Annotated in this window: 50 protein-coding genes, 1 pseudogene and 1 riboswitch (1 of these 52 cut by a window edge); of the genes and pseudogenes, 36 read left to right on the forward strand and 15 right to left on the reverse strand. The window is 38.4% G+C overall.

Going from position 1 to position 57,671, the window contains the following annotated elements; all coding sequences use genetic code 11:
• The first annotated feature begins 3 nt into the window (after positions 1-3).
• Positions 4-1,809, forward strand: coding sequence for an oligoendopeptidase F (gene pepF / locus HMPREF9707_RS07270; protein ID WP_006702053.1), 1,806 nt, complete (start codon positions 4-6; stop codon positions 1,807-1,809).
• A gap of 59 nt (positions 1,810-1,868) precedes the next feature.
• Here pepF and trmB read toward each other — a convergent pair whose 3' ends face one another.
• From trmB to HMPREF9707_RS07285, 3 genes are read right to left on the reverse strand one after another with little or no spacing between them, the layout of a single operon-like run.
• Complete coding sequence (trmB, locus tag HMPREF9707_RS07275; RefSeq protein WP_006702054.1) at positions 1,869-2,519, reverse strand: tRNA (guanosine(46)-N7)-methyltransferase TrmB; 651 nt, start codon at positions 2,517-2,519, stop codon at positions 1,869-1,871.
• The gene (locus HMPREF9707_RS07280) at positions 2,503-3,309 is read right to left on the reverse strand and encodes a phosphotransferase family protein (protein ID WP_006702055.1); all 807 of its coding nucleotides are present in this window, start codon (positions 3,307-3,309) and stop codon (positions 2,503-2,505) included. Before HMPREF9707_RS07280 ends, trmB begins: the two co-directional genes overlap by 17 nt.
• A 40-nt stretch (positions 3,310-3,349) precedes the next feature.
• Positions 3,350-3,682, reverse strand: coding sequence for a hypothetical protein (locus HMPREF9707_RS07285; RefSeq protein ID WP_006702056.1), 333 nt, complete (start codon positions 3,680-3,682; stop codon positions 3,350-3,352).
• Between the two features lie 140 nt (positions 3,683-3,822).
• Here HMPREF9707_RS07285 and pepA point away from each other — a divergent pair, with 140 nt between their 5' ends.
• The 13 genes from pepA (at position 3,823) to thrS (ending at position 17,906) form a co-directional block, all read left to right on the forward strand.
• The gene (gene pepA / locus HMPREF9707_RS07290) at positions 3,823-4,899 is read left to right on the forward strand and encodes a glutamyl aminopeptidase (protein WP_006702057.1); all 1,077 of its coding nucleotides are present in this window, start codon (positions 3,823-3,825) and stop codon (positions 4,897-4,899) included.
• 11 nt (positions 4,900-4,910) lie between these two features.
• Entirely contained in the window at positions 4,911-5,537 is a 627-nt protein-coding gene (gene ytpR, locus HMPREF9707_RS07295; RefSeq protein ID WP_006702058.1) for a YtpR family tRNA-binding protein, read from the forward strand.
• A 16-nt stretch (positions 5,538-5,553) separates the two neighbouring features.
• Complete coding sequence (locus HMPREF9707_RS07300) at positions 5,554-6,192, forward strand: hypothetical protein (RefSeq protein ID WP_006702059.1); 639 nt, start codon at positions 5,554-5,556, stop codon at positions 6,190-6,192.
• Between the two features lie 4 nt (positions 6,193-6,196).
• Positions 6,197-7,534, forward strand: a complete 1,338-nt coding sequence (gene murC, locus HMPREF9707_RS07305) for a UDP-N-acetylmuramate--L-alanine ligase (RefSeq protein ID WP_006702060.1) — start codon at positions 6,197-6,199, stop codon at positions 7,532-7,534.
• Between the two features lie 65 nt (positions 7,535-7,599).
• The gene (polA, locus tag HMPREF9707_RS07310; protein ID WP_006702061.1) at positions 7,600-10,263 is read left to right on the forward strand and encodes a DNA polymerase I; all 2,664 of its coding nucleotides are present in this window, start codon (positions 7,600-7,602) and stop codon (positions 10,261-10,263) included.
• Positions 10,264-10,284: 21 nt separating this feature from the next.
• The gene (mutM, locus tag HMPREF9707_RS07315; protein ID WP_006702062.1) at positions 10,285-11,127 is read left to right on the forward strand and encodes a DNA-formamidopyrimidine glycosylase; all 843 of its coding nucleotides are present in this window, start codon (positions 10,285-10,287) and stop codon (positions 11,125-11,127) included.
• A gap of 1 nt (position 11,128) precedes the next feature.
• Entirely contained in the window at positions 11,129-11,734 is a 606-nt protein-coding gene (gene coaE / locus HMPREF9707_RS07320) for a dephospho-CoA kinase (RefSeq protein ID WP_006702063.1), read from the forward strand.
• A 38-nt stretch (positions 11,735-11,772) separates the two neighbouring features.
• Positions 11,773-12,267 carry a transcriptional regulator NrdR gene (gene nrdR / locus HMPREF9707_RS07325; RefSeq protein ID WP_006702064.1) on the forward strand — a complete coding sequence of 165 codons (495 nt, stop codon included), beginning with the start codon at positions 11,773-11,775 and terminating at the stop codon, positions 12,265-12,267.
• On the forward strand, positions 12,264-13,718 hold the full coding sequence (locus tag HMPREF9707_RS07330; protein WP_006702065.1) for a replication initiation and membrane attachment family protein: 1,455 nt from the start codon (positions 12,264-12,266) through the stop codon (positions 13,716-13,718). The genes nrdR and HMPREF9707_RS07330 overlap by 4 nt, the downstream gene beginning before the upstream one ends.
• The gene (gene dnaI / locus HMPREF9707_RS07335; protein ID WP_006702066.1) at positions 13,711-14,646 is read left to right on the forward strand and encodes a primosomal protein DnaI; all 936 of its coding nucleotides are present in this window, start codon (positions 13,711-13,713) and stop codon (positions 14,644-14,646) included. The genes HMPREF9707_RS07330 and dnaI overlap by 8 nt, the downstream gene beginning before the upstream one ends.
• Before the next feature lie 3 nt (positions 14,647-14,649).
• Positions 14,650-14,847, forward strand: a complete 198-nt coding sequence (locus HMPREF9707_RS07340) for a hypothetical protein (protein WP_006702067.1) — start codon at positions 14,650-14,652, stop codon at positions 14,845-14,847.
• A 68-nt stretch (positions 14,848-14,915) separates the two neighbouring features.
• Positions 14,916-15,004: riboswitch (TPP riboswitch) on the forward strand.
• A 27-nt stretch (positions 15,005-15,031) separates the two neighbouring features.
• Entirely contained in the window at positions 15,032-15,610 is a 579-nt protein-coding gene (gene thiT / locus HMPREF9707_RS07345; protein ID WP_006702068.1) for an energy-coupled thiamine transporter ThiT, read from the forward strand.
• Positions 15,611-15,959: 349 nt separating this feature from the next.
• Positions 15,960-17,906: a threonine--tRNA ligase gene (gene thrS / locus HMPREF9707_RS07350; protein ID WP_006702069.1), complete on the forward strand. Its 1,947-nt coding sequence runs from the start codon at positions 15,960-15,962 to the stop codon at positions 17,904-17,906.
• Positions 17,907-17,980: 74 nt separating this feature from the next.
• Here thrS and grdB read toward each other — a convergent pair whose 3' ends face one another.
• From grdB to HMPREF9707_RS07370, 3 genes are read right to left on the reverse strand one after another with little or no spacing between them, the layout of a single operon-like run.
• Complete coding sequence (gene grdB / locus HMPREF9707_RS07360; protein ID WP_083857196.1) at positions 17,981-19,273, reverse strand: glycine reductase complex selenoprotein B; 1,293 nt, start codon at positions 19,271-19,273, stop codon at positions 17,981-17,983.
• A 29-nt stretch (positions 19,274-19,302) separates the two neighbouring features.
• Positions 19,303-20,589 carry a glycine/sarcosine/betaine reductase component B subunit gene (locus HMPREF9707_RS07365; protein WP_006702072.1) on the reverse strand — a complete coding sequence of 429 codons (1,287 nt, stop codon included), beginning with the start codon at positions 20,587-20,589 and terminating at the stop codon, positions 19,303-19,305.
• Between the two features lie 45 nt (positions 20,590-20,634).
• Entirely contained in the window at positions 20,635-21,027 is a 393-nt protein-coding gene (locus HMPREF9707_RS07370) for a GrdX family protein (RefSeq protein ID WP_006702073.1), read from the reverse strand.
• Positions 21,028-21,501: 474 nt separating this feature from the next.
• Here HMPREF9707_RS07370 and selD point away from each other — a divergent pair.
• From selD to HMPREF9707_RS07410, 7 genes and pseudogenes are all read left to right on the forward strand, one after another.
• A pseudogene (gene selD / locus HMPREF9707_RS07375) lies at positions 21,502-22,494 on the forward strand (selenide, water dikinase SelD); the annotation flags it as partial.
• Positions 22,495-22,562: 68 nt separating this feature from the next.
• A complete protein-coding gene (locus tag HMPREF9707_RS07380) occupies positions 22,563-22,847 on the forward strand; it encodes a DUF3343 domain-containing protein (protein WP_006702075.1) in 285 nt (94 codons plus the stop codon).
• Positions 22,848-22,864: 17 nt separating this feature from the next.
• Positions 22,865-24,739: a selenocysteine-specific translation elongation factor gene (selB, locus tag HMPREF9707_RS07385; RefSeq protein ID WP_006702076.1), complete on the forward strand. Its 1,875-nt coding sequence runs from the start codon at positions 22,865-22,867 to the stop codon at positions 24,737-24,739.
• Between the two features lie 13 nt (positions 24,740-24,752).
• Entirely contained in the window at positions 24,753-26,138 is a 1,386-nt protein-coding gene (gene selA, locus HMPREF9707_RS07390; protein ID WP_006702077.1) for an L-seryl-tRNA(Sec) selenium transferase, read from the forward strand.
• A gap of 160 nt (positions 26,139-26,298) precedes the next feature.
• Positions 26,299-26,754, forward strand: a complete 456-nt coding sequence (gene grdA, locus HMPREF9707_RS07400) for a glycine/sarcosine/betaine reductase complex selenoprotein A (RefSeq protein WP_083857198.1) — start codon at positions 26,299-26,301, stop codon at positions 26,752-26,754.
• 152 nt (positions 26,755-26,906) lie between these two features.
• The gene (locus HMPREF9707_RS07405; protein ID WP_006700979.1) at positions 26,907-27,449 is read left to right on the forward strand and encodes a helix-turn-helix domain-containing protein; all 543 of its coding nucleotides are present in this window, start codon (positions 26,907-26,909) and stop codon (positions 27,447-27,449) included.
• Complete coding sequence (locus HMPREF9707_RS07410; RefSeq protein ID WP_232217660.1) at positions 27,401-28,309, forward strand: IS3 family transposase; 909 nt, start codon at positions 27,401-27,403, stop codon at positions 28,307-28,309. Before HMPREF9707_RS07405 ends, HMPREF9707_RS07410 begins: the two co-directional genes overlap by 49 nt.
• Positions 28,310-28,369: 60 nt before the next feature.
• Here the strand turns inward: HMPREF9707_RS07410 and HMPREF9707_RS07415 are convergent, their stop codons facing one another.
• The gene (locus HMPREF9707_RS07415) at positions 28,370-29,104 is read right to left on the reverse strand and encodes an amino acid ABC transporter ATP-binding protein (RefSeq protein ID WP_006702080.1); all 735 of its coding nucleotides are present in this window, start codon (positions 29,102-29,104) and stop codon (positions 28,370-28,372) included.
• Entirely contained in the window at positions 29,082-30,656 is a 1,575-nt protein-coding gene (locus HMPREF9707_RS07420; RefSeq protein ID WP_006702081.1) for an ABC transporter substrate-binding protein/permease, read from the reverse strand. The genes HMPREF9707_RS07415 and HMPREF9707_RS07420 overlap by 23 nt, the downstream gene beginning before the upstream one ends.
• Before the next feature lie 416 nt (positions 30,657-31,072).
• Here HMPREF9707_RS07420 and grdC point away from each other — a divergent pair, with 416 nt between their 5' ends.
• From grdC to HMPREF9707_RS07475, 11 genes are all read left to right on the forward strand, one after another.
• Positions 31,073-32,620: a glycine/sarcosine/betaine reductase complex component C subunit beta gene (grdC, locus tag HMPREF9707_RS07425; protein WP_006702082.1), complete on the forward strand. Its 1,548-nt coding sequence runs from the start codon at positions 31,073-31,075 to the stop codon at positions 32,618-32,620.
• A 22-nt stretch (positions 32,621-32,642) separates the two neighbouring features.
• Positions 32,643-33,797: a glycine/sarcosine/betaine reductase complex component C subunit alpha gene (gene grdD, locus HMPREF9707_RS07430; RefSeq protein ID WP_006702083.1), complete on the forward strand. Its 1,155-nt coding sequence runs from the start codon at positions 32,643-32,645 to the stop codon at positions 33,795-33,797.
• A gap of 70 nt (positions 33,798-33,867) precedes the next feature.
• Complete coding sequence (locus tag HMPREF9707_RS07435; RefSeq protein WP_006702084.1) at positions 33,868-35,013, forward strand: aminotransferase class V-fold PLP-dependent enzyme; 1,146 nt, start codon at positions 33,868-33,870, stop codon at positions 35,011-35,013.
• Positions 35,014-35,071: 58 nt separating this feature from the next.
• Positions 35,072-36,112, forward strand: coding sequence for an ABC transporter substrate-binding protein (locus HMPREF9707_RS07440; protein WP_006702085.1), 1,041 nt, complete (start codon positions 35,072-35,074; stop codon positions 36,110-36,112).
• 172 nt (positions 36,113-36,284) lie between these two features.
• A complete protein-coding gene (locus tag HMPREF9707_RS07445; protein ID WP_006702086.1) occupies positions 36,285-37,907 on the forward strand; it encodes an ABC transporter permease in 1,623 nt (540 codons plus the stop codon).
• A complete protein-coding gene (locus HMPREF9707_RS07450) occupies positions 37,908-38,843 on the forward strand; it encodes an ABC transporter ATP-binding protein (RefSeq protein ID WP_006702087.1) in 936 nt (311 codons plus the stop codon).
• Between the two features lie 9 nt (positions 38,844-38,852).
• Complete coding sequence (locus HMPREF9707_RS07455) at positions 38,853-40,073, forward strand: glycosyltransferase family 4 protein (protein WP_006702088.1); 1,221 nt, start codon at positions 38,853-38,855, stop codon at positions 40,071-40,073.
• 26 nt (positions 40,074-40,099) lie between these two features.
• Positions 40,100-42,031, forward strand: a complete 1,932-nt coding sequence (locus HMPREF9707_RS07460; RefSeq protein ID WP_006702089.1) for a fructose-bisphosphatase class III — start codon at positions 40,100-40,102, stop codon at positions 42,029-42,031.
• Positions 42,032-42,196: 165 nt separating this feature from the next.
• The gene (gene ppdK / locus HMPREF9707_RS07465) at positions 42,197-44,818 is read left to right on the forward strand and encodes a pyruvate, phosphate dikinase (RefSeq protein WP_006702090.1); all 2,622 of its coding nucleotides are present in this window, start codon (positions 42,197-42,199) and stop codon (positions 44,816-44,818) included.
• Positions 44,819-44,868: 50 nt separating this feature from the next.
• Positions 44,869-45,483, forward strand: a complete 615-nt coding sequence (locus HMPREF9707_RS07470; RefSeq protein ID WP_006702091.1) for a helix-turn-helix transcriptional regulator — start codon at positions 44,869-44,871, stop codon at positions 45,481-45,483.
• Positions 45,484-45,486: 3 nt separating this feature from the next.
• Positions 45,487-46,296, forward strand: a complete 810-nt coding sequence (locus HMPREF9707_RS07475; RefSeq protein ID WP_006702092.1) for a pyruvate, water dikinase regulatory protein — start codon at positions 45,487-45,489, stop codon at positions 46,294-46,296.
• A 66-nt stretch (positions 46,297-46,362) separates the two neighbouring features.
• Here HMPREF9707_RS07475 and HMPREF9707_RS07480 read toward each other — a convergent pair whose 3' ends face one another.
• From HMPREF9707_RS07480 to HMPREF9707_RS07490, 3 genes are all read right to left on the reverse strand, one after another.
• Positions 46,363-47,181 carry an endonuclease/exonuclease/phosphatase family protein gene (locus HMPREF9707_RS07480; protein WP_006702093.1) on the reverse strand — a complete coding sequence of 273 codons (819 nt, stop codon included), beginning with the start codon at positions 47,179-47,181 and terminating at the stop codon, positions 46,363-46,365.
• A gap of 52 nt (positions 47,182-47,233) precedes the next feature.
• Positions 47,234-48,937: a PTS transporter subunit IIBC gene (locus tag HMPREF9707_RS07485; RefSeq protein ID WP_006702094.1), complete on the reverse strand. Its 1,704-nt coding sequence runs from the start codon at positions 48,935-48,937 to the stop codon at positions 47,234-47,236.
• 158 nt (positions 48,938-49,095) lie between these two features.
• Complete coding sequence (locus tag HMPREF9707_RS07490) at positions 49,096-50,100, reverse strand: LacI family DNA-binding transcriptional regulator (protein ID WP_006702095.1); 1,005 nt, start codon at positions 50,098-50,100, stop codon at positions 49,096-49,098.
• Positions 50,101-50,214: 114 nt separating this feature from the next.
• On the opposite strand from HMPREF9707_RS07490, the gene malQ reads away from it, so the two are divergent.
• Together malQ and HMPREF9707_RS07500 are read left to right on the forward strand one after the other, a co-directional pair.
• Complete coding sequence (malQ, locus tag HMPREF9707_RS07495; protein ID WP_006702096.1) at positions 50,215-51,726, forward strand: 4-alpha-glucanotransferase; 1,512 nt, start codon at positions 50,215-50,217, stop codon at positions 51,724-51,726.
• 19 nt (positions 51,727-51,745) lie between these two features.
• Positions 51,746-54,013: a glycogen/starch/alpha-glucan phosphorylase gene (locus HMPREF9707_RS07500; RefSeq protein ID WP_006702097.1), complete on the forward strand. Its 2,268-nt coding sequence runs from the start codon at positions 51,746-51,748 to the stop codon at positions 54,011-54,013.
• Between the two features lie 129 nt (positions 54,014-54,142).
• Here HMPREF9707_RS07500 and HMPREF9707_RS07505 read toward each other — a convergent pair whose 3' ends face one another.
• From HMPREF9707_RS07505 to yedE, 3 genes are read right to left on the reverse strand one after another with little or no spacing between them, the layout of a single operon-like run.
• Positions 54,143-54,676, reverse strand: coding sequence for a TDE2712 family protein (locus HMPREF9707_RS07505; protein ID WP_006702098.1), 534 nt, complete (start codon positions 54,674-54,676; stop codon positions 54,143-54,145).
• A gap of 23 nt (positions 54,677-54,699) precedes the next feature.
• Entirely contained in the window at positions 54,700-54,918 is a 219-nt protein-coding gene (locus HMPREF9707_RS07510; protein ID WP_006702099.1) for a DUF3343 domain-containing protein, read from the reverse strand.
• Between the two features lie 15 nt (positions 54,919-54,933).
• Positions 54,934-56,043 (reverse strand): YedE family putative selenium transporter, encoded by a 1,110-nt coding sequence (gene yedE, locus HMPREF9707_RS07515; RefSeq protein ID WP_006702100.1) that lies wholly within the window; start codon positions 56,041-56,043, stop codon positions 54,934-54,936.
• A 156-nt stretch (positions 56,044-56,199) separates the two neighbouring features.
• Between yedE and HMPREF9707_RS07520 the strand changes: the two genes are divergently transcribed.
• Both HMPREF9707_RS07520 and HMPREF9707_RS07525 read left to right on the forward strand, forming a co-directional pair.
• Positions 56,200-56,712 carry a hypothetical protein gene (locus tag HMPREF9707_RS07520; protein WP_006702101.1) on the forward strand — a complete coding sequence of 171 codons (513 nt, stop codon included), beginning with the start codon at positions 56,200-56,202 and terminating at the stop codon, positions 56,710-56,712.
• A gap of 363 nt (positions 56,713-57,075) precedes the next feature.
• On the forward strand, positions 57,076-57,420 hold the full coding sequence (locus HMPREF9707_RS07525) for a DsrE family protein (RefSeq protein WP_006702102.1): 345 nt from the start codon (positions 57,076-57,078) through the stop codon (positions 57,418-57,420).
• Between the two features lie 57 nt (positions 57,421-57,477).
• Here HMPREF9707_RS07525 and HMPREF9707_RS09300 read toward each other — a convergent pair whose 3' ends face one another.
• A protein-coding gene (locus HMPREF9707_RS09300) for a methylcobamide--CoM methyltransferase (RefSeq protein ID WP_269943863.1) crosses the window boundary here: on the reverse strand, positions 57,478-57,671 show its final stretch. Its footprint extends 1,000 nt past the window's final position; 194 of the gene's 1,194 nt are visible here — the last part of the coding sequence; its start codon lies beyond the right edge, outside the window; the stop codon is at positions 57,478-57,480.

Genomic DNA, 57,671 nt, shown 5'->3' on the forward strand with positions numbered 1-57,671 from the left:
ACTGTGAGTGAATCACAATTGAAAACACGTGAACAAAATGATCCGCGTTACCAATGGGATTTAACCCCAATGTTTAAGACGGATGAAGCCTTTGAGGAAAGTTATCAAGCTGCATTAAACGGCTTGGAAAAAGCTAAGGACTATGAAGGAAAGTTAGGGTCTTCAGCTGAAACGTTAGCAGAAGCTATCGATCTGCGTTTAGATCTCGGTCGTCAAGTGAGCAATTTAGGTGTTTATGCCCATTTGAAGTATGACCAAGATTCAACCAATAGTACTTATCAGCAGATGGATGCGAAGACTTCACAACTCTACTCAAAATATGCTCAAGCTTTTGCTTATTTTGATCCGGAATTAATGAGTATTGAAGCGAACCAACTCGAAGCGATGATTGATGAAAATTCTCGCTTACAAGCATTGCGCCAATACATCGATAATTTAACACGTTTCCGTGAGCATGTTTTACCACCAGAGCAAGAATTACTCCTAGCAAATGCGAGTGAGATCTTCAATAGTGCGTCCAAAACATTTGGCTTACTGAACAACTCTGACTTTGAATTTCCAACGATTAAAGATAGCGAAGGAAATGATATTAAATTAACCCATGCAACCTATGGGAAGTTACTTGAAAGTACTGACCGTGAAGTGCGTAAAAATACTTTTGAACAATTTTATTCTGTCTTTGTCCAATATGCGAATACTTTAGCTCATGTCCTTGGAACCGAAATCAAGACACATAACTTTGATGCGAAAATCCGCGGATTTTCATCGGCTCGAAGTGCTGCCTTATTCAATAACCACATTCCTGAAGCGGTTTATGATACTTTATTAGAAACTGTTGGTGAACGATTAAATTTATTACATCGATACGTGGAGCTGCGTAAACAGCTATTAGGCATTGAAGATCTTGAGATGTATGATATGTATACACCATTACTTGGCGAGCCAGCGATTGAATTCACTTATGAAGAAGCCAAAGAGATTACCTTAAAAGCATTGTCTCCGATGGGTGAGGACTATTTATCAATTATTCAAGAAGCCTTTGATAATTCATGGATTGATGTCTATGAGAATAAAGGAAAGCGCAGTGGGGCGTATTCATCAGGTTCTTACGACAGCTACCCATATATTTTATTAAACTGGCAAGATGGCTTGAACTCGCTCTATACGTTAGTGCATGAGTTAGGTCACTCAGTTCATAGTTACTATACCCGTAAAAATCAACCGCTTGAATATGGAGGTTACCCAATCTTCCTAGCGGAGATTGCTTCGACGATGAATGAGAATTTATTAACACAATACTTGCTTGATACGTACGATGATGTGGAAATTAAAAAATACATTATTAACCACTTCCTCGATGGTGTTAAAGGTACTATGTATCGCCAAACGCAATTTGCGGAGTTTGAACATTTTATTCACGAGCAAGATGCAGCGGGACAACCATTAACGAGTGAATTTATGCAAGAGCATTACCAACGTATTAATGAGAAATATTATGGTCCTGCTGTAAATTCAAATTCTGAAATTCGTTATGAATGGACACGGATTCCTCATTTCTACTACAACTATTATGTCTTCCAATACTCAACAGGTTTTGCGGCTGCAACTTACTTTGCGAAGAAAGTTCTTGAAGGTGATCAAGAGACACTTGAGAAGTACTTAAACTTCTTAAAATCAGGACGTAGCCACTATGCGATCGATACGATGAAGATGGCTGGTTTAGATATGACTCAAAAAGAGTATATCGATGAAGCTCTCGATGTCTTCGAGCAACGCTTAGGTGAACTTGAAGCTTTATTAGAAAAGTAATATATATCATTAAGAAACTCCGCTGCTCTCGGGCAACGGAGTTTTTTGATTAAATTAACTTAATGCGTATCGATCGGATAGTAAGCTTCCAATCGATAAATTGGATGACCTTTTTGGGAGAATTTTTCTTCATATTCAGTTATCACATTATTCGATAAACCATCTTCGTGTAAATCGAGCCAAACTTGTTTTAAAATCCAGCCGCACTGCGACAAATTTGCCAGTGAGTACTCGAATAATCCTCGGTTATCTGTTTTAAAGTGGATTTCGCCTTCAGGTTTTAAAACTTCACGGTATTGTTCTAAGAAGTTTTTAGAAGTTAGTCGGCGTTTCTCATGGCGTTTCTTCGGCCAAGGATCCGAAAAGTTCAAGTATACAAGATCTACTTCACCGGGTGCAAAGTACTGATTTAAGTGGCCACCATTTCCGTGAATAATTTGTAAGTTAGGCAGTTGTGCTTCAATTTGTTTGTCTAATATCATAACGGTGACACTGGTTTGAATTTCAAGCGCGATGTAATTAATCTCAGGGTTTTGTTTAGCTAAGTTGATAATAAATTGCCCCTTACCTGATCCAACTTCAATATGTAGGGGTTGTTGTTTTTCGAAACGCTCCTGCCAATGGCCTCGATGTGTCTCGGGGGCGGGCGATACGTACTGTGGATAGTCGTTGATACGGTCTTGTGCCCATGGTTTATGGCGCAGTCTCATCATAGTACCTCTTTCTAAGTTGTTGGTAGATTGGTTTTAATTGCATAATCGTTTGGTTTGCTTCATACAATCGACCTTCTTTATAAAACTGTTTGATTAATCGTAAACAGTTAATTACAGAATACCACTCAATTCTTTCCATATAGTTCGAATCTATTTTTACACCATAGTTTGCCAGCCACTGATCCCACTGTGAAGGAGGAAAATATTGGAGTAAGAACTGAGTAAGATCACTGACTGGATCTGCAATTTTTACTTCTTCCCAGTCCACAATATATAGCTTTCCATCGGTCTGCTCAATAAAATTATGGTGATTTAAATCTCCATGGCAAACAGAAAGGGGCACATCCATTAGCGATGAGTTAATATGATTCTGTAAGTCATGGATAATTGAATTAAAGTATTGGTGAGTTTGAAGCGAAGGGGGGAGATTTGTTTGGTATGCTTCAATAAAATCTTGCGGGGCGTAGATACGTCCTCCTACTCGCTTGAGCATAATCAGTAGATGCTCTGAGTGGTGAATATGATAAATCAAATCAACGATTCGTTGTTGATACATGTCCTCACGATTGAGAATTCTTCCATCGCTCCACTCCTGTGCTGTGAGTAAATCACCTGAGTACGTCCGTTCGGTCCATTTTAATTTAGGAACGAGGCCTGCCGCTGCAAGCGTCGCCACAAAAGGTGAGGTATTTCGTTTAAAAAATAATTTTTCGTCGTAGCGAACACCCATATATGCATCACCCGACTGACCGGGAATCGGATGGAGTTCCCATTCTTCTTGATTCATAAACGATTCTCACCTCTTTCTTGAACGATTTTGGATTCAATTAATTGGATAATTGCATGGGTGAATAATCAATCACATCTCCAGTGATTGCATCACTCGCAAACTGATAATAAACAAGTTGGTCATCTTTTGCAACAGTAACCCCACCGATATATACCATTGGGGCATTATCGAATAAATCATACTCGATTGTATCGTAATCAATCCAGGCTCCTTTAACTACACCTAAAGATCCAAAGTATTCTTTTGTTTGTTGTAAAACATGTGATGGATTTTGAGGACGGTTGCGTTGAACTAGCCATGCAATCCCAGCGCCCATGGCGGTTCCTGCGATAAAAGCGCCAGCAATTGTTAATTCTTTTTGATATCTCATAAGACACACTCCCTTAAGTTATAATTACTATTTTAACACGATAAAAGGCAAAGACCAAATATGTGTAAAGATTGAATTTAAGGTGTATTTGTGACACAATTATAATGATAGAATGCAATAAGAAAACGGAGGACGATAAGATGTCAGACAAATTATTTCAACGCATTAAAGAGCTTACGGAATTACAAGGAATCTCAGGATATGAGCGTAATGTACGTCAATATTTAGTAGAGCATATGACACCTTTGGTCGATGAGATTGAAGTGTCTGATCTAGGTAATGTTTACGGTATCATTAGATCAAAACAACAAAATGCGCCGAAAGTTATGATTGCAGCCCATATGGATGAAGTAGGCTTTATGGTAACAGAAATCCATAATAATGGAACCATGTCCGTAACGCCAATTGGGGGTTGGAACGTCTATGCCGTCTCAGCGCAACGTTACACCTTGCAAACTGCTAAAGGTGACTATCCTATAGTATCGAGTGCAGTCGCACCGCATTTATTGCGTGGCGGTGGGCAAGCAGCCAGTCTGAAGCCAGAAGATATTCGTTTTGATGCAGGCTTTGACTCTAAAGAAGAAGCGGAAAGTTACGGTGTTCGTCCAGGTAATGCAATTGTTCCTGAAGTGGAAACAATCTATGCAGCTAATGGGAAGAATTTAATCGGAAAATCTTGGGATAACCGCTATGGTTGTGTGGCAATTTTAGATTTATTAGAATACGTACAAGGAAAAGAATTAGATTGCGACTTAATTATTGGCGCGAACGTGCAAGAAGAAGTTGGGTTACGCGGCGTTCGTGGAGCGGTAACACGTTACCAACCGGACGTCTTTATTGCGGTAGATTGCTCACCAGCAGGTGATTCAGAAAGCTCTACCGGAGTTCAAGGGCGTCTTGGGGAAGGATTTTTATTACGAATGCAAGACCCAGGCATGTTGACCCATCGTGGTTTAATTGATTATTTCGTTGAAACAGCTGAACGCCATGAGATTGATTATCAATATTTCTTCTCAAAAGGCGGTACGGATGCAGGAGCTGCTCATACGATGAATGAAGGTATTATTAGTGGTGTAATTGGCGTTCCGGCACGTTATATTCACGGTCATCAATCAATTTATCGACTGTCAGATTACAAAGCAGCGATTGCTATGCTGCAACAAGTTGTCACGGAATTTAATGTAGAAACATTAAAAACAATCCGTGAAAATAATTAGGAGGGAAGCCTATGTGGTTAGCATTTTATAATCCAACAGCAACAGGAGATGTCCTGTTATTAACGCGAGATAGCAACTCAACAAGTGCAAAATCATTCGAACGAAAAGGTGATGTCGCGGTAGTTCGTCCGGCACACCAAGAGGAAATTGTCAGTGTCAATATATTCAACGCTTCTCAATACTTAGACTTAAGCGAAACGGGTCAAGTTTTGTTGTCTAATGAACAACTCAAAACAATCAATGAGTTGATCTCAAAAACCGATTATGAGGCAGAAGTGAAGGTTGATGCGACACCGAAATTTGTAGTGGGGTACGTTGAATCTTGCGATCCAGTCGAAGATAGTGATCATCTTTCGCTTACGCAGACGAATGTAGGTGATACAACCTTACAAATTGTATGTGGAGCGAAAAATATTCGCCAGGGACTGCATGTATTAGTAGCACGTCCAGGCGCAGTAATGCCAAGTGGTTTAATTATTTGGCCAAGTGAACTGCGTGGTGTTCCAAGCTATGGCATGGTCTGTTCAACTCGTGAGTTGCAACTCGAAGGAGTAGGCAATACTGAAGGAATATGGGAATTGCCAGATCATTTTGAACCAGGGACACCATTAGATGAAGTAATCGCACAATTGAATTAAGGAAAGAGTGGAGAGAATGTCTCAAGGACATGAGCAAAATAAAGAATTGAATCGAAAGTTTGATGCTCAGTCAGCTCGACGTCAAAGAGAACAAGATTTAGAGATGCCACCGATATTAAAAGATACCAATATACGTAAGACAACTCAGTCCTTTAGTTCATCATCCCAATTGCATCCCAAGTCATCATGGAAACAGCCTGCGTCGATGTCGACTGACTTAGCGAACCATTATGAAGTTCCATTTGAACGCCAACAGACTCGTTCACAAGTGTCGCATAAAGAGTGGCGGACTACAGATGATTCATTACTTCAACGTCAGTCCGTCCTGTCGGATACAGCGACACCGAAGACCGACTACCAACCTTCGTATCTAGCGACGAGGCCAGCAAAAAATAACCTAGGTGATTCAAACGAAAAACTTGATTCAGAGAGTATAAACAAGTATTATATAAAATCGGAACGTTCATCTTACTCTCCACCTCAACTTCCGCATGGAGAGCAAAATTTAGAGTCCTCAAACGACACGATGAACACACATCGAAAGTCATCAGCAAGCTCTAAGGATTCAATTGATCCATCGGCTATTCCTGAATTAGTTCAGCGATTGTCGAAATCATATGAAGACTTTCTATTGTTCGATCTTCAGGAGGAATAATTTTATGCACTTAGACAAAACTAAAACGTATCACTTTATTGGAATTAAAGGCTCAGGTATGAGTGCGCTAGCGCTGATATTACATGGAGAAGGCTATAAAGTCCAAGGTAGTGACGTTGGTAAGTATTTCTTCACACAACAAGAACTTGAAAATCATGAAATTCCAATTTTTACTTTTGATGCTGATAATATTCAATCAGATTACGTGGTAATTGGTGGTAATGCCTTTGGTGAGGATCATCCAGAGATTCAACAAGCACAAGCTTTAGATTGTGAGTTTTACCGGTATCATGATTTTCTAGGAAAAATGATTGAAGGGTACATTAGTATTGGGATTACAGGATCACACGGCAAGACTTCTACGACAGGTCTTTTAGCACATGTCTTGAGTCACTTAGCCCCAACCAGTTATTTGATTGGGGATGGTACAGGGTCAGGAGATGAGGAAGCTACTTACTTTGTATTAGAGGCCTGTGAATATCGTCGTCATTTTCTAGCGTATTCACCGGATTACGCCATTATAACAAATGTAGATTTTGACCATCCAGACTATTTCCGTTCGATTGATGATGTGTTTGATGCGATGACTACATTTGCCAATCAAGCTAAAAAGGCCATTATAGCGTGTGGTGAAGACCCATTATTACGACAAATTGAAGCATCAGTCCCAATCCATTACTATGGATTAACTGAGGAGTGCGATATTCAAGCGACACAAATTGAGCGAACCGTTGAAGGCTCAAATTTTGATGTAATTTATTATGGTCAGAATATGGGACATTTCTCAATTCCAGTTTATGGAGAACATAATATTTTGAATGCCTTGGCGGTGATCGGAGTATTGTTGGAGGAAGGGTTCGATTCAGTACAAATACAGAAATATTTAGCGAATTTCCCAGGCGTAAAACGTCGTTTTTCAAGTCGACAAGTTAATCAATTAACAATTATTGATGATTATGCGCACCATCCTTCAGAAATTGAAGCGACGATTGATGCAGCCAAACAACGCTATCCAGATCGAGAGATTGTAGCGATTTTCCAACCGCATACGTTCAGTCGGACGACAGCGCTCTTAAGTGAATTTGCTGAAGCATTAAAACAATCGGATGTCATCTATCTAGTTGATATCTTTACCTCGGCAAGAGAACAGTCAGGTCGGGTAAGGATTGAAGACTTAGCCAGTTTGATTGGTGATGAAGTCGAATTGATTTCGCAAGACCATCTTTCACCATTAATGGATTATGAAGACGCCGTTATATTATTTATGGGTGCGGGTGATATTGATGAATTATCTAAGCACTTCGAACAGTCTTACGCACAATTAAGACCAAACTTACTTTAAGATGCCAACCAATGAAAAATGCTTTTCATTGGTTTTTTGTTTATAATAAAGATGGAGGGGATAAGATGACAACTCGAAAAATAGTATTAATTGATGGAAGCAGCCTAGCTTATCGTGCGTTTTATTCGATTTTAGATTTAGAACGCTTTAAAAATCAAGCAGGATTGCATACCAACGCTTTGTATAGCTTCTATCGTATGTTAGATAATCTTATCAAACAATTTGATCCGACACATATTATGGTTGCATTTGACCAAGCGGGACCAACGTTTCGGACCGAGATGTATCAAGAATATAAAGGGGGGCGCCAAAGTACGCCGTCTGAATTAAAGGAACAAATGCCATATTTACGAGTCTTACTCGATGCTTTTGGCATTCAATATTATGATATGGCTGAATTTGAAGCGGATGATATTATTGGAACGTTGGCGTATCAAGCAGATTCGAATGACCAAGTCCATGTAATTTCTGGGGACCGAGATTTGATTCAATTGGCAAGCCCACAAACGACTGTCCATATTACGCGTCGTGGTGTCAGTGATTTAGTCGAATACACGCCAGAAACGATTGAAGAAGAATACGGGATTACACCTCGACAAATTATTGATTTGAAAGGTTTGGTTGGGGATAGCTCCGATAATTATCCTGGTGTAACGCGTATTGGTGAAAAGACTGGACTTAAATTGCTCTATGAATACCATTCGATTCCAGAGCTTTATGAACGAATTGATGAATTAAAACCATCAAAAATGAAAGAGAACCTGATTAACGAACGAGATATTGCCTTTATGTGTCGTGATTTAGCGGAGATTAAGCGCGATATTGATTTAAAATTTAAATTGGATGACTTTGCTTATCACGGGAGAGATATTGAAGCCTTAATCGAATTTAACCGTTCGATGAATTTTAATTCTTTTTTAAGTGATTTAATGCAGGATAATCCGGTAGATTTTTCTAATCAAGCTAACGAAGTTCCCGATGCACCTGACTATGAAATCAACTATTTAAAACAAATCGAATCGACCCATTTACCGGATGCAGCGACAATATACTTTGAAACATTAAGAAGTAATTATCATGAAGAACCGATTCAAGCGGTTGCATGGTATGATATTTCAACTCAAAACGCTTTTGTCACGGAAGCGAATATTGCTTTTGATAGCGAAGAGTTTAGAGCGTGGTTAGAAGATCCGATGATACCAAAGACTATGTTTGACTCTAAGCGGACGCAAGTTCTAGCTCACCGAAATGGTGTGGAATTAAAAGGTATTGACTTCGATTGTTTAATCGCGGCTTATTTAGTGATGAATGATCACCTTAAGGAAATTCCTGATATTTTACGGGAGTTTAATATCCCATTAGCGGTAGCTTATGATGAGGCTGTTTATGGCAAAGGTAAAAAGATTGCTTGGCCGTCAGAAGAAGTTTGGCAACCACACTTAGCAAGTAAAGTGGTCGCCTTATCCCAATTGGTAGAACCCTTAAAAGAACGTTTAAATACACTCGATATGATGGAATTATATACGGATATCGATATGCCGGTAGCCCGTATATTATCCGAAATGGAAATAACGGGAATTAAAGTTGATCCGGAGATACTCCAAGCTAAAAGTGAGGAAATCGAAGCTCGCCTGTTAGAGATTGAAAAGGATGTATTTCAGCTGGCGGGAGAATCCTTTAATTTGAATTCACCCAAGCAGTTAGGTGAAATTTTATTTGAAAAGTTAAACCTGCCAGTAATTAAGAAGACGAAGACCGGGTATAGTACGTCAGCGGATGTGCTAGAAAAGCTACAACATCAACACCCGATTATTGAATTAATTCTAGATTATCGTCAACTTAATAAGTTGCAAGGGACTTATTTAATTGGATTACAAGATTATATTCAAGCAGATGGGAAAATTCATACCCATTTTGTTCAAACACTGACCCAAACGGGGCGGTTATCTAGTACCGATCCGAATTTACAAAATATTCCAATTCGAATTGAGGAAGGACGTAAAATCCGTCAAGCCTTTGTACCAAGTGAGCCGGGCTGGCAATTATTTAGTGCAGACTACTCACAAATAGAATTGCGTGTCCTCGCTCATATCAGTGGGGATAAAGCCATGCAACAAGCCTTTATTGATGGAGAAGATATTCATTCGGCGACAGCTCGAGCGATATTTCATTTAGATGACGATCAAAAAGTTACCCCGAACGATCGACGTCAAGCTAAGGCGGTTAACTTTGGGATTGTCTATGGTATTAGTGATTATGGGTTGTCACAAAACTTGAATATTTCAAGAGCTGAAGCTAAACGCTTCATCGATCGCTATTTAGAGACCTATAGTGGAATTCATCAATTTATGGAAAAGATTGTCGAGCAAGCGAAGAAGGATGGGTATGTTAGTACGCTATTCCATCGTCGACGTTACTTGCCAGATATTCACTCAAGCAACTTTAATGTTCGTTCTTTTGCTGAGCGGACGGCTTTAAATTCACCGATTCAAGGTACAGCTGCAGATATTATTAAAATTGCGATGATTCGATTAGCAGAAAAACTAGAGGCAATGAATTTATCTTCTCGAATCCTTCTGCAAGTGCATGACGAATTGATCCTTGAAGGACCGAGTGAAGAGATGGAAATCTTAAGTGAGATTGTTCCAGCGATGATGGAACAAGCAGTTGAATTATCGATTCCGTTAATTGTCGATTATAATCAAGGCAATAATTGGTACGAGTTATAAGCATAAGAAAGTAGGGAAGCTATGCCTGAATTACCCGAGGTCGAAGTGAATCGCAGAGGACTGGAACGGTTAGTTCAAGACAAAGTCATCAAAAATGTTCAAGTATTTTGGCCAAAAATTGTTGCGGATATGGATGTAACAGCGTGGCAAGAACGGTTAATCGACCAACAAATTCTCTCTGTGAGTCGACGCGGAAAGTTTTTAATTTTTAATTTAACGGATGGGTATCTTATCTCCCACTTACGTATGGAAGGGAAATACTTCTTTTATTTACCCGAAGAGGTGCCGCTCGATAGAGATAAACACAGCCATATTATTTTTACGTTCGAGGATAACAGTCAACTTCATTATCATGATGTCCGTAAGTTTGGTCGGATGAATTGGGTTGAAGCTGGGGTGTTGGATTCATTCTTTGATGCGAGACAACTCGGACCTGAGCCGACAGAACGTGAGTTTGATCTAGAGGTTTTTACTCAACAATTGCACGAATGTCGTCAAATGATTAAACCTGCCCTTTTATCGCAGCGCTATGTAGCGGGTTTAGGTAATATTTATGTAGATGAAGCATTATATTTAGCACAAATTCATCCGATGACTCGAGCTAATACCCTGACAGAGTCCGAAATTTGTCGACTTCATTATCAAATTATCAATGTCCTACAGCGGGCTGTTGATGCAGGTGGGTCCACTATCCGAACTTATCGCAATATTATCGATGAAGCAGGCAGCTATCAAGATCAATTAATTGTGTATGGAAAACAAGGTGAGCTCTGTCCACGATGCCAGACCCCGATTGAAAAGATGAAAGTAGCTCAACGCGGGACGCACTGGTGCCCGACATGTCAAATATTAAAGGAGAGATAAAATGTATGTTGTGGCGATTACAGGCGGGATTGCGACAGGAAAATCAACTGTAACTCGTTTTATCTTGGAGCTAGGGTATCCGGTGATTGATTTAGACTATGTAGCTCGTCAAGTTGTTGAAGTAGGTCAACCTTGTTGGCAAGCAATTGTAGATCGGTTCGGAACAGACATTCTCCAACAAGATCAGACTTTGAATCGAAAAAAAATGGGTGAAATCGTCTTTAACGATTCGGACGCGTTGGAACAGTTAAATCAAATTATGCATCCAGCAATATATCAAGCGACTCTACAGCAACTTGCATATTACCGAGAGGAAGCGGAACCGCTTTGTTTTATCGATATTCCCTTGCTGTTTGAAACCGAAGAAAATTACCCTTATGATGAATCTTGGCTAATCTATGTGCCGGAAAATATACAATTAGAGCGCTTAATGGCACGTGATCATTTATCAAAAGAAGAAGCATTACAACGAATGAAACAACAACAATCGATAGAATGGAAAAAGACCGTTGCAGACCGGATTATTTATAATGATGGATCCTTTTCCCAAACCTATCAGCAAGTAAGAAATGAACTTGAAAGAATAGGTAAACTTATTACATTGTGATAAACTATATTTATTATTGATTAGAAGGAGGCGTCAATATGCGTTGCCCAAAGTGTCATCATACATCATCTAAAGTGATTGATTCTAGACCGAGTGAAGAGACCGATACGATTCGCCGTCGAAGAGAATGTCTAAGTTGTGGCTATCGTTTTAATACGTATGAGCGTATTGAAAAGCTTCCTTTACTCGTTATTAAGCGGGATAATGTTCGTGAAGAATTTAATCGCGATAAACTCTTGCGAGGTATTATTCGATCGGCTGAGAAGCGGCCGATTCAATTAGAAGCGATGAATAAATTAGTTGATTCTATTGAAGAGAAAATCCGTGAATCTGGTAAGCAAGAAATACCGAGCGAAGTGATTGGCGAAATGGTGATGGAGCGCCTTTTTGAATTGGACGAAGTCGCTTATATCCGTTTTGCGAGTGTCTATCGTGAATTTCAATCGCGTGAGATGTTTATGAAAGAATTAGAAACAATGGTCGATAAATATCGAGCCGAGACCGATTCGAATTCGAAAGGGGATCTTTCATGAAAATAAATGATTCGGCTTGGCGGATGCATTCTACTCAACCATTACAAGTGCAATCACTTTCGCAAATCAATCGACAAGAAATTCATCATCTTATTTCACTGTACCAGCCGCTAGTTGGGCCGTTGGGAGTTGCATTGTATTTAACACTCGAATCATTAGCTGATTCTCCACAAGAATCTCTACAACATCAAGATATTTTCAAAGTAATGAATATGGGAGCGGCAGATTTTCATTGGGCGCGTCAAAGACTTGAGGCGGTAGGATTGTTAAAGACATTCTTATATTCATCAAGTGATCAGCCAAGTAAGTATCAACTCGCTGTCTATCAAGTATTAAAGCCTAAAACTTTTGCAGCATTTAGTCAATCAAGCCAACTTAAAACCGCACTCCTACATTATATGGGGCCTGGGTACTTTGAACAGTTGATACAAGAAAATGAAGCCCCGTCAGTGGATTTGCAACAGTTTGAAGAAGTTACGCAACCATTCAAAGCGATTTATAGTGGGATTGCGGCAAATGTTAATGCGTCTGATCAAAATAGCGATAGTTCGATCGAAAATTTTAAAAGAACACCGGTCTCTCAAACAGTACATAAGGTAATTAACGCTTTGATTAAGCGTGGTGTCAATCATCAATTATTCACAGTTCGGTTTATGGACGAACTAAACGCTTTACAGACCTTATATCAATTCGATGAACAGACGTTATATCAGTTATTGAATCAAGTCATTCAATCTCAATCAGATTCGATTGATTATCAGCAATTGCATGCGGAAGCAAAAACCATCCGGACGAAGAAAGACACCCTTCATGAATCTGCTCAATCAAAGGAAATTGAAACGAAGATTGATAAGGGCGCGACAATGAAAGAGACATCTTTTCCAATTGAATATACGATGACGTCCTTAAGGGAACGTCAAACGCAATTAATGGAAGCCTATCCAGATTTGCGAGAACAAGATATCCAATTGATTTTGACCACCGAACAATTACCTCATGCAGTATTTTTGGAGCGAATTAAGCAAGGTAAAGGTGGTTTTGCTACGAATTACGAGCAGAAGAATTTAATTGAATTGACTAAGGTGGTTTCTTTGAACCCAGCGGTGATCAATTTCTTGATTTATTATATTTTAATTATTTTGAATAAATCAACACTGTATCAAGGGGATCTCGAACGTTATGCCAACGAATGGCAGCAAAATCATTTAGAACATGTTGTTGATGTGATGCACTATCTTCGTAAACAAGAAGTGATTCGAAAAAAACAAGTCAATCCGAAACGAAAATCAACGACTTATTCAAATTATAACGAGCCGATTCCTGAGTGGATGCAAATGGATAATGAAAGTAAAAGTGAAACAGCGGGTAGTGATTCAGTTGATCAAAAATTTGAGCAAACATTGAAAGCACGTCTTGAAAAATTAAAACGACAGGAGGATGAGCATGCATAGTCTATCGGATTATTTGAAAGTGGAACGGAACCCACAGCAAGAAGCAAAATTCAAGCAACGGATGCAAAAAATTTATCAAGATGAAGACATTAAAGCATTTCTTTCAAAACACCAATCAGAGATAACGGAAGACATGATTCAAAAGTCACTATCAAAATTAGATGAATTTCTGAAAGAAAAAGAATTGCATCAAGCAGGCTTACCTGGCGCTAATCCAGGATTTATTCCAAAATTATTCTTAAATGAAGGCTACATTGATGTGAATTACGAACCGAGTGCGGCTTATCTACATGCGCAAAAAGCGGCACGTCAACAACATAATCTTAAAAATTTAATGGTGCCTCAAGCTGCTCGTCACGCCCGTCTATCTGATATTTATCACCATACGGCAGTGCGGCAACAAGTTTTATCTGAATTGGTGCATTTTTTAGAACAAGTTCAGTCGCAAGGCATTCAAGATATTCGCGGTTTTTATTTAACAGGTACTTTTGGTGTCGGGAAAACTTATATGTTGTCCGCATTAGCCAATGAAATGATGGCAATGGATTATCAGGTTTTTATCGTTCATTTTCCAACATTTGTGAATGATTTAAAAGGGTCGTTTGCAGATAATACGATGACCCAACAAATTGATCAACTTAAGCAAGTGGATGTACTTATTATCGATGATATTGGTGCGCAGTTTAATTCTGCTTGGTCACGTGATGATATTTTAATGCCGATTTTAGAGTATCGGATGCGCGAAGGAAAACCTACTTGCTTTACTTCAAACTTTACAATGAAAGAGTTGGAGGAGCATCTAGCACATTCAAAAGACGGTCATGAACCGGTTAAAGCTCGTCGCATTTTAGAACGAATCAATTATTTAGCAAAAGAAATGATTCTAAGTGGTGAGAATTTAAGGGCAAAAGAAAGAGAAAGAGGTTAAAAAATGAATCCAAATAATTCAAACGAATATGAAAAACGACGTCGGTTACTAATGGTTTACTTGGTGATTTCATTAATTGTACAAATTATTATTTTAGGGTGCTATTATTTCCTAGAAAAGCAAGTTCTATTAACATTTCCGATGTTGCTAGGAATCTTTATTACAATTGCGACTTTCCCAGTTATAAAAAGTTTAAAATAATTGGATTGTAAATTTAATTTTACTTTATTAGCTGTTTTTGTTATAATCATTACTATAATATAGATATCAGCATAAACAAGGGGTGCCATATTGGCTGAGATTATACCCTTTATTGGATCAAGGTAATACTTGCGTCAAGATGTTTAACTCCTTTTTTGTGTTGGCCAAGAAAAGGAGTTTTTTTATGTCAAAAATTAAGACACAAACGTTGATTGAGATTACTATCTGTGCGGCTTTAGCACTACTTATTGATTTGTTGATTCCTTCGCCATCATGGAGTTTTAAGGTATCTGTTAAAATGATTCCGATTATTATTCTTGCCTTACGTCGTGGTACATTAGCAGGATGCTTGGGTGGATTTTTATGGGGATTACTCCAATACATTACAGGTAATGCGTATGTATTAACAATAGTACAATTTGTGATTGAATATTTTGTCGCTTTTTCAGTCATTGGTTTCGCTGGTTTCTTTGCACCTTATATGCAAAGAATATTACAAGAAGAGCCAACAAATCGTATGAAACAATGGGTGACAGCTTCCATGGCGACAATTGTAGGATCATTAGCTCGCTATATCGTCCACTTTATTGCGGGGGTATGGTTCTGGGGATCTTATGCGCCTGAAGGACAAAGTCCATTTGTATACTCATTCCTAGTCAATGGAGGAGCGTTTCTATCTGAAACACTATGCTGTATTATTGTATTAATTTTCTTAACACGTTCATTCCAACCTCTCTTACGCGTAAAAACATCAGGTTATTAATTGATTTTTATAACGCTTTTGCAAACTCTTGCATCTTTAATCGTTTAATGGTATAAATAAGGTATTATAAGTTATCTAATAATGAAGACAGCGTTACTTATTTGAGTTGTTTATAGAGAGAGATGGGTTGGTGTAACATCTTCGCTCACTAAGTAAAGACCCCTTCATTAGAATCTTGATGAACCACTATGCGAATTGCATAGAAGAGTAGTTAAGATCGTGATCACGCGTTAAGTGACTGAGGATAATCGTCAGATTATTAAAGTTTGGGTGGAACCACGTTATTAACGTCCCATTGATTGTTATGGCAATCAATGGGATTTTTTATTTTTAAAAAGGAGGAATTATGATGTCTCAAATAACACTAACATTTCCGGATGGAAATCAACGCACTTACGAACAAGGAATTACGGTAGAAGATGTGGCAGGATCGATTGCTAAATCGCTTCAAAAAGCGACGTTAGCAGCGAAGTTAGATGACGAATGGGTAGATTACCGTGAGCCGATCTTACGTGATGGTACGATTCGTTTGATTACTGAGAAAGATCCTGAAGCTTTGGAGTTACTTCGTCACTCCGGAGCGCATTTGCTAGCGCAAGCTTTGACTCGCTTGTATCCAGGAATTCATTTTGGAGTAGGACCATTTATTGATTCTGGATTTTACTACGATACCGATAGCCCGACGACGATTACTGAAGAAGATTTACCGCGAATCGAAGCTGAGATGAAAAAAATTGTTAAAGAAAATTATCAGATTGAAGGTCGTGAAGTATCGCGTGAAGAAGCGCTAGAAATTTTTGCTGAGGATCCATATAAGCAAGAGTTAGTTCGTGATTTACCTGAGGACGAAGTCATTACTGTTTACCAACAAGGAGAGTTCATTGACTTATGTCGTGGTGGCCATGTTCCATCTACTGGGAAAATAAAAGTCTTTAAATTATTATCACTGGCCGGAGCATATTGGCGAGGAAATTCAGACAATAAAATGATGCAACGCGTCTATGGGACAGCGTTCTTCTCCCAAGAGGAATTAGACGAATTTCTAAGATTAAGAGAAGAGGCTAAAGAGCGCGATCATCGTCGTTTAGGTAAAGAACTGGGAATCTTTATGATTAGCCAAGAAGCTGGCCAAGGGATTCCATTTTGGTTACCGAATGGCGCAACAGTTCGCCGAGTGATTGAACGCTATATTGTTGATAAAGAGACAGAGCTAGGGTATGACCATGTCTATACGCCAATTATGGCAAATGTTGATTTATACAAAACATCAGGGCACTGGGATCATTATCACGAAGATATGTATCCACCGATGGATTTAGGTGACGGCGAGATGTTAGTCTTACGTCCAATGAACTGCCCGCATCATATGTTGATTTATAAAGATGATATCCATTCCTATCGTGAATTGCCACTTCGAATTGCTGAGCTGGGTATGATGCACCGTTATGAAAAATCAGGTTCATTATCTGGTTTACAGCGTGTGCGTGAAATGACCTTAAACGATGCGCATATCTTTGTTAGACCGGATCAAATTAAAGAAGAATTTATTCGAGTATTACGTTTAATCCAAGAGGTTTATGAAGATTTCAACATTACCGATTATCGTTATCGCTTAAGTTACCGCGATCCACATGACACGAAAAAATACTTTGACGATGATGAAATGTGGGAAAAAGCACAAACGATGTTAAAAGAAGCAATGGATGAGCTTGACTTAGATTACTTCGAAGCAGAAGGGGAAGCGGCTTTCTATGGACCTAAATTAGATGTTCAAGTGAAGACGGCGATTGGAATGGAAGAAACTCTTTCAACTGTTCAATTAGACTTCCTCTTACCAGAGCGGTTTGACCTAACCTATGTAGGAGAAGATGGGCAAAATACGCATCGTCCAGTCGTTATCCACCGAGGCGTTGTGTCAACAATGGAACGATTTGTGGCATACTTAATTGAAGAATACAAAGGGGCGTTCCCTACATGGTTAGCTCCTACTCAAGTGAAGTTAATTCCAGTCAACGTAGAAGCGCATGGTAATCGAATTGAAGAAATCTATCATGATTTACGCAGTAAAGGATTTAGAGTTGAGATGGATTTACGTAATGAGAAACTGGGCTATAAGATCCGCGAAGCCCAAACATCTAAGATTCCATATCAACTAGTAATTGGAGATCAGGAAGTAGAGGACGGTACCGTAAATGTTCGCCAATATTCATCGAAAGACCAATTGAGTATGTCTTATGAAGAATTTATTCAATACTTAAGTGATGATGTTACTTCGAAGAGTCGAATTAATCAATAATTAAATAAATCAAAATAAAGAACCGCTGGTCACAAAACTTGTGACCAGCGGTATTTTGTTTGATTAAATTATAATTAATCGAATACAGTTTGACCTGAAACAGGAGTTGTTAAAGCGTTAAGTGCTTTGTCAACTAATCTCTCACGTAGTTTGTATTCTTCCTCTTTATCCAATGCTGGATTTCCAAGTGGGTGAGGAATAGCAATTGTAGGAACGATACGGTTCGCTCCAACTGTTTGAGAGATTGGAACAACAGTACACATGTGAACCACAGGAATACCAGTTGCTTCGATACCTTTTACCATCGTTGCTCCGCAACGTGTACAGGTCCCTCAAGTAGAGGTTAAGATAACAGCATCTACGCCATTTTCGTGAAGTTCTTTAGCGATATCTTCAGAGAATGCTTTTGCGTTTGCAACGGCAGTACCGTTACCAACAGTAGAGTAGAAGTAGTGGAATAATTCACCAATTTCACCGTTTTTCTCTTTGTTGCGTAAAACGTCAACAGGGATAACACGGTTCATATCTTCGTTAGCTACAACAGGGTCGAAACCACCGTGAGCTGTTTCCCATTCACCTTCTACTAAGTCATCAACAACCGCAATGTCATAACGACCAAATTTAGATGCTGATGAAGATTCGATACGGTCTGGGTTACCATGTGGAACAGGTCCACCAGAAGATACAATCGCAATCTTAGCTTTAGTAATATCTTTAATTGCTGCTGCTGGTTCAACGTTGTCGAATTCAGGCATTGGGAATTCAGTTTCGAATTCTTCGCCTTTCATTTTCTTAATTAACATTTCAACCGCACGTTGTCCACCAATCTTATCTGCATGGTAGTTTTTACGGTGACGAACGAAGTAACCGTCCTCTTCAGGATTTGGTTCCTCACCAGCGATTAATTTGTTAACAACTTTAGCGATAGCTGGAACAGCTTTACGCATTGCTGCTGCAGAGTTACCAGTTCCTACAATGTAAGGAACTTTCTTATACATTTCAACCCCAGGGTTTTCTTCGTACATACCTGTAACTGCAGGAATTTCTAAACGTTCCATCACTGCAGTTGCTACAGCACCTGCTGCAACCCCGTAACGACCCGCGTTAAATGCAGGACCTGCGATTACTAAGTCAGGGTTGAATGATTTAATCATTTCGATAACTTCGTCGATTGCTTCTGGATGCTCGTTAAAGTATGAGTCACCACAAGCTACTGTACCAACGATTTCAGCGTCTTCTAATACTTTACCAAACGCAAGACCAGGTCCGACAGGGCCATCTTCTTTGAATGGTTTTGTATCAGCTTTTTCTTCTCCACCAATACCAGCGTAGAACTGGTTGATGTAATGTACAATACGTTTTGTCATTCTATTACCTCCTTTTATATTCGTTTAGATTACACACCGCGCGCAGATTGAACGTTGAAGCCTAATTCGTTAGTAGCTCCAGTAATAGCTTGCAATTCAACAACAATTGAGCCGTCTTCTTGTAAGCTTCCGTCGAATCCACCTGCGATTGTATCAACGTAATCTAACATTCCAATGACTTTATCCATTGGAGGTAGAGTGATTAATTCGTTTGCGTTACCACCAGTAACTACAGCGTTAGCTGCTGGATCCGCATCCGCTAATGATTGAGAAGCTCCGTCACGACCAGCATACTCGTCAGTTACGATAACTGTGTCGATACCTTTAGCTTCAATTTTCTTACAGTTCATGATTAAGTCAGTATCTGGGTTACCAAAACCTTCTTGAGTTACGATAACACCGTCAAGACCTAGGTATTCAGCTAATTTAGAAGTCCAGTTAGATGAACGTTCTTTGTCAGCTAAGTATACGTTCTCGTTAGTGATGATAACGCCCATGAAGTTTAAGTCTTTACCATGGTGTTCGTATAAATGCTTGATAACTGGGTTGTTTAAGTGGTGGTAAGTTGTATTCTTATCACATGCAGACACACAGTTACCTGATACAATTGCGCCGTCCATAACTTCAGTAGGGTAAAGGATTGTTGGAACAATCTTCTTAGCATCCACACCGTAAACATAAGTGTCGTGTAATAACCCTTGTGTTTGAAGCATGTATACATAACCTACTTTAGGTAAGTCAGGGAATTCTGCCGCTTGTTCGAAAACAGGTTTTGTTTCAAAAGTATGGATTTCATCTGGTTCAACGTCATGACCTAGTTTACCTAAGTATTCTGCAACCTTGAATCCTGCGAAACGAACTGCTTCTTCGTATTGATGTTGTTTTAATCCTTCAACTGGATCAATTACAAGACAGATATTGATATTTTTAGAGAATGGAGTTTTTTCTGCTCCAGGTCCTTGCATATCAACAATACCTTCTTGGAAACCAACAATCTTACCAACAGTCATAACTTCACAGCCTTTAAGAACGTGAGTACGTCCTTCTCCAACTGTGTCAACTTTGTTGATTACACCTGGGAAGATTCCAGCTGTAGAATCAACTTTAACGCGTGGCTCGATAACGTCCTTAACTGGCGTAATACGCACGCTGTCACCTGGCTTCGCAATCTCAACGCGACACTCAGCTAAGTGCTCGTCTTCAAGAACAATATCAATGATTTCTTGCGTGTTAATGTAAAGAACGTTTTTTTCTACTTTAGATTCTTCACCTAACACGACATCGTTGATTAGGATGTTACCTAATTCTAACTTCATTCTATCACCTCAACTATATATTTCTCTTTAACCCGAGATAAGGTTTTACAAGTACCGAGGGGGGACTTGTATTTGACTTATAGCGCCTTGAATAATATGGAAGTCTACAACTGCAAAGTCCTCTAAGATTCGCTCATTCCAATCCGGAGTTTTACGCATTTCCTGGAAATGATCATAAACATCTATTGCCTTTTCCACAATGACTAAGCTCTCCATATCAACGGAGTGGCTTTTCTGGGGTGCCACGATGATTGACTTATAGACGGTCTCATTCGGTTTAATGCTGCCACTCAACGGGTGGGTAAGCAGTGCGTAAGAATTTTCGACGATATCACGGTGCGCCTTTAACAACACATCGCGATAAGATCCTTCAATAAAATCAATCGGGATATTATCGATTTCTTTCGCTACTAGGGGATTGTTCGTTATAATCTTCATAATACTCCTTAAATAACCAATAATTTTCAAACAACTTGTCAACTAAGTAAACAAACTTGTTTTACATCACCGGTCAACGCGCCCGATGATGGATACTCGCTTGGATCATCATCTGTCCTATCTCCTTATCATATGATTTAGTAAAGATTTGTATAAATAAGTGCATAACGAATAAGCGCACTTTCTTACTTAGATTGTACCACACAGAAATAGAAAGTGCAATCTTTCACTTAGCTTCGGTTTCATATATTATCTTTACATTTTGATTAAAATTCATCTTATATTATATAAGAAATTGATGGCATCTTGAAAATCATTTTGATGAGTGTATTTAATGTTGGATTTTATAAGCAAAACCATTAATTTTTTTAGAGTTTTATGATAACATAGTTTGTGAAATAGATAATATAAAGATGTATCCATAGGAGGAATATTATGTCAGAATATAAAGAGCTTGTTGCTTGTGGTGGATGAAGTGCCAAATTAGGACCTGATAGTTTATCAGGATTATTAGATCGCTTACCACGACAAGTGGACGAAAGGTTGATTGTTGGTTTTGACTCAGCGGATGATGCAGCTGTATTTAAAGTTTCAGATGATATTGCCTTGATTCAAACATTGGACTTTTTCCCAACGATGGTTCCAGATCCTTATATTTTTGGGAAAGTTGCTGCAGCGAATGCTTTAAGTGACGTATACGCGATGGGCGGCACTCCAATTACTGCGATGAATATCGTTGCTTTCCCTCAAGATGGGGATATGGAGATGCTCGCTGAAATTATGCGAGGTGGTGCGGAAGTTGTTGCGGATGCTAAATGTGTATTAGCAGGAGGTCATTCGATTAGTGATGCGACACCAAAATATGGATTATCTGTTACTGGTTTGGTGCATCCCGATAAAGTGATTATGAATAATTCGACCCAAGCAGGGGATGTTTTAATTACAACAAAACCACTCGGGAGTGGAATTGTAACGGGTGCTTACCGTAATGATAAAGCAAGTCACGAAGCTTATGAAGAAGCTATCAAATGGATGACTACCTTAAATCGTGATGCAGGGGAGGTAATGTTAGAATACCCTGTCTCAAGTGCAACGGACGTGACAGGTTTTGGTCTATTAGGTCATTTGCACGAAATGATGCGTCCAGATATTACTGCGATCATTTACGCTGACCAATTACCATATATTGAAGAAGCATTTACTCTCGGTGAACAGGGGATTGTAACAGGAGGCAGCAAACGAAACCGTAAGTTCTTAGCGAATGCGTTACGGTTTGATGATGTCGCAAAACCATACCAAGAACTATTGCTTGATCCACAGACATCCGGTGGATTATTAATGAGTGTCCCTAAATCTTATGCAGATGAAGTAACAGCCGCTTTGAAATCTCGCGGTGTTCCTGCAGCGGTGATTGGGGAAGTCATTGAGCGAAAAGACATTGAGATGATTGTCAAACCATCAAAATAATTAAATAAGATGGTTGATCGATCGCAAGATAATGATATTAATTATTATGTACAATTAGAGGGGGAAATATGGATAAACAACCTGATCGTTATTTAATTGCTTTCGATGATACTCATGTCGCCATTCATACTGAAAAACTTGTACAAGAGGCGGGCTGTAAAGCTCGCCTTGTTGGTACGCCGGAATCTATCTCTGCAAGTTGTGGGTTGGCGTTACTAGTAAAACGTGAAGAGATGGCGATAGTGTGGGATTTAGTTCAAGAGCACCAGTTAATTGAAGAAATCGCCCCGTATTGTGTCTATCGAACCGGAGCACATAAAACTTACGAACCTTATCAACCTAAAGAAGATTAATCCAAAGGAGGGAATGCATGAAGCGGGTAGTAATTGGTACTGCAGGTCATATTGACCACGGAAAAAGTACGTTAATTAAGACACTTACTGGAATTCAGACTGACTCGACTAAAGAAGAACAACAACGTGGTCTGACCATTAACTTAGGATTTGCCCATCTTGATTTACCAAGTGGTGAAAGTGTAGGGATTGTCGATGTCCCCGGGCATGAGAAATTTATTAAAAATATGGTGGCGGGCGCCATTGGGATTGACTTAGTGTTGTTAGTGATTGATGCGCATGAGGGAATTATGGCACAGACACGTGAGCATGTGGCGATTATGACCTTATTAGGTATTAAAAATTATGTCATTGCTTTAACAAAAGTTGCGGATGTTGATCCAGAATTAAAAGATTTGGTCTATCTCGATATCCACGAACAATTTCAAGGAACTCCATTAGAGAATGCTCCAATCGTTGAAACCGACGCGATTGCAGGAATTGGTTTGGATGAATTGAAACAAGTATTAGATGAAGTTTCCCAATCTGTTCGTAGTGAAGCGTTAAGTTTACCAGCCCGTATGAACATTGACCGAGCATTTTCGGTTAAAGGATTTGGAACGGTTGTGACGGGAACTTTGATTGAAGGTCAAATCAAAGTGGGGGATGAATTATTCGTATATCCCGCGGGAATCAAAACAAAAGTACGCTCAATTCAAATTCATGAAGAGGAGCAACCTGTAGCGGAAGCAGGAAATCGAACTGCTTTAAACTTAACAAAAGTAACGCTAGATGACATCGGTCGAGGCAACGTTTTGAGTCAAAATGAATTAGAACCTACTTATATGTTAGATGTTAAATTACACTGCTTAGAACATGCACATCAACCGATTGAGCTATGGGACCGCGTTCACTTACATATCGGAACGAGAGAAGTGTTAGCGCGAGTCGTTCCTTTAGGTCAAGAAATTATTATGCCAGGTTCAGATGGCTATGCACAATTAAGATTGGAAGAAGAAGTCGCCGTTAAACGGGACGACCACTTTATTATTCGTTCGTACTCGCCAGTTGACACCATTGGAGGAGGGATGGTCTTAGATACTCATCCGCAAAAACATAAGCGTTTCAATGAAGAAGTGATTGAAAGTCTGGAAATTAAAGAAGCGGGGGATTTGTCCGATATTATTTTAGACTTTATGAATCGTCGTACCTTTGCGACCATTAGCGCTAGCGAAATTGCGGATTACTTAAATGAAGAACCTGAACAAGTTGACGAAGCGCTGGACAAATTAGTTGCTCAAGAACAGTTGACCCTTTTTGGCCACCGATATAATTCCACGGAACGGATTGAAGATTTAATTGGTACGATGATGCAGTTGCTTAAGGATTATCATGAAAAATATCCTGTTCGTAATGGGATGCCTTTAGAAGAATTTCGTTCAAATTATAATAAGCTCGCACCGCGTGATTTAAGTGCGATTATGAAAGAGCTTGAAACACGAGGATTAATCGCTATAGAAGGAGAATTTATTCGTTCGGCTGATTTCGAACTTGAGTTAGACGAAGCGCAACAAGCGCTGAAAGATGCCATGCTCAATGAACTTAAAACAGCTCAATTACAACCTCCAACGTATGAGGAATTAGTTGGTAAGAGTGCTGAACGTAAAGAAATGTTGAATTCTTTATTAGATGAAGAAATTATTCAGTTAGACCGAATTACCTTTATTCACAAAGAAGTATATGAACAAGCGGTTGAAGCGGTCGTTCATCATATTCAGGAACATGGACAAATTACTTTAGCTGAGTTTAGAGATTTAATGGATACGAGCCGAAAATATTCGCTAATATTCCTAGATTATCTCGATGAACATGGCATTACCAAACGCATTGAAGATTACCGCGTGTTAGCTTAATAAGGAGAATAGAATGAAAGACATACTTAGACAACTCCCTTCAGTCAATGATTTATTGAAGGTACAATCGGTTGATGAATTGATTGGTTTGTACTCCTACGACCGAGTTAAGGAGGCTTTACAGCAAGCAATTGATCAAGTGCGTCAATCTATTTTATCAGGTGATAAGGTAGACATTCACGATGCTGCAATCATCGATGAAGCTTCGCAGCAATTAGAAACTTTGAAATCCTCTTCACTGAAAAGTGTTATCAATGCGACTGGAACCGTCTTACATACGAATCTAGGGAGAGCATTATTATCCGAAGGTGCGATTGATGCGATGGTTCAAGTTGCAAGAGGCTATAATAATTTAGAGTACTCGATTGAATCAGGCAGTCGTGGGACTCGATATGAGCATATCGAGCAAATTATTACAGAACTGACCGGAGCAGAATCAGCTCTATTAGTGAATAATAATGCTGCCGCTGTTATGTTAATGTTAACGACCTTTACTAAAGGTAAAGAAGTATTAATTTCGCGTGGCGAATTGGTTGAAATTGGAGGATCGTTCCGTGTTCCAGAAGTAATCTCGAGCGGGGGTGCGATTTTACATGAAGTGGGTTCCACTAATAAGACGCATTTGAAAGATTATCAAACGGGAATTAATGAAGAGACGGGTGCAATTTTACGAGTTCATACAAGTAACTACCGTGTGATTGGTTTCACAGAGACGGTTACAGACCGTGAACTGGTTGAATTAGCACATTCTCATGATTTACCAGCATTTAATGATTTAGGTAGTGGATTGCTTATTGACTTGCAACATTTGGGCTTATCATATGAACCCACCGTTAAAGAAATGATTGATGCGGGTTATGATTTAGTCTCTTTCAGCGGCGATAAGCTCCTCGGAGGACCTCAAGCTGGAATTATTGCAGGTAAAAAATCTTATATTGATCAATTGAAAAAGGCGCCGCTACTGCGAGCGCTCCGTTCTGATAAAGTGACGATTGCCGCCTTGGAGGCAACTTTACGCGCTTATCTCAATCCTTCAGAAGCCATTAAACAGATTCCTACATTACAGATGCTGGGCTATTCAATGGATGAATTAAATGAACGTGCACAATCGCTATCTCAAAAACTATCAGAAATTGATGGTATTGAAGCGAAAATTGTAGATGGCTTCTCTCAAGTGGGTGGGGGATCTTACCCAGGTGAGTATTTACCAACGAAGCTAGTTAACGTAACTACGCAAAAAATTGATGAAGCTACCTTTGAACGTGAGCTGCGTTTATCAGCTCATCATATTATTCCGCGAATTCATGATGGTAAGATTCAGTTTGATGTTCGTACCATTTCGTTAGCAGACTTTGATACCATCGTGGAAGAGGTACGCGTTATTCTTACCGAATATTAATAATTATCATCAAAATATTATGTAAGACAATAAAAACGATTACGTGATTGATATCACAAGGTTTTGGTTTCAAGCTTCTATTTCTTGTGAATTCAATCGCTTGACAATGTTTTGTTTCATGGTAAACTTAAAGCATATCAAGAATATAGGAGGAAATATTATGTCACTTGAAAACAAAAAAGTGCTTGTAATTGGTGACCGTGATGGTATCCCAGGACAAGCTATTGAAGAATGTCTTAAGGGCACTTCTGCTGAAGTAATTTTCTCTTCTACAGAGTGTTTCGTTTGAACGGCCGCGGGAGCCATGGATTTGGAAAATCAACGCCGTGTTAAAGAAGCAGCTGAAGAATTTGGTGCTGAGAACGTAGCAGTCGTCATCGGTGGTGGCGAAGCTGAATCAGCAGGACTTGCAGCAGAAACTGTTACATCTGGAGACCCAACATACGCAGGTCCACTTACAAACGTAGCATTAAACTTAGCGTTTGTTCACCCATTAGAGCCTGAGTTCAAAGAATTTGTTGATCCTGAAGTTTACGATGAACAAATCGGAATGATGGAAATGGTATTAGATGTTGATTCAATTATTGAAGAAATGGAATCAATCCGTAACGCGTAAGCGCCAAACTATGTTCAACATTTAAGAATTAAGCCCCACTCATAGAGTGGGGTTTTTGTTTTGTGTTAAAGAAAAGAGATTAAAACAAATCCCCCAATCTGAGGTGACCCCCGAAAGTTAGAGTTAAAAACTAACTTTATGGGGGTCATTTTATGTCTAAAAAATATAGTTACGAATTTAAAATGCGTGTTGTTGAAGAATATTTTGAAGGAAAACTAGGTTATAGAGCATTAGCGAATAAATATCAAATTTCTGATAAAAGTCTGGCAAAACAATGGGTTAATAACTATAAGAATTATGGGAAGAATAGCCTGAAACCTCGCAAAGGAAAAACAAAGTATCCTTTAGATTTTAAACTTAATGTATTACACTATAAGCAAGAAACTGGGGCTTCCTACAGAGAAACCGCCAAAAAATTTGGTTTAAACAATCCATCTCTTATCGCCAACTGGCGGCGGGCTTATCTTGAAGGAGGGGCTAATCAGTTAAATAATCCAATCGGGAGGCCTTCCAACATGCATAAGAAGCCAAAACTAAGTAAAAAATCACAAAAAATGAATCTTAGCGAAAAAGAGGAACTTGAACATTTACGTCAGGAAGTAAACTATTTAAAAATAGAAAACTTATACCTAAAAAAGCTAAAGGAATTGGGTCTGAGAGACCATCGAGATCCCAACAAACCCAATTCGCTATAGAAATTTTTGAAAAGGGATTTCAGCTAAAGGACATCTTAACTGTTCTGGAGTTACCAGAAAGTAGCTATCATTATCACAAAAATCGTTTAGAGCAGCCGAATCCGGATGAAGTGTTAGAAAAAGAAATTCTAACTATTTTTAACGATTCACAGGAAACTTACGGTTATCGACGAATAACTGTTGAATTAAAGAAGCGATTGGATGAAAAAATTAATCATAAGAAAGTTCAACGATTAATGAAAAAATTAGGCTTAAAATGCACGAAGTTCTGGAGAAAATCACGTAGGTATAATTCTTATAAAGGAAAGATTGGTAAGACCGCACCAAATCGTTTAAAACGTCGTTTTAATGCGAAATATCCGCTTCAAAAAATTGTTACTGATGTGACAGAATTTAATACAATCGATGGGAAGAAACTTTATTTAAGCCCGATGATGGATTTGTTTAATTCAGAGATCATTACTTGGAATATCAGCGCTCACCCGACCTTAGATTTTGTGATAAAACCTTTAAAGGAAACGATACGTATAATTGAAAGAGACGCTGTATATCGAACCACCATTCATAGCGATCAAGGTTGGCAGTATCAACACAGACAGTGGGTTAACACTTTGAAGGAAAACAAAATTTTTCAAAGTATGTCTCGAAAGGGAAATTGTCTGGATAACTCACCGATGGAAAACTTTTTTGGAATTTTAAAACAAGAAATGTATTATGGTGAACCTTTAATGACTTATGAACAATTAAAACAAAAGATAAATAAATATATTAACTATTATAATAACCAGCGAATAAAAGAAAAATTGAACGGTATGTCTCCAGTTGAATACCGAAAACATACCGCTCAATTAGCCGCTTAAATAAAACTCCAACTTTTGGGGTTCACATCAATCACAAAATGCGACTGGGGGATTCATTATTTATTGATTTAAAAATCGTTTTAAAAATTCTTTGGTTCGATCGTGTTTTGGATTTTCAAAGATGTCTTTGGCTGAGCGGTCCTCTATAATAATTCCTTTATCCATAAAAAGAACTCGGTCGGAAACATCCCTAGCAAAATCCATCTCATGGGTTACGATAATCATCGTCATCCCGCTTTGAGCTAGGGAAGTCATTACATCAAGCACTTCTCCAACAGTTTCAGGATCTAATGCGGAGGTGGGTTCATCAAATAGTAGAATTTCAGGATTCATGCAGAGTGCGCGCGCAATTGCGACACGTTGTTTTTGTCCACCTGAGATCTGACTCGGTTTGGCATTGATATACTGAGCCATTCCGACAGATTCTAAAGTTTCGATGGCAATTTTCTTTGCTGTATCCTTTGGAATTCCAAGAACTTTTTCTTGTCCAATCATGCAATTTTCTAAAATGTTTTTGTTGTTAAACAGATTGAAGTTTTGAAATACCATTCCAACTTGAGAGCGGTATTTTCTTAAATCAAAAGTATGATCTAAAATGTTCTGGCCATGATACTCGATGGATCCACTGGAAGGGACTTCAAGTAAATTGAGACAACGAAGTAGGGTAGATTTACCGGATCCTGAAGATCCGATAATGGTTACAACTTGCCCTTTTTCAACTTCCATATTGATATCCTTAAGTACTACGTTATCGCCATAGCTTTTTTCAAGGTTAGTTATTTTTAGTATTGACATTGTTAGCTCCTGTCGATGATTCTAGTATAAAGTCACGTTCATTGTATTTCTTTTCTAATAGTAAGAGAATTCGTGTAATCGTAAAGGTTAAAACTAAATAAATGAGTGCCGTAATAATGTACGTTGGGAAATATTGATAGGTTGAACCAGCAACCGATCGCGACATAAAGAATAATTCTGTAACAGAAATAACGTTAAGGACGGATGTATCCTTAATGTTAATGACGAACTCATTCCCTAATGAAGGGAGAATCGTTTTAATGGTTTGAGGTAGAATAATGTTGGTCATTGCCTGCCAGTTTGTCATTCCGATTGCCTTACAAGCTTCAAATTGTCCTTTATCGACCGAGTTAATACCACCTCGAACGACCTCTGATAAGTATGCGCCAGTATTTACGGATACAATTAATAAGGCTGCGAACATTGGCGATAAATCAATATCAAAGTACTGTTTCAAACCATAAAATATAATAACAGATTGGACCATCATCGGCGTTCCTCTAAAGAGTTCGATATAGATTGTTAAAAGCGTGTTTACAAATTTATGCATATAGTAGCCAAAAGGACGTGTTTGTTTATTCGTTTCCATCTGTCTAATAATTGCGACAATCAGACCGATAATAAATCCTACAATTGTTGAAACAATTGAAATAAATAAGGTATTTAAAATTCCTCTCAGAAACAGCTGGGAATATTGACTCCAAATTGTTTTAACTTCGGCAAAAAATGATAAATCATGTTCATCTTGGGTTGTAATATCGACCATTTCACTCATAATTTCATCTTGCACTTGATTGATATCTAATTCACTTAAATAGTCATTAATCATTTCTGTGAGGGGGGAGCCTTTTTTTAAACCAACGGCTATAGTTGTATCGCTATCACTTGTTTTAAAATTTTTTTCATCTTCAAATTTTAAATAAGTAAGATTCGGATTTGAAGCGATCGCAGCGAGTGCGCCGGCTTCTTCGGAGATATAGCCATCAAGATTGCCTGCATTTGTTGCTGCAATCATGGTTGGGAAAGAATCCATCGGTTCTTGTTTAATGACACCATCCATTTGATTTACAACTTCAGCATGGAAAGTTCCTAATTGACCAGTGATTTTTGCGCCTTTAAAATCATCAATCGATCGAGCATTGATAAATGGGGAATCTTTTGGAATAACCACAACCATCTTTGCTTTATAATAAGGTTCTGTAAAATCAACTTGTTTAAGTCGTTCCGTAGTAGGGCTCATTCCAGCTAAAATAGCATCGATTTTACCGCTGGTTAAAGCAGGAATTAAGCCGTCCCAATCAATTTTGTATATTTCTAACTTTTTCCCGAGGTGATCCGCTATTTTTTGAGCGAATTGGACATCGTAGCCGTTAGCATATTCTCCTGCAGAATTCGCGATAGGATAGCCACCATTAGCGTCATCGGTTTGTGAAAAATTATATGGAGCATAATTTACCTCCATACCCACTTTTAACACATCTTCGCTGGCTTCTACGGGTCCGATTGGGATCAATAGATATAGGGCCAACAGCCAATAAATTATTTTTTTCATTGCAATCCTTTCCTTTACTTTTTTTACAAGATGATTAGCTAATAATCATTTTTATCTCAACAAAGTTTAAAAGCATCCTGCAATTTACTACATGGATGCGTTGTTTATGGTTGATATTAGAAATTTACCACAAATATCACAAAGTCTTTGGCAATGTTACCTGAAAATATGAATTATGTCAAATAACATCTAGTTATCTTTAGTTAAATATAATAATAATTTGACAGAATAAGCTGAACGAATGATATAAAAATATGTTACCTCATTCTAGGGGTGTCTTGAGGCAGATTGAGTAAGAAATGATGATGTATTTAAGAAGCTTGTATTCGTATTCAGTTTTAGAAGTGATATTATGTACAATCGTGAGTTTTATGCTATAATAAGAGTATAATATGATAGAGGAGGCTTAATTCTATATGAATTATTCAGTTCTTAAAGCAGCAAGTTACATTCTGGCACATACCCCAGATATGGTGGGTGAAGGTGGTACAACCATCTCAACTGAGAGAGTTACGGCACCTGATAGTGAGTATCTAAAAACTTACGAGAAATATTTAAGAAGAGATTTCAATGATATCGTAAATTATGCTCCAAACCAAACTTATATTGGTAATTACCATTACAAAGAGCTTAGTGAATTACCAGAGCCATGGCATGAAAACTTATTAGAAAATCAATCTCGTTTCAGTGATACGGGCGAGATTATGCCGCAAATGGAATTTTATGCATTATTATCTATCGTTGATGTTTTTGACTTAGTATTCCTAGAAGAAGAATTTGCAGAAAAAGCAAAAGCTGAGTTAGCAAAACATGAATTATTCAAAGACCGTGTAGACGAAGTTGACCAAGTTCACGATCTTGAATGGATTAAAAAACATATTGAAGAAGTGGAAGCAACGCCATTATATCACGAAGGTGAAGTAGTAGGTTGTGTGCTACGCGCTCACGAAGTTGACCCTAACTTAACTTCTCACATTATTATGGAGAACTTAGTATGTAAGGCTTCAGGTGTCTTAGCAGCACTTAACTTATTAAAACAAGAAGGAATTAACGCAGAAGATATCGACTATGTGATCGAATGTTCTGAAGAAGCGATTGGTGACATGAACCAACGTGGTGGTGGTAACATGGCGAAATCAATCGCAGAAATTTGCCACATCAAAAACGCAACAGGTTCTGACTTGCGTGGATTCTGTGCGGCACCTACGCATACATTATTAGCAGCAGCTTCTCACGTATCAGCTGGAACATTCAAGAACGTTCTAGTTGTATCAGGTGGTTCAACAGCTAAGTTAGGTATGAACGGTAAATCTCACGTTGGTAAAGATATGCCAATTCTTGAAGACTGTGTTGCAGGTCTTGCTTTCTTAGTAAGTGAAAATGATGGCGTACATCCTGTAATTCGTCACGACGTAACAGGTCGTCACGTTGTAAACTCAGGATCATCTCCACAACACGTTACACAAGCTTTAGTAGCAGACGCATTAGCGAAAGAAGACTTAAAAGTTCAAGATGTGGATGTTTATGCTTCTGAATTACAAAACCCTAATATTACGGTTCCAGCTGGTGCAGGTAACGTACCATTAGCGAACTTGAAGATTATTGGTGCGATTGGGGTAGTACGTAAAGACTTAGAACGTACTGAATTACCAGAATTTATTAATAGCAAATCCGTTCCAGGTTGGGCACCTACTCAAGGACATATCCCTTCAGGTGTTCCATACTTAGGCTATGCATTACATGACTTAGTTGAAGGTGACTTAAACCGTGCGATGATTATCGGTAAAGGATCATTATTCTTAGGTCGTATGACAAACTTATTCGATGGTGTCTCTGTAATGATTGAGCGTAATAGCGATAAGTTTGCTTCAACAGGCGTTGATTCAGACCTGAAAGAAACTGTTAAGACTGAAGTAGCAGCAGCTTTACGTGACTTCGCTGCGAACTTCTCAACAGAAGACTAATTGAATATAGGAGGAGATTTATTTGTCAAATCAAGTTAAAGAGACGATCAAAGAAGTCTTCAATGACTTGGCTAATGCGCTTGAAACAGGCGAATTAGGCGAGAAAATTAAGATTGGTCTTACTATTAATGGTAGTGAGCTTGGTTACGATGTAATGAAGCGAGCTGCTTATACAGTGAAAGATAAAGGACTATTTGATGTAGTCACAATTGGTACAGCACAAGACTGGACTGCTGATTTTGAACATTATGAAGCGACTACTGAAGAAGAAGTAGAAGCTAAGCTAGATGAGTTATTAGCAGATCAAACCATTCAAGGTAGTGTAACATTACACCACCCATTCCCAGTAGGCGTAGCAACCGTTGGACGAATTGTGACACCTGCTTTAGGTAAGCCGATGTATATCGCGACAACCACTGGTACGACAGCAACTGTACGTACCGAAGCAATGGTGCTTAACACAATTAACGGTATTGTTGCAGCTAAAGCTGCTGGCGTTGAAAACCCAACGGTGGGTATTTTAAATGTCGATGGCGCAAATACGGTTGAGCGTGCATTACGTAAATTAAACGAAAATGGTTACCCAATTAACTTTGGTGAATCTCAACGTAGCGATGGTGGTACCGTTCTTCGTGGTAATGACGTATTAATGGGTTCTGTTGATGTATTAGTCACAGACTCATTAACAGGTAATATCTTGATGAAATTATTCGGTGCTTATACTTCAGGTGGAAACTATGAAGTAAGTGGATCTGGTTATGGTCCTGGTATTGGTGATGGATTTAAAGAAAACATCTGTATCGTATCACGTGCGTCTGGAGCTCCTGTAATTGCGGGTGCTTTAGAGTACGCTTATGAAGTGGCTAAGGGTGGCTTAGCAGACGTAAGTAAACGTGAATATGACCTAGCTAAACATGCTGGCTTGAATGAAATTCGTGAATCACTTCAACCAAAAGCTCCAGCAGCCGAAGAAGAAGTGAAAATGCCTGAGAAAGAGATTGTCACAGCACAAATCAATGGTATTGATGTTCTTGACCTAGAAGAAGCAGTTAAAGCGCTTTGGAAAGAAGGCATCTATGCTGAAAGTGGTATGGGATGTGCAGGACCAATCGTTCTAGTTAGCGATGCTAACCTAGATAAATCGACAGACATTGTTAAAGAAAAAGGATTTCTGTAGTTAGATTCCTAGGGCAAGTGTGATAGAAGCACTTGCCTTTTTTATATTCTAAAAATGAAGGAGGGTTTTGATGATTTATTTAGATAATGCAGCAACCACCTTACGTAAACCACAAGTTGTCATCGATGCAGTAGTACATGCCTTAAGTACCTTAGGAAATGCGGGACGTGGAGCAACGGAAGAGTCGTTGAATTCTGCCAGAATGATTTACGAAGCACGTCATCAAATTAATCGGTTAATCAACGGAGTTTCGCCTCAGCACGTTGCATTTACATCGAATATTACGGAATCATTAAATATTGCGATTCAAGGTCTGTTCCTGCCAGGCGATCATGTTATTACTACGATGATGGAGCATAATTCTGTCTTACGTCCGCTTTATGCTCTTGAAGAACAGGGACTAGAATTAACTATTATCCCTGCTAATAAAAGTGGAAATATTGATCCGAAAGCCATCGAAGCGCAGTTGCAACCTAATACCAAGGGGATTGTCGTAACACATGCTTCAAACTTAACGGGTAATATCAATTCCTTAAATGAGATTGGTAAAATAGCACAAGCTCATGACCTATTATTGATTGTAGATGCGGCACAAACATTGGGCGCCTATCCCGTTGATGTTCAAGCGATGCAATGTGATGTTCTATGTTTTACTGGACATAAATCACTGCTTGGGCCTCAAGGGACTGGGGGGCTTTATGTTCGCCCCGGCTTAGAGATTAGACCACTTAAAAGCGGTGGTACAGGCGTTGAGACATATAATAAGCGACAACCTCAGCAAATGCCAACTCACTTAGAAGCTGGTACGATGAATGGTCATGGTATTGCGGGGCTATTAGCTGGAGTTAAATACGTGCAAGATTATGGCGTTGAAAAGATACATCAAGAGGAAATGCAATTATGGCAACAAATGTATCAAGGCATCAAAGATATTGATAATGTGAGCATTTACGGAGATGTCACAACGACCGAACGCTGCCCAGTATTGGCATTAAATATTGGTGATTTAGATTCATCAGAAGTAGCGGATATCTTATTAGAAGATTATGACATCGAGGTTCGCTCAGGCGGACATTGTGCACCGCTAATGCATGAAGCGTTAGGGACTGTTGAACAAGGAGCCGTGAGATTTAGTTTTGGTCACTTTACCACGCCCGAAGAAGTAACGATTGCTATTCGAGCAGTTCAAGAGATTGCTCAGCAAGTAGCGCAATAGTTGGTCAAATTTACTTTATTGTGTTATAATTCACATATCAATTAGAAAGGATGATTCGATGAAATTTATTCGAAAAATTGCCGTCGCTTTAGTTGCATTTACAATGTTAATGGGATCACTTATTCCATTCACTTCAGTGAAAGCAGAAGAAAAAGAGTTTGAAGGTCGCACATTGAATGTTGTTGCAACAAGTGAGGCTTATAAACCACTTTTTGACTTGTTTACAGAAAAAACAGGTGCGGAAGTTGAATTCTTATCAATGTCCAGTGGCGAAGTTTTAGCTCGAATTGAAGCAGAAGGAAAATCAATGGCCGATGTATGGTTTGGTGGTGGACTTGATGCATTCCAATCCGCTAAAGAAAAAGGATACCTTGAAAAGCACGAACTTGAAAATCCAGACGTAGTAGATTCTCGTTTCTACGACGAAGATGGTTTTTGGTTTGCGAAAGGTTTAACGGTTGTAGGATTTTTAATTAATAATGACAATATTGAAGAGTTAGGATTAGATGTTCCTACTTCATGGGCTGATTTAGCGGATCCACAATATAAAGATGAAGTCATTATGAGTGATCCATCCGTATCTGGAACAAACTATGCAGCTGTTAAAGGCTTATTAGACCTATTCGGTGAAGAAGAAGGTTGGGCATATCTTGAAAAATTAAATGAAAATATACCATTCTATGGTAAACGTGGTAAAGACCCAGAAGAGAAAACATTACAAGGTGAATTTACGATTGGTATTATTCCAGCAGATAAAAAATCATTTGATTTAGCTGAAGATAATAACTTAACAGTTGTTTACCCTGAAGATGGTATTCCATGGGTACCAGAAGGAGTAGCGATGTTTGCTAACTCTGAAAACACTGATGTTGCACATGCATTTATCGACTTTATGTTAACGGAAGAAGCACAAAAAATTATTGCTGAAGTTGACGGTAAAGATAGTGCACAATTGATTGTAGAAGGTGTTGAAGGTTTTGATTTAGGTCTTCCAGTTGATAAATTAGTTGAACAAGATTTATTAACATTTGGTTCTTCACGTGAGTCAATTCTTTCTCGCTTCACAGAGATTGCTGGATCTAAATTAGACGAACAATAAGATTGATTTATAGCCAATACAATAAAGCTTGAATCATTTAACCGAACTTTCCAAAGTTTGTATTATCATAAGTCATTATGGTAAATTTTAAGCAAGCTGTTTGGGGAGTTCGGTTTTTTATCAGGTCTAGAGCAAGCGATTTTATTATTAGCAGGAAGGAAGAGATCATTCGATGCATCGAGCTCAAAAAACGAGTCGTTTCAATCAATGGCTTGATCGTTTTATTTTATTGATGTTAGTTTCACTCGTACTTATTTTTATATTATATCCATTTATTCAAGTTATTATTCGGAGTTTTTATTCTGATCAGGTTTTTGATTTTACGTATTATCGACATCTTTTTGAGAATCCAACGTTGATTACCAACTCCTTAAAGCTTGCTTGCATCACGACCATCCTATCGCTTATTTCGAGTCTGGCGGTTGCACTCTATTACTATTTATCGCCTGAAAGTATCCGAAGAGTGGTCAGTATCATTTTAGGGGTTACGATGATTAGTCCGCCATTTGTCACGGCGTTAAGTTATATTACGTTATTTGGTCGTCGCGGTTGGATTACTTATGGAATATTCAAGTTGCGACTGATGCCTTATGGTATGTGGGGGGTCGCGTTGATGCAAATGCTTGGTTTTTTATCGATGAATAGTTTGATTTTGATTAGTTCGTTAAATCAATTTGACGAAGATATCATCAAAAGTGCACGTTCCTTACATGCATCGACAACTCGGACGATAATCGATATTATTCTGCCCAATATAAAACCAGCCGTGATGGTTGCGACATTTCTGACTTTTATTCGGACGTTAGCAGATTTTGGTACGCCAACCATTATCGGAGGTAATTTTACGACGTTGGCAACAGAAGGTTACCTCTCAGTTATTGCGCAAGGGAATTTTCAAAAGGCAGCTACGATAAACGTATTAATCTTAATTCCTGCGATTGTTATTTTCTTAATATATAATCGACAGCTGATGGGAAGTGTATCATCTAGTCAAAAAGTAGATCAATCCAATGGTAATTTACCGCGAAAAGGATGGCTATTTCAGATCTTGAGGTTCGTTGCTATTTTTATGCTAGTTTGGATTTCGCTTCAATATTTAACCATTTTACTTTCAGCATTTACAAAAATGCAACAAGGACAGCGCATCCTCACGTTGATTAATTTTAAAGAAGCGATGCCTTATATCGATTCCACGATTTGGCGTAGTGTTCGATTTAGTCTGATTGCAGCTTTCTTCGGTAGTATCTTTGGCTTACTGATTGGGTATTACGGTGTGATTCGAGAAGTTAAGATTATGAAATGGATTGATTTTATTGCGACATTACCTTATGTAATTCCGGGAACCTTTTTTGGGCTAGGTTATATTTTAGCGTTTAATCATCAGCCACTTTATTTAATCGGTACAGCAACGATCATTGTGACGAATGTATTGTTTAAGCAGTTGCCTTTCTCGAGTCAGATGGGGAAATCAACGATGCAAGCAATCGATCGTAATACGTTGCGAAGTATTCAGGACTTAGGAGGAGAGTTTAGTGATGTCATTCGCGATGGTATTTTGCCATTATCGATTCGTGGACTGATTTTATCATTTATGAATGCTTTTATTAGTACAATGACTACCTTAGGTTCAATTATATTCTTAATGTATCCACGTCACAAAGTATTAACCATTGTCATGTTTGATGTGATTGCGCGAGGTCGATATGATATTGGATCGGTCATCGCTTTCTATATTATGATTATTTGTATTTTAGTTTATTTAAGTATCAATCGATTAGCAAAGTGGGTGAAGTAAATGTTTCTAGAGGTTAATCAGCTTAATAAATTTTACGGCTCGAATCAAGTTTTGCATGATATTCACTTTGGCGTAGAAGAAGGGAAACTATTGTGTTTACTCGGACCTTCAGGATGTGGTAAGACTACGATTCTAAATGCAATTGGTGGTTTTTTGACAGATTATACGGGGGATATTATTATCGATGGGCAAAATATTTCATCACTGCCACCAGAGTCACGCCCTGTATCAACGGTCTTCCAGTCATATGGCTTGTTCCCGCATTTAACGGTCTTAAATAATGTTGCATATGGGTTAAAATTTCAAGGTTATTCGAAAGAAGAACGAATACAAAAAGCAGAAGCAATGCTTGAAATTGTGGGATTGTATAATCACCGACATAAACATATTCACCAATTATCAGGGGGGCAACAACAACGTGTTGCTTTGGCCCGTAGTTTAGTGGTCGAACCTAAGGTATTGTTACTGGATGAACCTTTAAGTAATTTGGATGCAAAAATGCGTTCGAATTTGAGATTGGAGATCAAATCGATTCAACAACGGTTGAACATTACAACCATTTTAGTGACCCATGATCAACAAGAAGCCTTCGAAATGGCAGATCAAATTGTACTGCTTAATCAAGGAAGAATCGTTCAAACAGGAGACCCACGGGAAATATACGATCAACCGGCAAATGATTTTGTCGCTAATTTTGTCGGGGAAATGAATAAAATTGATCACCATTTTATTCGGCCAGAAAGATTAGAAATTACTGATCAAGGCGTTCCGATGACGATTGATCAAATCATTTTTCAAGGTGAAACCCTGAAAATCTATGCATCGAATCAAACTTATCAGAATGTAGAGATCACAGTTTTGAATCAAAAGATGTATCAAGTAGGACAAAAAATTTATGTTCAAGGATTCGAGGAATTAATCGAGATAAAATCTTAGGAGGTTATAATGAAAGTATTACATGTTTTAGCGCAATTACCTGTACGCACAGGCAGTGGTGTTTACTACACGAATCTAATCGATGGTTTAAGTCATGATACTGATTTGATTCAAGGAGCAATCTATGGGATTCAATCTCCTTACCAGGTTGATTTGAATGTTGCTTATGAAAATCCGGTTGTGTTTAAAACTGAAACACTCCCTTTTCCAATTGCAGGGATGTCTGATGAGATGCCTTACGAGAATACAGTTTATAGTCAAATGACCGATGCGATGGTCGAACAATGGCAACAAGCATTTCTAGAACGATTGAATCATGCTAAAGAACATTTTCAACCAGATATTATCATTGCGCACCACTTGTGGTATTTGACTTCAATGATTGTCGAACTTTTCCCTAATATTCCGATAGTCGGTGTTTGCCACGTAACAGATATTCGTCAAACTTTGCAACATCCGATATTGGCTGAACGCTATGTGAAACATCTTGACCAATTAGCGTTAGTATTTGCGCTCTCTGATAAAGATAAAGCTCAAATTCATCAACTTTACCAAGTCCCCGAAGAGAAAATTTTTGTTTCTGCCGCTGGGTTTAATCAGCAATTATTCAATACCGAAGGCGTTCTTCGCTCTCATGATTCAATTGAAGTTGTCTATGCGGGTAAAATTGCTCATGCAAAAGGAGTCTATCAATTAGCGCAAGCTTATCCAGCATTGAAACAACGCTATCCGATGTTGAAGTTTTCTATAATCGGTAGTATCGATGACAAAAATCGAGATCTATTGTACAATTATGCCGAACATTTGGATGACTTTAATATCTTTGATGTGAAAAGCCAAGCGCATTTAGCAGAATATATGAAGCAAGCAGATATTTTTGTCTTACCAAGTTATTATGAAGGAATGGGATTGATTGCTATTGAAGCACTGGCCTGTCAGATGCGCGTTGTTGTGACGGAAATAGAAGGATTGATGGAATTATTAGGCCCTACAGTTAATCAATCGGATGTAATTGAATACGTAGGCTTACCTAGACTTAAAAATCAAGACGAACCTTATGAAGAAGATATTCCAGCTTATGTTGAACGTTTAGAAGCAGCGATTGCAAAACAAATTGACCGAACGCTCGAAGGGATACCATTTGATGATCGGATTTATCAACGTATTATAAGACATTCATGGGGAGAAGTTACTAAGCAACAGTTACAGCGCATTAAACAGTTAGTATAACCTCATTTTGAGAAGGGAAAATCGATATGAGTGATACAAAATATTATCAATTGCTGAAAGAAAAATTCAAGACAAAAGAAAATGTTCTAACTGAAATTATCAGTCTTGAAGCCATTATGGAATTGCCTAAAGGAACAGAACACTTTGTTAGTGATTTACATGGGGAGTTTCTGGCGTTTAATCATGTAATGCGCAACGGATCGGGGAGTATTAAAGAAAAAGTCAAAGGGGCTTTTGAAGCAGAGCCAACCGCGCAAGTAGATATTGATGATTTAGCAGTATTAATTTATTATCCAACAGATAAGCTTCATCTCGAACAAGAACGTCTAAGTGAAGAGGCATTGAAAGATTGGTATCGACAAAGTATTGAACATTTATTAAAAGTGGTCAAATATGCCAGTATAAAGTATACCCGAAAAAAAGTACGGAAAACATTCCCTAAACAGTATCGCTATATTATGGATGAATTGCTCTATGAGCTCAATCCGATACCCAATAAACAAGCTTATTATGAATCGATACTTCAAAATATTGTCGAACGTAATCAAGCGCCACAATTAATTCGACATCTTGCGATTGTGATCCAGCAACTTACCGTAGACCATTTGCATGTCGTAGGTGATATTTATGATCGCGGGCCAGCTCCAGATCAAATAATGGACCGATTAATGGAAGTTCCGTCCATCGATATTCAATGGGGAAATCATGATATGATTTGGTTAGGAATTCTAGCAGGAAGCTATCTCTGCATGATAAGTGTTCTTAGAATTAGTGCGCGTTATGGCAACTTAAGTGTGTTAGAAGAAAGATATGGCATTAATTTAAGACCTCTCTTTGAGTATGCAACGCGTTATTATACACCTAAGGCTGCATTTATTCCAAAGCAAGATGAAGGGCCTTCGTTAAGTCAAGCTGAGCTGGATGACTATAATTGCGTTCAGCAAGCGACGATGATTCTTCAAGCAAAACTTGAAACTCAACTCTATCGACGTCGTCCAGAATTTAAAATGGATGCACGTGATATGCTATCAAAAATTGATTTCGCACAGCAAACAATTAATTTGGCAGGAGAGACTTATACGCTCAAAGATTTCTCTGCGCCAACACTCGATCCATCGAATCCAAGTTTGTTAACAGATGAAGAACAAAAATTATTGGAACGATTACTCCATGCATTTCGAATTAGTGAACGGTTTGAACGGCATATGCGCTTTATGCTGGATATTGGCTCTCTCTATTTGATATACAATGGTAACTTGTTAATTCATGGATGCTTGCCGTTGGAAGAGGATGGCCATTTTCAAACCATCGAACTTCAAGGGAAAGCCTTACAAGGGCGGTCTCTTTATGACTTTTTCGAGCGTCAAGTCTATCAAAGTTTTCAATCCCCTACGATATCGGATAATTTTGCGACTGATTGTTTATGGTATTTGTGGTGTGGTCCTGCTTCACCGCTCTTTGGGAAGCACGCCATGAAAACTTTTGAACGCTATTATATTGATGCGCCGGAGACACATCGAGAAATTAAAAATCCTTATTATGCTTTGCGTGAGCAAGAAGCTGTTTGCGTCAATATATTGGAAGAGTTTGACTTAGCAACATCAGGTCACATTATTAACGGACACACACCCATTCGAGAAAAGGATGGTGAGAACCCAGTGAAAGGAAATGGTCGATTAATTTGTATCGATGGAGGCTATTCTAAGCCATATCACCGAACAACAGGAATCGCAGGTTATACGTTACTCTCCAACAGTTGGGGTATGCAGCTTGTTGCCCACCAGTCCTTTGTTTCTCCTAAAGAAGCGGTTGAACGTAAGCAAGACGTAATTTCATTAAAACGACTCGTTGAGCGCGTGCCAAAACGCACGTTAGTAAAAGATACAACCATCGGAAGTCAACTTAAGTTACAAATTGAAGATTTAAATTATCTCTATCAACATTATGAAAAGATTTAATAACACTGCATTATGCGTCGCTTATGCGACGCATAATTTTATGATGCACTATTTAGAAAAATAAGAATGAAAACACTTTTAAATAACTATTTACTTTTATTAAGATGCATTATATAATTTAAACAAACAATAATGCATCACATATATTTAGAATGGAGTGTTATAATGAAACGTGTGTATTCATTCAATGAAGGTAATGGCGAGATGTCTGATTTACTAGGAGGTAAGGGAAGTAATTTAGCACAATTAACACGGTTAAAGATGCCGGTACCGAGCGGGTTGACGATTACAACACAAGCTTGTTTAGAGTATTTAGATGAGGGGCAAGGTCAACTGAATGAATCACTTTTAGAAGAATTAAACCAACATCTGTTGGAGTTAGAAGAACGGACAGGGAAAAAGTTCAATGATCCCAACAACTTATTACTCGTATCAGTGCGAAGTGGGGCAAAGTTTTCGATGCCTGGAATGATGGATACAATCCTAAATATCGGATTAAATGATAAGAATGTTGAAGCGCTTGGTAAAGTAACAGGAGATGAACGCTTTGCTTACGATTGTTATCGCCGATTAATTCAAATGTATGGGAATGTTGTCTATGAAATTCCAATGCTTTATTTTGATGAAATTTTAAATGAAGTCAAAGAAGAAAACCACTATCGCTTTGATTATCAATTGACGGCAGCGGATTTGAAACAAATTATTACTCGCTATGAACAATTGTTTCAAAATCTTCTGAACCATCCGTTCCCTCAAGATGTTTATGAACAAATCTATGGTGCTGTAAAAGCTGTCTTTCAATCTTGGAATAATGATCGTGCTAGAACGTATCGCCGTTTAAATCATATTCCACATAATTTAGGAACTGCAGTCAATATTCAAGAGATGGTCTTTGGGAACTTAAATGAAGCGAGTGGAACCGGCGTATTATTTACGCGAAACCCAGCGACAGGTGAAGATGAATTATATGGTGAATATTTATTAAATGCGCAAGGCGAGGACGTGGTAGCGGGAATTCGAACTCCTGAACCGATTGCCAAATTAAAAGAACAACATCCAGCGATTTACGAAGAACTTTACACCAAAGTCAAAGAATTAGAGCGCTACTATCGTGATATGCAGGACATCGAGTTTACCGTTGAAGATGGGCGTCTTTATCTGCTTCAAACACGTAAAGGAAAACGTACCGCTAAAGCTGCTTGCCGTATTGCAGTTGAGATGGTTGAAGCAGGAATTGTGTCAAAAGATCAAGCCTTATTAACATTGGATGCGAATGCGATTTCGCAATTACTTCATCCAAGCTTCAATCCTGCAGCATTAGCAGAAGCACGAATTATTTCAGATCAAGGGTTACCAGCTAGTCCAGGAGCTGCCAGTGGTGCCGTAGTATTTACGTCCGAACAAGCAGTAGAATGGGCACAGCAAGGTAAACGTGTGATTTTAGTGAGACACGAGACATCTCCAGAAGACATTGAAGGGATGAATATGGCCGAGGCAATTGTCACTTGTCACGGTGGGATGACTTCTCATGCAGCTGTAGTTGCTCGAGGGATGGGTAAATGTTGCGTGACCGGTTGTGAATCGTTATCGGTCAATGAAACTAGTGAAGTAATTGATTATCCAGGGGGCCAATTGAAATTAGGTGACATGATTTCAGTTAATGGGGACACCGGAGAAATCTATCTTGGTGAAATTGAACGTTCGATTAATAATGAAAATCATTATTTTGATCAAATCCTTGAATGGGCACAATCTGCAGCAGGGTTAAAAATCTGTATGAATGCGGAAACGAAATTGGATATTGAACAAGGGCTTAAATTTGGCGCTGAAGGGATTGGATTAGTTCGAACCGAGCATATGTTTTTCCCACCAGCGGCCTTAAAATCCATTCGTCAATTTATCTTAGCCTCATCATCTGACGAACGACAAGCTGCTTTGGATCAAATTGTTCAAATTCAACAAGCTGATTTTGAATCAATTTATAGCGTGATTAAAGATCGTGGTGCGGTCATTCGCCTATTAGACTTACCACTGCACGAATTCTTACCTAAGACTGAGCAAGAAATTGCCAAAGTTGCAAATGAATTGTCGGTAGCTCCTGAAGAGATTGGTTCACGGATTAAGAATTTAGCCGAGCAGAATCCGATGTTAGGTCATCGTGGGTGTCGTCTAGCAATGACCTATCCGGAAATTTATTTAATGCAAGCAGAAGCCATTATTCGAGCAGCAGCGCGTATGAGTCAACCAGATTGTCAAATTGTGCCTGAAATTATGATTCCATTAGTTTGTAGTCAAGAAGAAATTACTTACTTGAAAAAACGTATGGAAGCCCATCTTGAATCGATTATCGAACAAGAAGGCTGGGAGATGACTTATCACATTGGCTCAATGATTGAAACACCAAGAGCTTGTTTAATAGCGGATCAAATTGCAGAAGTTTCGGACTTTATTAGTTATGGTACGAATGATTTAACGCAAATGACCTATGGATTTTCACGAGATGATGTAGCAAAATTCCTTCATCATTACCTCGACCAAGGCGTCTTAGAAGTTGACCCATTCCAACAAGTAGATACGGTAGCTGTTGCGGAGTTATTACAAATATCTGTTGAACGGGCTCGTAAAGTTAAACCAACTATTAAATTAGGTATTTGTGGCGAACATGGTGGAAACCCTGCATCTATCCAACTATTTAAGCAACTAGGCTTTACCTATGTTTCATGTTCACCATTTAGAATCCCAATCGCAATCATTGCAGCTGCTCAAGCGGAAATCGCACAGCACTAGATTCTGGAAGACCATTGTAATATAATAAAAAAGAAGTGAGGGGTGCGCTAATGCAATTAAGTCAACGCCAAGAACGTATTATCCAGATTGTTAAAGAACAAGAACCGATTACAGGTGACCTAATTGCGGAAGCGATTGGTTTGACCAAATCAACATTGCGTAGTGATTTTGCGATATTAACTAAAACAGGTATCTTAGATGCCAAACCAAAAGTAGGTTACATTTATCGCGGAATGAATACCCCATCCTTTTTAAAAGATACATTATCGCAAACTAAAGTACAGGAAATTATGTCACAACCTGTTGTAGTGCATCCCGATATGACGATACAAGATGCCGTGGTAGAGTTATTTATGCATGATTCCGGATCACTTTATGTTTGTGAGAATGGGGAAACTCGGTTAATGGGTGTAGTTTCTCGTAAAGACTTACTTCAAGGGTTGGCAATGGGTCAATCCCCTGATACGTTGATTGCATTAATTATGACACGAATGCCAAATATTGTAACGATTTTAGGGGACCAAACGGTCATGCAGGCAGCTCAATTAATTGTGAGACATGAAGTGGATTCGCTGCCGGTATTAGATGCTGATGAATCGGTACTTGGAAAAATTTCCAAGACCAATATCGTTAATTTGGTAGTTGAGATGACAGGAGAGGACTAGAGTATGGATAAAGCATTAGACTTCTATATTGTTTCGGATTCTGTAGGTGAGACTTCTTTGCGTGTCGTCAATGCCTCATTAGCGCAATTTCCAGCTTTAAGTCATTCAAAGTTGAGACGATTTCCTTTTATTGAGTCAGAAACGGAATTACTTCAAGTGTTAGATGAAGCGAAGCAGCAGCAAGCCGTTGTTGTCGCGACATTAGTGAATCCAAAGTTTGATGAAGTGGCACATAATTATGCTTTAACACATGACATCATCTATATTAATCCGATTAATGAATTAATTAATGCGATTTCGCAACGTACAGGTTATGCTCCTCTTGAAAGAAGTGGCACCTTACATACTTTAGATGATTTTTACTTTGACCGAATTCAAGCAATTGAGTTTGCGGTAAAGTATGACGATGGTAAAAACCGAAGTGGTTATCCGATTGCAGATATCGTTCTATTAGGTATTTCGCGTTCATCAAAAACACCACTCAGTATGTATTTAGCAAATCGTTCATATAAAGTAGCGAACTTACCACTTTTTCCAGAAAGTCCTGTTCCGGATATAGTGTATGATCTTCCTAAAGAAAAAGTGTTCGGATTGATTGCATCACCTCAATATACGGCTTCAATCCGCAAAGAACGAATCAAGCACTTAGGATTACCTGAAGATGCGAGTTATTCGAATATAGAGCGGATTAAAGAAGAGTATCGCTATGCATTAGATTTGTATCATCAACTTGGAATTCCAATTGTGAATATTGAAAACAAATCAATCGAAGAATTGGCTGAAGAAATCTTACAAATATACGAAGAACATTAATTAAAACCCCATTTACTGGTACTACAACATTCGTAGTCAGTAAATGGGGTTTTTATATATAAGATACTAGTGAGTTGATGTATAAGAACAATCAACTTGTACGCCATAGTGATCACTGACAATGGGGCCATGAGAACCATCTAATACAGATTGATAACGGCGAACGTCAAATTCATTACTGAGGAGCACTAAATCAATCCGCTGTTCACAAGTTGTATCTTTCCAACCATCAATGCCCGAAGGAACGGTAGCATTTCCCGAGACTTCCTTGGCTTGAAGATAAGCATCATTTAGGGAACGAGTCGCTAAATCATAAGATTGTTGGCGAATGTGTGCTGGGGCATTGAAGTCTCCCATTAAGATAATGCCTTTATCGGACAGTTTGTCGTTCAGTTGGAGTTGTTCCCATTCATATTTGAATCCACTCCCATCGGATTGCCACCAAGAGAAGTGACATGAACCAACGATAAGGTGTTCAGTGTTAGCAACTAAAGCAGCCCGCGTATGATAATCGGTTGGATCATCGGACTCAGAAAGCAAGACTCGCTGCGGATTGAAAGGTTGTTTAGCTAGTAAAGCGACCCCTTCTTCATATCGGTCATAACCGATATGATTGTATGCCCATGCCCAATAATAATTCAAACCGTGTGCTTCGAGCGCTTGAATTAACATCCAAGCATAATTATCTTTTAAGATGGGCTGTTGTTGGTCTGTTTTAAGGAAGCGTGATGGATTTGGGACGATGTCCCCTCCGATTGTTTGATTGACTTCTTGCAGAGCAATCCAGTCATAATCTTCATCTATTAAATGTTGAACCAACTGTTCGAATTTTTCTTCTGCCGCCGATTCAAGCCAGGCATGAGTGTTTAAAGTTAATAGTTTCATCTTTGCCTCCTAAAATGCGGAGTATGGATACTCCGCATTCTTTCAATCAATTTTAGATATCATTATTTGTTGAATGGATGCCAGGAATTTGAACGCCTCGATCTAACGCGTCATGAATATCATTTTTTAGGGCATCAGCTTTTGGACCGTAGACCGCTTGAATACCATGTTCGCGTATAATTAATCCCATGGCACCAGCTTGTTTCCATTGATCTTCATTGCCAACTAATTGGGGATCCTTGACTGAAACGCGAAGGCGGGTCATGCAAGCATCGACTTGTTCAATATTATCGGTTCCACCGAGGAGACGAATAATTTGATTGATTTGGTCGTTTCCACTGGCCGTTATTGAACTTTCATTACTACTTTCTTTCGCGGTATCTTGATCGCTGTCGTAATTACCCAATCGACCAGGTGTCGCATAATTAAAGCGTTGAATCATATAATTAGCGATGAAATAGGTGACGATTGCAAATACAATCGAGGCAATCACAAAGTTAAGTAAATCTTGCGTTAAACCTGCTTTGACAATGAGTGGGGTTCGACTTAATAACTCGATAATCCCAAAGGAATGAACTCGAAGTGAAATAATATCTGCTAAAGCAAAAGCTACACCTTGAATTAGTGCATAAACCACGTATAGTGGGATCGCCGCAAACATAAACATAAATTCTAAAGGCTCGGTAACTCCCGTTAAAAAGACCGCTATCGCCGCTGAAGTAAACATTGATTTGTAGCGATGTAACTTATCTTTATCAACATTACGATACATAGCGAATGCCATCCCCATTAAAATTCCTGTTGAACCAATCATTTGACCAACTTTGAAACGGGCTGGGACAAAGTTTGTTAATAAATACTCAAATTGTTGCGTATTCCCAGAAGCTTTGGAATTTAATAAGTCGGAAGCCCAAGCTAACCAGAGTGGGTCTTGTCCTAACACATGTTGACCGGCTTGTGCTCCAGTCAGAATTTCGTATGTACCACCTAATTGAGTATAGTTAATTGGAATTGTTAGCATATGATGCAGTCCAAAAGGTAACAGTAACCGCTCCAATGTTCCATATAAAAATGGCGCTAAGACAGGGGCTGAATCTTGTGACGTTGCGATCCATTGACCAAAGGCATTAATCCCCGTTTGTATACCAGGCCAAATGATTGCAAGAATTAAAGAAGCAACTAAACTCCAGGCAATGACAACAAAAGGTACAAATCGTTTTCCGTTGAAAAATGACAGAGCATCTGGTAGTTTGCGATAGTTATAATATTTATTGTATGCATTGGCACCGAGGAAACCAGCAATAATCCCAACGAAGACTCCGAGATTCAGTGCAGGTGCACCCAGTACATCAATAAAGTATCCATTTACCGGAATGGTGCGGTGAAAGAGCGTTTGAGTAACCGCTTCTGGATCCAATAGCATTTCGGATGTGACAGAAAATATGGCACCGGTAATTCGATTGATTAAGATAAATGAAGTAACGGCAGCAAATGCACCTCCAGCACGTTCTTTTGCCCAAGAACCTCCAATTGCGACGGCAAAGAGTAAATGAAGATTGACAATAATTCCCCAGCCGATATTTTCGATAACACCACTGGATTTAATGAGCCAACCCCACTCGGGATTGATCAGTGGTAATGATTTTCCCAAACTAATCATTAACCCAGCTGCAGGCATTACTGCAATGACAACCATTAAGGCTTTACCAAATTGTTGCAAAAACTCAAAATTGAAAATACGTTTAATTTTATTCATGTTTCCTCCTTTATAACCTATAAAAAGCCTTTACGAACGCAAACGTTTGCGTGGTGTCTATCATTATAGCATACATTGAAGTAATTTGCGAAAAGTTCAGTGAATAAAAAAACAGTGATCGATTAAAATCACTGAAAAAAATGTATGAATATGAATAATTAAGGAATAACTAAATCTCCTGCAATTAATTCATAGACAAAGCGTTCATGTTTAGAATCAGATTTGTTAGAAATAATTTCAATTAAAATTTCCATCGCACGATCAGCAAGTTGTTGTGAATGAAGGTTAAAGTATGGGTAATGAATATAATCTGAATTTTGATAAACTTCATAGGGTTTGAAAGTAATGAGTTGATATTCATTTAATAAGCCATATTCTAAAATGGCATGATAAACACCTTGGGCTACAAGTTGGTCTCCGATAACTAAACCATTGTATCGATTGGTTTTCATAATTTGTTTCATGATATGGTAGCCTTCATTTTCTAAGAATGGAAAACCATTATAAATATCGGCGTCACTTAATGGCTGATGGTGCACTTGTAACACTTGTTGAACACCTTTAATCCGCTGTTGAATAAATTGTTGTTTTTCATCACCGCCGATAAATGCAATACGTTGGTATCCTTGTTGCCATAGATATTCGGTTGCTTCTTTTGCAACCCGGATATTATCGTTATCAATGGAATTCATCGGAATGCCATCAATATTTCCGATAATAACAAATGGAAATTGTTCGTCGATGACAAAGGATAAAATGGGATCATTTTGTGTGGCATAAAGGAAAATTAAGCCATCAACTTGCTTGCCATAAATCATCTTCTTAATGTGGTCAAGTCGTGATATATCATCATCTCCTGTTGAAAGTAATAAAGAATATTGGTGACGGCTGGCCGCTTCATTAATGCCACGTAAAGCGGTTGGGAAGAAGGGGTTTTGATAGAAGGCATCATTCGCTTCAGGTAAGACGATGCCCACCGTTTTACTCCGTTGATTCACTAGCTGTCTGGCATTGTAGTTAGGGTAATAGTGGAGCTCATCCATAATGGCTCGTACGCGTTGTTTCGTTTTTTCACTGATGGATGGATGATCCGCTATAACCCGTGAAACCGTTGATGGAGCAACACCAGCAGCTTTTGCCACTTCTTTGATTGTAATTGTCATTTCATTCACCTCATTGCTATTATACTTGATAATTTTAAGAAAAGATACGCAAACGTTTGCGCTTCTTTAAAATTTAGTTTATAATGAGGTTGAAAAATAAAAGGAGGTTGTCTTATGCAGCGAACGAGCGGTGTATTAATGCATATTACGTCACTAGCGAATCAATTTGGCATTGGAAGTTTTGGTCAAGAAGCCTATCGATTTGTTGATTTCTTAGAGGAGACCGGTCAAACCTATTGGCAAATTTTGCCTTTAACAACCACCTCCTATGGAGATTCACCGTATCAATCATTTTCTGCTTTTGCTGGGAATACCCATTTAATTGATTTTGAACAATTGATTCAGTCAGGCTACTTAACTTCAGAAGACTTGAAGGGGATTATTTTTTATCAACGTCTAGATCAAGTGGATTATGCGATGATTTTCCATCAGAGAAGACCTATACTCGAACTCGCAGTACAACGATTTAAAGCATCCGCAAGTGAAGAAGAAAAAACAAAGTTAATTCATTTTATTGAAGCACAACAAGATTGGTTAATTCCATTTTGTGAATATATGACTGTAAAAGAATGCTTTGACTTAAAGAGCTGGACGGAATGGCCTGAACCCTATCGTAATTATCAGTCGAAAGAAGTCAAGTCACTTCTGGAACAAGAAACGGATAAAATCTATTACCATCAAGTCACCCAGTATTGGTTCTATCATCAATGGTTAGCATTAAAGACTTATGCGAACGAACATAATATTCAAATCATTGGAGACATGCCAATCTATGTGGCGATGGACAGTGTAGAAATGTGGCAAGATGGACAAATGTTCAAAACAGATGAAGCTGGACTGCCTACTGCACTCGCAGGTACACCTCCTGATCAATTTACATCGGATGGACAGTTTTGGGGGAATCCGATTTACGACTGGGATTTCATGGCTGAAGATGGCTATGCATGGTGGATTCGTCGTATTGAAGCGAGTTTCGAGCTGTATGATGTACTACGTATCGATCATTTTAGAGGCTTTGAATCTTACTGGGAAGTTCCAGCTGGAGCAAAAACAGCAGCAGAAGGACATTGGGTCAAGGGTCCCGGCATGAAATTATTTGACGCTTTGAATGAAGCGTTAGGAACTTTACCAATCATTGCTGAAGATTTAGGATTTATGACGCAAGGAGTGATTGATATGCGTCATGCTACGGGTTATCCAGGTATGAAAATCTTACAGTTTGGCTTCAACGGTCATGGAGATTCAACAGACTTACCGCATCATTATCCAGCTCACTCTGTCGCATATGTCGGAACACATGATAATGAAACAGCACGCGGTTGGTGGGAAGATTCGACGAATCAAGCACAACGTGATCAAGTTGATGCATATTTAAATCGCAAGCCAGGTCAATCGGCCAGTGCAGTCTTAAACCGTGGCCTTGCTGCTTCAGTAAGTAATACGGTAATTTATTCAATGCAAGATTTACTCGATTTAGATAATGATGCTCGGATGAATACACCTTCCACTATTGGATGCAATTGGAAATGGCGGATGGTGTCGGACGAAGTTCCAATGGATGTTAAGGAACAACTACTTGAATTAACCGAGACCTATTTCAGAATGAATCCACATAAAAAGAAATAAGAAGAAAAAGGAGATATCAATGCACAGAATAGAAGAATTAGCGTTGGCGAATTTTAATCAACCGCTAAAAGACTTAAATAATCAAGAAGTTTATAAAGTTATTTTAGATTTTGTTCAAGATTTAACGGCAGCTCAACCATTCAATGACTCAAAACGTAAATTGTATTATGTTTCAGCTGAGTTCTTAATTGGTAAATTATTATCGAATAATTTACTGAATCTAGGGTGTTACGAGGAAGTGGATCAAGTCTTACAATCCCATGGACACTCACTTCATGAAGTTGAAAAAGCTGAAGCTGAGCCGTCATTAGGGAACGGTGGATTAGGAAGATTAGCTGCGTGTTTCTTAGATTCTATTTCGAGTTTAGGCATTAATGGTGATGGTATAGGACTGAACTATCATTTTGGGTTATTCCGTCAAGTTTTCGAAAATAACCAACAAACTTGTGAACCGGATGTCTGGTTAGAGCAACCTACTTGGATCAAGCGAAGTGCTATTTCTTATCCAGTCCCATTTAAAGATTTCACTTTAAAGTCAACATTATACGATATTGATATACCAGGTTATCACCAAAAAACAAAAAATCGTTTGCGATTATTTGATTTAGATTCTGTGGACGAGGCGATTATTAAAGGGCAATCGATCAACTTTGATAAACAAAATATTAAAGAAAACCTCACGTTGTTCTTATATCCGGATGACTCTGATGAGGCAGGTGAATTATTACGTATTTACCAACAATATTTTATGGTATCGAATGCGGCACAATTAATTATCGATGAAGCCGTAGCCAAGGGAAGTGTCATTACGGATTTGGATGAGTATGCTGTTGTTCAAATTAATGATACGCATCCGGCGTTCATTATCCCAGAATTTATCCGTTTATTTACAACGCAACATGGCATTTCATTTGAAGAGGCGGTTCAAATTGTTTCACGTACAGTTGCTTTTACGAACCATACGATTTTAGCTGAAGCCTTAGAAAAATGGCCGATGGATTATATCGAAACAACGGTTCCTGAAATTGCGCAAATTATACGTCAACTTGATCAAGTTATTCGTGAGCAATTCCCTCAAAACGATGCGGTTCAAATTATCGATTCAATCGGTCGCGTTCATATGGCGCACATTGCCATTCATTTTTCAAAGAGTGTCAATGGGGTGGCACAACTTCATACCGATATTCTAAAAGAAACAGAATTGAATGCATTCTTCAAGTTGTATCCAGAACGATTTAATAATAAAACCAACGGGATTACATTCCGCCGATGGTTAATGGCTGCCAATCCTGCGCTATGCGAATTACTCGATGATAAATTAACCAATGACTGGCGCAATGATCATGATTTATCTGGTTTGTTGGAATTTGTAGAGGATTTAGACACATTGAACCGACTGCAAACGATTAAGCATGATAATAAATTGAACTTGAAAGAATTTTTAGAAGATAATCAAAGTGTGACTTTACATGACAGTGCGATTATCGATGTTCAAATTAAACGAATTCATGAATATAAACGTCAACAAATGTTAGCTCTCTATATTATTCATAAATATCTAGATATTAAAGCGGGTAATATTCCAGCGACGCCAATCAGTATTATTTTTGGAGGTAAAGCAGCACCAGCGTATATTATCGCTCAAGATATCATTCATTTAATCTTGAATTTATCAGAGATGATTGCCAATGATCCTGAGGTGAGTCCGCATCTCCAAGTCGTGATGGTAGAAAATTATAACGTTACGGCAGCTGAAAAACTGATTACAGCAGCAGATATTTCTGAACAAATTTCACTGGCCTCGAAAGAAGCGAGCGGAACAGGGAATATGAAATTTATGTTGAATGGCGCTTTAACCGTTTGTACCTTAGATGGGGCGAATGTTGAAATTGCTGAACAAGTTGGCCATGACAATATCTTTATTTTTGGGAAATCAAGTCAAGAAATCGTGAAGTTATATGAAGAAGAAAGTTACGATCCAGGCACTTACTATCAACGTCCAATTATTAAACCACTTGTGGACTTTATTGTAAGTGATGCCATGCTTGAGATGGGTAATCGTGAGCGTTTAGAGCGACTCCACCACGATATGAAGACAAAAGATTGGTTTATGGCATTGATTGACTTAGAGGAATTTATTGAATGTAAAGAAGTTTGCTATCAAGCTTACGAAGACCAAAAAACTTGGATGCAAAAATCATTAGTAAATATTGCTAAAGCGGGTTACTTCTCAAGTGATCGTACGATCCGTCAATATGAAGAAGAAATCTGGCAAACCCGTGACTAATCTTAGTTATAAAAAAACTCCTGATACAAAACCAGGAGTTTTTTGAATTTAAAACCCATGCCGCAAAAAGGCATGGGATAAGATTAAATTTTATTTCGTATGGGGATTAGAAGCTCTATAAAATATTGATTAAGCGCTCAATACTTTACGTGCTTGTTCTAAGACGTATTCTTTGAATTCGGTTCCTTCAATAAAGACATGGTCTAGGTCTGACCAATCCGCTTCAATTTTGAAGAAGTTAATTGTCAGCTCATTCGGTGAAGCAATCGAAGTCAAGTTATAAGCAGGAACAAAATTAACAACGAGTGTCTCTGGTGCATCCTCTTGGTTGAATTCTTCCTTCAACTCATCTAAATTTAATTGCTTGATTGGAGGTAGCATCATTTCTACGTTACCTGGGTCATCCGCATTGAATTTATTGTAGTGATAAAACTCAAGTTCTTTATCTGTTGCTTCGTTGACCGGTTCATGATTAATTACAGCAGACAGAACTTTGCGAGCTGATTGTTCATCGAAGCCATCGGTATAAATTGATTTCATCGAAGGATGATTTACAATTTCCATAATATAAGTATCATTTACTTTATTATTTTTTGCGGCGGTTTCCCAAAAGAACTGCAATAATTCGATCGTATCGTAATTAATTTTGATTGTTTTTAACATAACTCCATCTCCTCAAACTTACCTTATGATAAATCATGAATTGCTGAAAATTTGATATCTTCCATCATTTGATGTAGCTGTGACACACTATGTCTACGAGTACGCCAGGCATAGCCACAACCCGATGAAATTTCTCTTGGAACAGATACCAATTTACCAGATAATCCACGTTCTTTAGCTATTTTATCATATTCTATTGCTTCATATAAGTCCTCAAACGATACATATACATTTAATCTCATAAAATCTCCTATGGGTTACGCTTCAGCAACAATATCTGCGCGTTTATTAACGACATAATAGGCTAAAGCGAATAAAAATACAATCGATCCAATGACAAAAATTTGACCGTTCAATCCCGGACCTCCAGAGACTGCAGCTGCTTCAGCCGTTGCAGCCACCGATGGGGCGCTGGCTAAGCTAAAGTTATGGGCTAATGCAGCACCAAAAACCATCCCCATAAAGGTCATAATTGCATTACCATGTCCTGATCCAGCTAAGACAACTTGGCGCACTGGACATCCACCAAATAACACACCAGCAAAACCGACAGCAAACATCGATAATACATTCCATAGATGTTGGTTATGGGCAATCGGTCCGAAAGCTACAATATTAAAGTCACCTGTCATAATATTATAAATTAGCATCACAACAAACAATCCGATAATCGGTGTAATCAGTGTGAAGTCTCGGATTAAAATAATATCACGAACAGACCCTACGAAACATAAGCGAGTTGCAAATGCGATGGCTCCAAATACTAACCCTACAATTAAAGCAATGATAGGTGTAGCGTGGAAGCTACCTGGTCCTGCTTCTGACCAATTAAAGAGCTGAGGTGTAACCCATGATAACAATAAGAAAAGAACCGAAATCATTGGGATAACCCATATATTAATCTGTGCAGGTGCGACATTAGCTTGCCCTAAGGTGAACCCTTTTTTAATAAAATGCACACCGACAAAAACGCCTAGAACAAATCCAACTAGTCCAACAATAGCACTTAGGTCACCGCTCGCTAATCTAAGAACCATTCGCAATGTACAACCTAAAAAGACGAGGGAATTGACCATTAAAATAATTCCACCTAAAAATCTTAAACCAGGAGCGCTAGCCGCTCGAGCTTTGGTCCCAGTTGCTAAGCCTAGAGCTAGGGCACCTACTAGAATCCCAACAATTTCCGGTCTAAAATACATCGTTCCAGCACTTTGATGCATATTTAAGGCACCAACTTGATCACGAATAAAGCAAGCAGTACAAAGTGCCATATTTTTAGGATTCCCTAAGTATGCGAGCCAAATTAAGCCTAATCCCAATAAAATCCCAAGAAATAAAGCTTTACTTTTTGATATTTTTATTTCCATGATATGCTCCTTTATTAAAAGAGCACCTTCGCACTTTTATGATAGCATATCGTAATAGCGCAATCAATTTGACGAATGTCAGAATCATTTGAAAATGGAGGTAGATATAGTGTATAATAATAAATGTTAAGAAAACTATTTCTAGGAGGTAATCAAGTGAGTTTAGCATTACAACGTTTTGTTGATTCAGGATTATTTAATGAGAAAGTGGCTGAAGAACTTGAAGCAGCTGCAGTACGTGGTGAGTCAATTATCGTAGCGGGAGACCGTTCAACAGGTAGCCGTCCATTAACAGCGATGATTATGGGATTAGTTAAGAAAAATCATGATGCAGTACAAGTACGTAAAGTAGAAGATTTAGAAAAAGAAGGTACTCACTACATGATTTTAGGTATCGAAGGTGAAAAACTTGAAGATTTAGTAGCTAAAGCCTTAGAAAATCCTAATGCACAAGTCGTAACTGTTAAAGAAGCAGAAAACCCAATTTCAGTTAATAAAGTTTTAAAACAAAACTTCAAAAAACATGGTCATTCAGACCGCACTTTCTTACAAATCGAGTTGGATAAATTCCCTCGTAATGAAGATGGTGTACCATTCACAGATAAATTAACTCGTCTATCGGTTGATGAAAAAGGTAAAATCCAAAAAGAAAATATTGAATTCAAATAATTCATTCAAGGACCTCCCAATCTCGTATGGGAGGTTCTTTGTTTATTAATTTGTTCACGAAATAGGATTGGTTACCTTTTCACAGTGTGATATAATTATCGTATAAAAGAGAAGGAGGGGTGGTAGTGAAATCAATATTCAAACAAAGGTTATCACATTGATGTCCAAGAGTGTCGTTAGTTAACGATTATGTTGTTGGGTTTCAATGAGATAATAACTAAATATTATTTGATTGAAGCCCAATAACATCAAAGAAAAAGGGCACCTTCGCAGGTAAAACGGACCATGTGATGGTAACGAGTATTGATATACAATTAATTTCTTGTTGTAGTGTCGTTGATAAGTTTTTAAGGAGGATAAAAAATGTCATATATTGTTGTATTAACGAGTGATGAAATGGGTCATAATAACCAAAGTAGTGAAATCGGTGCAAAATTAATGAATGCTTTCTTACATAAATTAACAGAACAACCAGAAATGCCAACGCATGTTTTATTATATAACTCAGCAGTATGGTTGAATAAACCTGATGCTCCAACTGTAGAGGATTTAAAAATTTTAGCCGATAAAGGTGTTAAGTTATTAACATGCGGTACTTGTATGAACTATTTTGAACAAGACCAAGAACAACTGCCAGTGGGTGAAGTTGGAAATATGGGGCAATTTATTGAAATTATGCGTGAAGCAGAAAGAATCGTTCAACCTTAATGAAATCAAAAACTCTCCTGATTTTTCAGGAGAGTTTTTGTTTGAATAAGATTTGATTTAACAATATTTATGGCGTAGTTTTTCTTGGGCTTCGACCATGGCTTCCATTTTGCGTTCAACAATTTGCATTGGATTCATTGGACGATTTTGGAACGTTGCAAATCCACAGTCAGGGTTCAACCAAATTCGTTGTGGGTCATCAATATATTTCATGGCCTGTTCTACAGAACCTATAATCTCATCTGCTGTTT

This window comes from Falseniella ignava CCUG 37419 (assembly GCF_000301055.1).
Classification (GTDB): Bacteria; Bacillota; Bacilli; order Lactobacillales; family Aerococcaceae; genus Falseniella; species Falseniella ignava.

What these genes read in the sequence shown, in the direction of transcription:
- HMPREF9707_RS07435 (WP_006702084.1), top strand. Translation starts at nt 33,868, where the DNA reads ATGATTTATTTAGATAATGCAGCAACCACCTTACGTAAACCACAAGTT.
- HMPREF9707_RS07420 (WP_006702081.1), bottom strand. Translation starts at nt 30,656, where the DNA reads ATGAAAAAAATAATTTATTGGCTGTTGGCCCTATATCTATTGATCCCA.
- grdC (WP_006702082.1), top strand. Translation starts at nt 31,073, where the DNA reads ATGAATTATTCAGTTCTTAAAGCAGCAAGTTACATTCTGGCACATACC.
- HMPREF9707_RS07460 (WP_006702089.1), top strand. Translation starts at nt 40,100, where the DNA reads ATGAGTGATACAAAATATTATCAATTGCTGAAAGAAAAATTCAAGACA.
- yedE (WP_006702100.1), bottom strand. Translation starts at nt 56,043, where the DNA reads ATGGAAATAAAAATATCAAAAAGTAAAGCTTTATTTCTTGGGATTTTA.
- HMPREF9707_RS07510 (WP_006702099.1), bottom strand. Translation starts at nt 54,918, where the DNA reads ATGAGATTAAATGTATATGTATCGTTTGAGGACTTATATGAAGCAATA.
- murC (WP_006702060.1), top strand. Translation starts at nt 6,197, where the DNA reads ATGCACTTAGACAAAACTAAAACGTATCACTTTATTGGAATTAAAGGC.
- HMPREF9707_RS07300 (WP_006702059.1), top strand. Translation starts at nt 5,554, where the DNA reads ATGTCTCAAGGACATGAGCAAAATAAAGAATTGAATCGAAAGTTTGAT.
- HMPREF9707_RS07365 (WP_006702072.1), bottom strand. Translation starts at nt 20,589, where the DNA reads ATGAAGTTAGAATTAGGTAACATCCTAATCAACGATGTCGTGTTAGGT.
- HMPREF9707_RS07485 (WP_006702094.1), bottom strand. Translation starts at nt 48,937, where the DNA reads ATGAATAAAATTAAACGTATTTTCAATTTTGAGTTTTTGCAACAATTT.
- polA (WP_006702061.1), top strand. Translation starts at nt 7,600, where the DNA reads ATGACAACTCGAAAAATAGTATTAATTGATGGAAGCAGCCTAGCTTAT.
- HMPREF9707_RS07370 (WP_006702073.1), bottom strand. Translation starts at nt 21,027, where the DNA reads ATGAAGATTATAACGAACAATCCCCTAGTAGCGAAAGAAATCGATAAT.
- HMPREF9707_RS07475 (WP_006702092.1), top strand. Translation starts at nt 45,487, where the DNA reads ATGGATAAAGCATTAGACTTCTATATTGTTTCGGATTCTGTAGGTGAG.
- HMPREF9707_RS07340 (WP_006702067.1), top strand. Translation starts at nt 14,650, where the DNA reads ATGAATCCAAATAATTCAAACGAATATGAAAAACGACGTCGGTTACTA.
- thiT (WP_006702068.1), top strand. Translation starts at nt 15,032, where the DNA reads ATGTCAAAAATTAAGACACAAACGTTGATTGAGATTACTATCTGTGCG.
- HMPREF9707_RS07415 (WP_006702080.1), bottom strand. Translation starts at nt 29,104, where the DNA reads ATGTCAATACTAAAAATAACTAACCTTGAAAAAAGCTATGGCGATAAC.
- nrdR (WP_006702064.1), top strand. Translation starts at nt 11,773, where the DNA reads ATGCGTTGCCCAAAGTGTCATCATACATCATCTAAAGTGATTGATTCT.
- trmB (WP_006702054.1), bottom strand. Translation starts at nt 2,519, where the DNA reads ATGAGACTGCGCCATAAACCATGGGCACAAGACCGTATCAACGACTAT.
- HMPREF9707_RS07285 (WP_006702056.1), bottom strand. Translation starts at nt 3,682, where the DNA reads ATGAGATATCAAAAAGAATTAACAATTGCTGGCGCTTTTATCGCAGGA.
- HMPREF9707_RS07505 (WP_006702098.1), bottom strand. Translation starts at nt 54,676, where the DNA reads ATGTTAAAAACAATCAAAATTAATTACGATACGATCGAATTATTGCAG.
- selB (WP_006702076.1), top strand. Translation starts at nt 22,865, where the DNA reads ATGAAGCGGGTAGTAATTGGTACTGCAGGTCATATTGACCACGGAAAA.
- HMPREF9707_RS07455 (WP_006702088.1), top strand. Translation starts at nt 38,853, where the DNA reads ATGAAAGTATTACATGTTTTAGCGCAATTACCTGTACGCACAGGCAGT.
- HMPREF9707_RS07500 (WP_006702097.1), top strand. Translation starts at nt 51,746, where the DNA reads ATGCACAGAATAGAAGAATTAGCGTTGGCGAATTTTAATCAACCGCTA.
- HMPREF9707_RS07470 (WP_006702091.1), top strand. Translation starts at nt 44,869, where the DNA reads ATGCAATTAAGTCAACGCCAAGAACGTATTATCCAGATTGTTAAAGAA.
- selA (WP_006702077.1), top strand. Translation starts at nt 24,753, where the DNA reads ATGAAAGACATACTTAGACAACTCCCTTCAGTCAATGATTTATTGAAG.
- HMPREF9707_RS07525 (WP_006702102.1), top strand. Translation starts at nt 57,076, where the DNA reads ATGTCATATATTGTTGTATTAACGAGTGATGAAATGGGTCATAATAAC.
- HMPREF9707_RS07450 (WP_006702087.1), top strand. Translation starts at nt 37,908, where the DNA reads ATGTTTCTAGAGGTTAATCAGCTTAATAAATTTTACGGCTCGAATCAA.
- HMPREF9707_RS07445 (WP_006702086.1), top strand. Translation starts at nt 36,285, where the DNA reads ATGCATCGAGCTCAAAAAACGAGTCGTTTCAATCAATGGCTTGATCGT.
- thrS (WP_006702069.1), top strand. Translation starts at nt 15,960, where the DNA reads ATGTCTCAAATAACACTAACATTTCCGGATGGAAATCAACGCACTTAC.
- HMPREF9707_RS07480 (WP_006702093.1), bottom strand. Translation starts at nt 47,181, where the DNA reads ATGAAACTATTAACTTTAAACACTCATGCCTGGCTTGAATCGGCGGCA.
- HMPREF9707_RS07405 (WP_006700979.1), top strand. Translation starts at nt 26,907, where the DNA reads ATGTCTAAAAAATATAGTTACGAATTTAAAATGCGTGTTGTTGAAGAA.
- HMPREF9707_RS07490 (WP_006702095.1), bottom strand. Translation starts at nt 50,100, where the DNA reads ATGACAATTACAATCAAAGAAGTGGCAAAAGCTGCTGGTGTTGCTCCA.
- HMPREF9707_RS07380 (WP_006702075.1), top strand. Translation starts at nt 22,563, where the DNA reads ATGGATAAACAACCTGATCGTTATTTAATTGCTTTCGATGATACTCAT.
- HMPREF9707_RS07330 (WP_006702065.1), top strand. Translation starts at nt 12,264, where the DNA reads ATGAAAATAAATGATTCGGCTTGGCGGATGCATTCTACTCAACCATTA.
- coaE (WP_006702063.1), top strand. Translation starts at nt 11,129, where the DNA reads ATGTATGTTGTGGCGATTACAGGCGGGATTGCGACAGGAAAATCAACT.
- malQ (WP_006702096.1), top strand. Translation starts at nt 50,215, where the DNA reads ATGCAGCGAACGAGCGGTGTATTAATGCATATTACGTCACTAGCGAAT.
- ytpR (WP_006702058.1), top strand. Translation starts at nt 4,911, where the DNA reads ATGTGGTTAGCATTTTATAATCCAACAGCAACAGGAGATGTCCTGTTA.
- ppdK (WP_006702090.1), top strand. Translation starts at nt 42,197, where the DNA reads ATGAAACGTGTGTATTCATTCAATGAAGGTAATGGCGAGATGTCTGAT.
- dnaI (WP_006702066.1), top strand. Translation starts at nt 13,711, where the DNA reads ATGCATAGTCTATCGGATTATTTGAAAGTGGAACGGAACCCACAGCAA.
- pepA (WP_006702057.1), top strand. Translation starts at nt 3,823, where the DNA reads ATGTCAGACAAATTATTTCAACGCATTAAAGAGCTTACGGAATTACAA.
- HMPREF9707_RS07440 (WP_006702085.1), top strand. Translation starts at nt 35,072, where the DNA reads ATGAAATTTATTCGAAAAATTGCCGTCGCTTTAGTTGCATTTACAATG.
- mutM (WP_006702062.1), top strand. Translation starts at nt 10,285, where the DNA reads ATGCCTGAATTACCCGAGGTCGAAGTGAATCGCAGAGGACTGGAACGG.
- HMPREF9707_RS07280 (WP_006702055.1), bottom strand. Translation starts at nt 3,309, where the DNA reads ATGAATCAAGAAGAATGGGAACTCCATCCGATTCCCGGTCAGTCGGGT.